Raw genomic sequence first — 55,672 nt, forward strand, 5'->3', positions numbered from 1 at the left:
AGCCGCGAGACGATGGTGTCGAACCCGGCCGGTGCGAAGGCATGGGTCTGGGCGTCGGCGCACACGAAGCGCGCCTGCGAATCCGCTCTTTCGGCACGTGCGCGCGCGGCCTCGATCATCGGCGCCGAGATGTCGATGCCGACGCATTCGAAGGCATCGCCCGACGGCCTCGCGAGCGCGAGCGTGACGGCACCGGTGCCGCAGCCCACGTCGAGCACGCGGCCGAGGGGGCGACCGGCCACGGCCTCGGTCAGCAGCGTGCCGAGCGGTGCGAACAGCCGGTCGAGCAGCGGCTGCCGGTCGACCCAGGCGCGGCCCGCCGGGCCGTTCCACAGCCGCGCCTGCTCGTTCCCGGGCGCTTGCGTGTCGTGCATCTTTCTTTCCTTTCTGGCTTGCCTTCGGAAGGCGGAGAACGCACTATGCAAGTTCAAGTCGACTTGAGGTCAAGAGGATGGCACCACTGGATATCGCGCAGGTGGCGAGGCAATCGGGCGTGCCCGCTTCCACGCTGCGCTTCTACGACGAGAAGGGGCTGATCGCCTCGACGGGCCGGCAGGGGCTGCGCCGGCTGTTCGATCCCGGCGTGCTCGAGAAGCTCGCGCTGATCTTGCTGGGCCGCGCCGCCGGCTTCTCGCTCGACGAGATCGCGCGCATGTTCGCGCCCGACGGCCAGCCGCGCATCGACCGCCGCGTGCTCGAGACCAAGGCCGACGAGCTCGACCGCACCATCCGCCAGCTCGCCGCGATGCGCGACGGCCTGCGGCATGCGGCCGTATGCCGCGCGCCCAGCCACATGGAATGCCCGACCTTCCGGCGCATCCTGCGCGCCGCGGGCACGGGCGCCATCGCGGCGCCCGATCGCCAGGCGCCGCGCAAGCGCGCGGCTCAGTCGAGCAGCAAGGAGGCCTCGTCGCGCCAGTAGGCGACCGCCGCGAGCCAGCCTTCCCAGACGCAGCCGTTGCAGCCGCGCCCGCAGCAGGTGGTGGGTTCGGGCGGCGGTGCGCGCATCGCGAGGCCGCGCGCCGCCAGCATCGGCGCGATGCGCGCGATCAGGGCCTGGGCACTGGCGAGGTCGGTCGGCGTGGCGAGAAGGGCCGGGTCGGCGAAAGGCGAAGCGGGCATGCGGTGCGTAGGCGGTCGAGGCGCGATTGTCGGTGCTTCAGCAGCCCTTCAGGCCGCGCGGGCGATCGTCCGCAGAATCGCCGCGATTGCCCGCCCTGATGCCCTGCCCCGCCTGCCGCACATCGACCTGCTGCGCGGCCTGCTGGTGGTCTTCGTGATCCTGCTGCATGCGAACCTGCGCCTGCCCTTCGGTCCGCCCGAGCTCGCGCAAGCGCTCGGGCCGCGGCTGCAGGGCATCCTGTTCAGGAGCGGCTACTACGCGGTGACCGCGTGCAGCCCCGGCGCTGGTGCGCGGGCCGCGTCGCGGCGCCGCTGCGCTGGTTCGGGCGTTTCAGCGACGAGGTCTATCCGAGCCACATGGCACGCGGCTTCTCCGAGCCCTGCAAGCGCTGGCTGCGCAAGACCTGATCAGGTCCCGAGGTTCAGCTCCAGCCGCATCCGCGCTCCGCCCGTGTCGTTGCTGCCGATGGTGAGCCGCCCGCGGTGCAGGTGCGCCACCTCGGCCACGAGGTGCAGCCCGAGCCCGGCGCCGCGCCCGCGCGGCACCAGCCGGTGGAAGGGCTCGACCACGCGCTCGCGTTCCGACTCGGGAATGCCCGGCCCCGAGTCGAGCACCTCGATGCAAAAGGGCTCGCACAGCCGCACCTGGATGTCGCAGCCCTGCCCGCCATGCTCGATCGCGTTCTGGATCAGGTTGGTCAGCGCGCGCTCGAGCGAGGGCGCATCGCCGCCGACCACGATCGCCAGCGGCGCATCGACCGACAGGGTGCAGCGGTTCATGATCGCGAGCGGCGCGAGGTCGGCCGCCGCGCGCTCGCACAGCGCCTTCAGGTCCACCTGCTGCGCCTGCACCACCACGCCATCGAGCCGCTGCAGGTCGAGCAGCTGCTCGGCCAGCGTGGCCAGCCGCGCCGAGGCCTGCATCAGCTTGACCTTGAGCGGATCGTTGGGCAGCCCCTCGAGGCGGATCTGCAGGATGGTGATCGGCGTGCGCAGCTCGTGCGCCGCGTCGGCCAGGAAGCGCTCCTGCCGGTCGTAGCCCTCGTTGAGCCGGTCGAACGCGCGGTTGACGGCATTGACCAGCGGCCGGATCTCGCCGGCCACGCCATCGAGCGGCAGCCGCGTGGTGCGCTCGTGCACGTCGATGCTCTCGGCATGCGCGGCGGTGGCGATCAGCCCCTTGAGCCCGCGCTTGACCACGAAGGGCGTCGCGAGGATCACGCCGAGGCAGGTGACGAGCGCCATCGGCGCCACCAGGAACAGGAAGGCCACGCCGGTGCCGCGCAGCGTGCTCTTCATCGACAGCGGGTTGCCGGTTCGCACCATCATCGCGACCGGTCCGGCACGCGTCTCGACGCGCTCGAAGCGCGCCTTCGGCTGGCCGTTGCTGGTGGCGAGGTCGATCCACACGCGGTCGATGCCGTCGAAGCGTCCGGCCAGGCCGAGGTAGCGCGCGGGCACCTCGCCCTGCACGAGCTGGTGGCCCTGGGCATCGCGCACCAGGAACCACAGGTCGCCGCCGGCATCGGCGCGCAGTTGCTCGAACTCGGGCGTGGGCCGCATGGCCAGCGCGCCATCGGGGGCGCGCTCGATCGCGCCGCGGATCACGCGCACGGTCTCCTCGCCGGTCTCGTCGACCACCCGGCCGAGCACCCAGGCCAGGCCGATGAAGCCGCCCATCACCAGCAAGCCCACCACCACCTGCAGCAGGATCAGGCTCCAGATCAGCTGCCAGCGCAGCGAGAGCAGCTTCATGCGGCGCCCGGCGCCGCGCACAGCAGGTAGCCCACGCCGCGGATGGCGTGGATCTCGACCTGGGCACCGGCCTTGTCGAGCTTGGAGCGCAGGCGCGAGACGTGGGTGTCGAGCGCATTCGAATGGATGTCGCCCTCCTGCCCGTAGACGCGGTCGTGCAGCGACTCGCGCAGCACGGTGCGCCCGCGCTGCTCGAGCAGGGCCTCGAGCACCAGCAGCTCGCGCCGCGTGAGCAGCAGGCTCTGCGCATCGACATGCGCCTGCCGCTGCAGGTGGTCGAATTGCAGCCGCGCCAGCGCGGTGACGGGGTTCGCGCGCAGCGCGGGACGCCGCGCGAGCGCGCGCACGCGCGCCATCAGCTCGTCCATCGAGAAGGGCTTGGCGAGGTAGTCGTCGGCGCCGCCGTCGAGGCTCAGCACGCGTTCGGAGATGTCGGCCATCGCGGTGAGCACCAGCACCGCGGCCGCAATCCCGTTGGCGCGCAGGAACTCGATCAGGCTCAGGCCATCGCCATCGGGCAGGCCGCGATCGAGCACGATCACCTCGTGCTGGCCCGCGAGCACCGCGTCCTGTGCCTCGCGCAGCGAACCGGCCACGTCGACCACCGCCTGGTTCTGGCGCAGTGCCGCCGCCAGCGCCTGCGCGAGTTCGGCTTCGTCTTCGACCAGCAGGATTCTCATATCGGGCCGGAATTCTAGAGGCCGGCCCCTGGCGCGCCCCGTAATGTTCACGCAATGCCCGCGCCTACCCTGGCCGGTTCATCCATCCAGGGAGCCCAGGTGACACCCCTCTCGTCCCGCCCCGTCCGCCCCGTCAGGATCCCATGGCACGCGGCGCTGGCGCGGCGCATCGCCACGCTGTGGGTCACCAAGATGCTCGGCACCACGCTCGGCATCTCCGGCTTCTTCGTGCTGTATTTCTGGGTCATGCACCACCCGCTCGGCCAGCCGCTCACGATGCCGCTCACGGCCGTCGACCACTGGGTGCCGCTGAGCGACGACGCGCTGCCGCTCTACGCCTCGCTGTGGCTCTACGTGGGCCTCGCGCCGGCCCTGGCCAAGGACCGTGCCGAGCTGCTGCTGCACGCGCAGGCCGCGGCGCTGATGGCGGCCATCGGGCTCGCGGTGTTCTGGCTCTTTCCCACCATGGTGCCGGTGTTCGCGGTCGACTGGACGCAGTACCCCTCGCTGCAGTTCCTCAAGAGCACCGACGCGGGCGGCAATGCCTTCCCCTCGCTGCACGTGTCCTTCGCGGTGTTCACGGCCGTGCTGATGACGCGCCAGCTGCGCAGCGTGGACGCGCCCGCCTGGGTGCTGGCGCTCAACTGGCTGTGGGCGGCGGGGATCGTCTACTCGACGCTGGCCACGCACCAGCACGTGCTGCTCGACGTGCTCGGCGGCACGGCGCTGGCGGGGTTCATGAGCTGGATCACCGGGCCGGCGCGGCGGCGGCTGATCCTGGTGGGCGTCTGAGGCTGCACCCGGCAGCCTGCGTCACCAGAAGATCCAGAGCGCGAGGCCGCCGAAGATCGCCCACTTCACGAGGTAGTACACGCGCTTGTCCCAGGCCTTCAGGCGCTTGCCGATCACGCGGATCTGGTAGATGTACTTGAAGGCGCGGTTGATGCCGCCGGTCTTGTCGCCGGCATCGTTGGGCGAGCTGGCCGCGGCCAGCAGGTTCTTCGCGAACCAGCGGTTGACGGCGCTGGCCCAGCGGTACTTGAGCGGACGCTCGATGTCGCAGAACAGGATCACGCGGTCGTGGTCGGTGGTGTTCTCGGCATAGTGGATGTAGGTCTCGTCGAACACCACCGATTCGCCGTCGCGCCAGTGGTAGCGCTGGCCGTCGACGTCGATGTAGCAGCCCTCCACGCCCGGCGTCCACAGGCCCAGGTGGTAGCGCAGCGAACCCGCGAAGGGGTCGCGGTGGCGCACCAGCCGGCTGCCGGGCGGCAGCTCGGCGAACATCGCGGCCTTGATCGTGCCGATGCCGCGCAGCAGCTCGGTCGTGCGCGGGCACAGCACCGCGGCCGAGGGATGGGCCTCGTCGTACCACTTGAGGTAGAAGCGCTTCCAGCCGCTCTTGAAGAAGGAGTTGAAGCCCACGTCGTTGAACTGGCTCGAGGCCTTGATGCTGCCGCCGTTGCGCATCGCGAGCGCCTCCTCGCGGATGACTTCCCAGTTCTCCTCGAGCACGCGCATCTCGGGGAATTCCTTGGGCGACAGGTAGGGCGTGCTCGGCACCTTCGAGAAAAGGTACATGAACACGTTGAGCGGCGCGAGGAAGGTCGAGTGGTCCGACAGCTGGCGGAAGAAACGATGGCGCACCTGGCCGCGGAAATGCACGTAGAGCGCACTGAGCGCGAAGATGGCGAGAATGACCCACTTCATGTGAGAGTGTCCTGTTCGGGGGGAGCGCTGGAGAGCACCCGCTAGTTTAATTCTTCACACCTCAACGAGCCTGACGCGGGTTTTGGCCCCGAAAAACGGCTCTACGCCTCAACCGCGGCCCTCGAGCATCGGCTGATCCTGCCCCTCGACCGCCAGCGGCAGCCGCACCACCGCCAGCAGCCCGCGGCCGCCCGCGCCGGTCTCGAGCGCCACGCTGCCGCCATGCTTGTCGACCACCGACTTGACGATCGCCAGCCCGAGTCCGCTGCCGCTCTGGGTCTGGCCCGGACTGCGGAAGAAGCGGTCGAACACCCGCTCGCGCAGGCCGGGCGGGATGCCCGGGCCCTGGTCGGCCACGCGCAGCACCGCCTCGCCCTGCTCGCGCGCCACCTGCACCTTCACCACGCTGCGGCGCGGGCTGTACTTGATGGCGTTGTCCACCAGGTTGTCGACCATCGACACCAGGCTCTCGCGCTCGCCGAGCACCGGCACCTCGCCCGCGCAGGCCAGTTCGAGCTCGACGCCGCGCGCATGCGCCACGCCCTCGATCATCGCGAGCCGGTCCTGCACCAGCGCATCGAGCGACAGCGCCACCGGCAGCGCGGCATCGGACACGGCGTCGCTGCGCATGAGCTGCAGCAGCTGGCCCACCAGCCGGGTCGCGCGGTCGTTGCTGCGCAACAGGTTGCCCATCAGCTCGCGCTGCCCGGAATCGATGCTCTGCGCCTTCAGCGCCTCCACGTTCACGCGCATCGCGGCCAGCGGCGTACGCAGCTCGTGGGCCGCGTCGGCGATCAGGCTGCGCTCGCGCGTGGTGCTGTCGCGCACCCGCTGCAGCAGGGTGTTGATGCTCTGCACCAGCGGCTGCAGCTCGCGGTGCGGCGGCCGGTACGACAGCGGCGTGAGGTCGGCCGGCCCGCGCTCGGAGGTCTCGCGGCTCACGCGGCGCCAGGGCCGCAGCGCGAGCCGCACCGTGAGCCAGGCCGGCACCACCAGGAAGGGCAGGCTCACCAGCAGCGGCAGCAGGTAGTAGCCGCGGTAGGTGATGTTGACCACCAGCCGCCAGATGCCGGGCTCGGCGATCATCACGCGGGTGTCGAACTGCGGCGAATGCAGCGTGCGCGCGCGCCACTCGCGCCCGCCCACGTGCACCGTCTCGATGACGTCGGGCGCGCTGTTGAAGATCTCGGGCACCGCGTCGGTGGTGCGGTAGATCAGCTTGCCGCGCTGCCACACCTGAAGCATCGGCGAGGTGTCGGATTCGGCGTTGCCGTCGCTCGCGGTCTCCATCAGCGCGAGATCGAAGGCATGCAGGGTGTCGTACTGGCGCTTCGGGTCGTCGGCCAGGTTGATGGCGATCGCCGCCACGCTCTCGTAGATCTTGCTGAAGCGCAGCAGCTCCGGGTCCTTGTAGGAGTCGTAGAACAGCAGCCCGACGATCAAGGTCCACAGCGCCGCCACCACCGCCATCTGCGCCAGCACCAGCCGGCGCATCAGCGAGGGCTGGATCACCCGCCCGATGAAGCGCAGCGCGCCACGGATCATGCGCGCGGGCTGCCGGCGCGCGCCAGCGACTGGGCGTCGACCACGTAGCCGATGCCGCGCACGGTGCGGATGTAGCCCTGGCCGATCTTGCGGCGCAGGTTCGAGATGTGGACCTCGAGCGAATTGCTGCCGATGCCCGGGCCGCCCGGCAGCACCTGTTCCTCCATCACGCGGCGCGTGACCACGCGGCCGGTGCGCTTGAGCAGCAGCGCGAGCAGGTCGAACTCGCAGCGCGAGAGCTCCACCTGCTGGCCGTCGACCAGCACGCCGCGCGTGGGCTCGTGCAGCGCCAGGCCGCGCATGCGGATGGTCTCGTCGTCGAAGCCGTAGCTGCGGCGCGCGAGCGCGCGCACGCGCGACAGCAGCTCGGCCAGCGCGAAGGGCTTGACCAGGTAGTCGTCGGCGCCGTCGTCGAGGCTGCGCAGCCGGTCGTTGAGCGCATCGCGCGCGCTCAGCACGAGCACCGGCAGGATCTGGCGTTCGCGGCGCAGCCGCAGCAGCAGATCGATGCCGTCGCCGTCGGGCAGGCCGAGGTCGAGCAGCACCATGTCGAAGGCACCGCTGTCGAGGGTGCGGATGGCGTCGTCGAGACGGCGCACCCAGACCACGTCCATGCCCTGGTTGGCGAGCGCGATGCGCACGCCGTTGCCGAGTTCGAGGTCGTCCTCCACGAGCAAAAGATTCATGACAGTCTCCGTGCGGTGCGCCGCCCGGCACCTGGGGAGCCGGAAGTATCTGCCAAGCGGCCTTCGAAGACTTCAGGATTCCTTCATGAAGGCAACAGCCGCGCTTCAGGTCGGTTGCCCACACTGCGCGCCATGCCCCGGTTCCATCCCCTCTTCTTCCCGCCGCGGCGCGCCTTCCTGCGCGCCGCGCTGGCCTGGCCCTCGGCCGTCTCGCTCTCGGGCCTCGGCGGCCTCGTCACCCTCGGCGGCTGCGGCGGCAGCAGCCATCCGGGCGGCCCGCCGGCCGGTGCGCCCGCCGGCCCGACCGTGGTGTCGGTGACCGACCGCCGCGTGAAGGTGGCGCACGAGGTCTCGCTGCACGTGCGCGACTGGCAATGCGACAACTGTCGCGGCCCGACCATCGTGCTGCTGCCCGGGCTGGGCGCCAATGCCTACGTCTTCGACGGCCTGGCCCATGCGCTCGCGCCGCGTGCGCGCGTGATCGCGGTGAGCCGGCGCGGCTACGGCCAGTCGGACAAGCCGCTGCCGGTGCGCACCGCCACCCAGTACTACGAGGTCGACACGCTGGTGGCCGACCTGCATGCGCTGCTCGACGGGCTCGGCCTCGACCGCGTGGTGCTCGCGGGCCATTCGATCGCGGGCAACGAGCTCACGCGCTTCGCGGGCCGGCATCCGCAGCGGGTGCGCGGGCTGGTCTACATCGATGCCACCTTCGACCCCACGCGCGACCCCGCCACCGGCGGCCTGCCCCTGCCCGACAACCGGCTGTTTCGCGAACCGGTGCCGCACGAGGAGGACGGCGCCTCGATGGAGGCGGCGCTCGCCTACGCGCGGCGCACCGTGCGCCACTGGTCGGCGCCGCTGGAGGCCAACCTGCGCGACCAGCTCGACCCGCAGCCCGACGGCAGCGTGCGCCTCAACACGCCCGCCGTCGTGGCCGCCGCGATGGAGACCGCGAGCCATGCCTTCTCGCCCGACTACGCGCCGGTGCGAGCGCCCGCTCTCGTCGTGACCGCCATGCCGGGCGACATCCGCGACATCTTCCCCGCGCTGCCCGAGACGCTGGACGCGGCCACGCTGAAGGATGCGGCGGCCTACCTGCGCGTGATCCGCTACGTGCGCGTCGACGACGCGGCCCGCCTCATGGCGGCACTGAAGACCCACCATCAGCTGGTGTTCGAGGACGCCTGCCACGGCGATTTCTTCATCGAACGCGAGGCCGAGCTGGTGCGCGCCATCGAGGCGATGCGCTGGGCCTGAGGGCCGGCCGGTGGCGTCAATTCGGCGCGCGCAGCAACTTGATCAGCGCGGCCAGCTCCTCGCCGCCGAGCCCCGCGGCATCGGCGCGCTGGAACAGGCCGGCCGCGAAGGCCGGGAACTCGCTGTTGATGCCGCTCTCGCGCGCCGTCTGCAGGATGCGCTGCGTGGCCTCGACCGAGATCCGCATCGGGCTCTGCGAGATCTGGAAGTCGCCCGACTGGATGACCGCGCCCTCGTGCAGCAGGAAGGCCGCGAAGGTCGGCATGATGCCCGCGACGATGCGCCCGAACTCGGCCACGTCGAAGCCTTCCGACTCGGCCACGCGCGCGCCGTGCAGGAAGCCCAGCATGGTGCCGTAGATGGTCGAGAGCGTGGCGAGGTCCATGGCCGCGGCGTTGCTGATCTTCTCGCCGAGGTAGACGATGCCGCCGCCGAGCACCGCGAGCAGCGGCTCGGCGGAGCGGAACACCTGCTCGTCGCCCGACATCAGGATCGGCGTGTCGCCCTGGCCCATCTGCTCGGGCGCGGCCTGGATCGCGCCCTCGAGGAAGGTGGCGCCGTGGCGCTGCGCCCAGGCCTGCGCATCGCGCGCATCCTGGGGGCTGCCGGTCGTGAGCTGCACCAGCAGCCGGCCGTCCATCGCGGCGGCCACGCCCTCGGCGCCGAGGATCGCATCGGCCGCGCGGTAGTCGTGGACGCACATCAGCACCACGCGGCTCGCGCGCACCGCTGCGGCGGCGCTGTCGGCCAGCACCGCACGCCGCGCGACCCGCGGCGCGGCCTTGTCGGCGCTGCGGTTCCAGACCGTGACTTCGTGACCCTGCGCGAGGTAGAGGCGCGCGATGGTGGCGCCCATCGCGCCGAGGCCGATGACGGCGATCTCCTGCTTGCTGCTCATGGAATGTTCCGGATGATTGAAGATGGCTGCATCGTAGAAATCCCACCTCCCGATGGTCAAGTACCTACGATAAAGTGCGGTACTTACCAAAACGACAGTATTGGAGAATGGCATGGCAGCGAAGAAGCCTTACGTCTGCGGCATCGGCCCCGCGTTCGAGGTCATCGGCGGCAAATGGAAGGCACTGATCCTCTGGGAGCTGCACCTGCAGCCGCGCCGCTTCGGCGAGCTGCGGCGCTTGTTGCCGGGCATCAGCGAGAAGATGCTGATCCAGCAGCTGCGCGAGCTCGAGACCGACGGCGTCGTCGCGCGCGAGGTGTTCCACGAAGTGCCGCCGCGCGTCGAGTATTCGGAGACCAAGCTGGGCGCCACGCTCAACGCGGCGCTCGGCCCGCTCGCCGATTGGGGCGACCGCTACGCCAAGCGCGTGGAGGCGGCGCGCAAGCAGTCGGAAGCGGCCAAACGGGGCTGAGGGAGATCGGATGACACCGACGCTGAACGACCCGGCGCGCCGCAACGCGCTGGCCACGATGATCGCGATGGCACTGCCCTGGGGCAGCGCGCGGGCCGACGCGGGCTGCGCGGCCGGCGCCGCCTATGCCGGCCCGCCGCGGCGCTCCGCGCCCGATGCCATCTGGCAGCGCGACTTCGGCCGCGCGATCGACGGCGAGCTGCCCGCCGACTTGCAGCAGAGCCTCGGCGATGCGCTCGACAGGATGCTGCAGCACGTGCCGGCCGCGAGCGTGGCGGTCGCGATCCCCGGCGAGGGCAACTGGCGGGCGACCCGCGGCCTGGCGCGCACCGAGCCGCGCGAGCCGGTGCGGCCCGACCAGGGCTTCCAAGTCGCGAGCACCGCCAAGACGCTGACCGCCACCATCGTGCTGCAGCTCGTGGAGGAACGCCGGCTCGCGCTCGGCGACAGCATCGAGCGCTGGTTCCCCGAGGCGCCCAACGCCGGGCTCGTCACCATCGAGCACCTGCTGCGCCACACCAGCGGCCTCGTGAGCTTCAATGCGCTGCCCGACTTCGGCACGCAGTACCGGCCGCCCGCGGAGATCATCGCCATGGGCCTCGCGCAGAAGCCGCAGTTCTGCCCCGGCACGAACTGGAGCTACAGCAACACCGGCTACGCGATGCTCGGCACCATCGTCGAGCGGCTCGAGGGCGCGTCCTTCGAGCAGGTGCTGACGAAGCGGCTGATCGGCCCGCTCGCGCTCACGCACACGGCGATGCGCCGGCCCGGCGTCGAACTGCCCGTGGTCAGCGGCCACGCGGCCGGCCGGCCGGTCGAGGCGCCCGACCAGTACGCCACGCCCCATGCCGCGGGCGCGCTGGCCTCGACCGCGGGCGATCTCGTGCGCTTCTGGCATGCGCTGCTCGGCGGCCGGGTGCTGCCGCCGGCCACGGTGCGGCGCATGTTCGTCGACATGCCCGCGATGCTCGGCCCCTACGGCGGCGGCAATGCCTCGTACGGCATGGGCGTGCAGCTCTACGACGTGCCCGACGGGCCGGGCCTGATGCTGGGCCACAGCGGCGGCATCGAGGGCTTCACGAGCGTGGTCGCCTACGTGCCGGCCGACGACCTCTACGTCGCCGTGTCGTTCAACGAGAAGAAGGTGCCGGCCGAGGCCGGCCTGTGGTCGCTGCTGCGCGCGGTGCGGGCCTGGCGCGTGCTGCGCTGAGCCTAGTCGGCCCAGCGGGTCTGGATCTCGGTCTTCACCTCGGTCATGAGCTTGTGCACCGGGCACTTGCCCGCCACGCGCAGCAACTCGTCGCGCTGCGCATCGCTGAGGTTGCCGCTCACGCGCAGCGTGGAGTCGAGCCGGTAGACGCCCTTGCGCTCCTCGCTGTCGTCGCGGTCGACCACGACCTCGATGTCCTCGACCGGAATGCCCTTGCGGCGCGCGTAGATCAGCACGGTGAGCGCCTTGCAGGCGGCCAGCGAGGCGTCGTAGAGGTCGTGCGGCTCGGGGCCCTCGTCGTTGCCACCGCCGGCCGGCGAGGCATCGACGGCGATCTCGTGGTCGCGGATCTTGAGGATGTGGCGCGTGCCGGTGGTGCCGTCGCGGCGGATCGAGATGCTCATGGCGGTGTCCTTGGGGTGGAGGAAAGGGTCAGGAAATCAGCGGCTTCATGTAGAGGATGGTCGTGAAGCCGCTGTGCCATTCGAGGTCGGGATAGCGGTCGGCCTCGCGATAACCGAGCGCGAGGTAGAAGCCCTGGCTCGCGGTGTTGAAGGTGTCGGTCTCGAGCCGTGCGAGTTCGATGCCGTCGGCGCGCATGCCGGCTTCGGCGAAGGCCATGAGCGCGCGCGCGATGCCCTTGCGCCGATGCGTCGCGGGCACGTGCAGCGCCTGCACGAAGTCGCGCTGCCAGTGGACCATGCCGACCACCTCGCCATCGATCTCGGCGACGAAGAACTCGGGCCCCATTTCGTCGATGTAGCCCACGGGCTCGCCGCTCTCACGGTAGCCGCGCGCGGCCTCGGACGTGAGCTGCGGCAGCCAGGTGCTCGCGAAGGTGTCGTCGAGGATGGCCTTGACGGCGTCGAAGTCGTCGAGGCGCCAGGGGCGGATGGTGATCGGGTCGGGGGACATGGGCGCGCGATGGTAGCCCTGCCTTCAGCGGTCGGTGGCGAGCATCAGGGTTTCCTTGATCTCCTCCATCACGACGTAGCTGTGCGACTCGGCCGCCACCGGCAGCTTCTTGAGGATGTCGCCGAGCAGGTGGCGGTATTCGCTCATGCCGCTCAGGCGCGCCTTCACGAGGTAGTCGAAGCTGCCCGACACGAGGTGGCATTCGAGCACCTCGGGCATGTGCAGCAGCTCCTGCTTGACCTTGTCGAACACGTCGCCCGACTTGGCCGAGAGCTTGATCTCGACGAACACCAGAAGCGTCTTGCCCAGCGCCTCGGGCGACACGCGCGCGTGGTAGCCGCTGATGACGCCGTCGCGCTCCATGCGCTTCACGCGCTCGGCGCAGGGCGAGGCCGACAGGCCGATGCGCTCGGCCAGTTCGGTCATGGAAATGCGGCCCTGGCGCTGCAGCAGGTCGAGGATCTTGCGGTCGATTCGGTCGAGCTCGGGCACTTTCACTCCGCGCGGCGCATAGGAAGGTTCTACACAGGGAATTCCGCTGCCGAACGCTTGAAAACAGTGGAATCCACTTCATTCTGACGCATAAATTCTTGCTATTCCATTCGAATCAGCGGAAACACCATGAAAGTCATCGTTCTGGGCGGCGGCGTGATCGGCACCACCACGGCCTACTACCTCGCGCGCTCGGGCGCCGATGTCACCCTGCTCGACCGGCAGGCCGGTCCGGCCGAGGAAACCAGCTTTGGCAACGCGGGCCAGGTGTCGCCCGGCTACTCCACGCCCTGGGCCGCGCCCGGCATTCCGCTGAAGGCGATCAAGTGGATGTTCCAGCAGCATGCGCCGCTGTCGATCCGCCCCGACGGCACGCTGTTCCAGCTGCGCTGGATGGCGCAGATGCTGCGCAACTGCTCGCCCGAGCGCTATGCGATCAACAAGGAACGCATGATGCGCGTGGCCGAGTACAGCCGCGGCTGCCTGCAGGCGCTGCGCGCCGAGACCGGCCTGCAGTACGAGCAGCGCACCGGCGGCACCCTGCAGCTGTTCCGCACCCAGGCGCAGCTCGACGCGGTGCAGCGCGACATCGCGGTGCTCGAGGAATGCGGCGTGCCCTACGAACTGCTCGACCGCGATGCGCTGGCACGCGTCGAACCCGCGCTGGCCGGCGCGCGCGACCGCCTCGCGGGCGGCCTGCGGCTGCCCAACGACGAGACCGGCGACTGCCACCTGTTCACGCGCGGCCTGGCCGAGATCGCACGCGGCCTGGGCGTGGACTTCCGCTTCGGCCAGGGCATCGAGGCGCTCGAGACCGAGGGCGGCCGCATCAGCGGCGTGCGCACCACGGCCGGCAAGGTGCTCACGGCCGACCGCTACGTGATGGCCTTCGGCAGCTATTCGCGCGCGGCCATCGCCTCGCTGGGCCTCGACATTCCCGTCTACCCGGTCAAGGGCTATTCGCTCACGGTGCCGCTGATCGCCGAAGCGCTGGCGCCGCAGTCGACCGTGCTCGACGAGACCTACAAGGTGGCCGTCACGCGCTTCGACAACCGCATCCGCGTGGGCGGCATGGCCGAGCTCTCGGGCTTCGACCTGCGCCTGAACCCCGCCCGCCGCGCCACGCTCGAGAAGGTGGTGAGCGACCTGTTCCCGGGCGGCGACCTGCCGCGCGCGAGCTTCTGGACCGGCCTGCGCCCGATGACGCCCGACAGCACCCCGATCGTCGGCGCCACGCGCTATCCGAACCTGTTCCTCAACACCGGCCACGGCACCCTGGGCTGGACCATGGCCTGCGGCTCGGGCAAGCTGATCTCCGACATCGTGACCGGCCAGCGGCCCGAGATCCGTACCGACGGGCTCGCGATGGACCGCTACGAAGAGGGCCGTTCGCGCACCGCGCGGCCGAGCACCTCGCCGGCCGCGGCCTGAATCAGGCCGCCTTCGCGACCGGCACCGCGGCCTCCATGCCGCGGTACACCTCGGCCTCGCCGTGCCGCGCGAGCAGCTGCATCAGGTGCTTGCGGATCAGCATGCCCGGGCGGTCCGATTCCATCGAGTACTCGACGCCGCGCCGGCGCGTGTCGACCAGCGCATCGGGGTCGGTCGACTCGAGGATGTCCTTGTCCTCGCGCGTGATCTCGTCGTCGAAGGCGATCAGCATCGCGGCCGGGCAGTCGGCCTCGGTGTCGTTGCGGAACAGCCATTGGCACAGCTGCATGCGGTGGTCGTCGATCGGCGTGAAGCAGTTGATGATGATGTGGCGGATGCCGCTCGGGTACTCGATGTCGAGGCGGCGCGAGAACGGCAGGAAATAGGCGTTGCGCATGTGGCGCGTGGTGATGGGGTCCCTCACGCCGCTGATCGCGTGGAATTTCTCGGGATTGGTCGCCTCGATGACGGTCTCGGCGTAGAAGCCGGCCTCGTTCTCGACCAGCTCGTACTTGCTCGGCTTCGGGCTCGCGGCCACGCCGAAGGTGGCGCGGTGCACGAAGCTGAAGTGCGAGTTGTCGAAGGAGTTCTCGAGCGCGCGCAGCGGGCTGGTCTGCCACTCCTCGTGGAACTGGAAGATGGTGCGGTAGCCGGGATCGTCGAACTCGGGGATCGCGGGGATGTCGGCGATCGGCTCCTCGAGCGCGACCCACGCGTAGCCATGGCGCGCCGTGCAGCGGTAGGCCGTGGTGCGGTAGTCGGGCGAAATGGGCCGCTCGGGCTCGTGCTGCGGAATACGGATGACCTGGCCGCCGCGGTCGTAGGTCCAGCCGTGGTAGCCGCACTGGATCGCGCCCTGAGCGCAGGCCTGGCCGGCAGCATCGACGCACCAGCCCTTGGAGAGCTTCGCGGTGCGGTGGCAGCAGCGGTCGCGCAGCGCGGCCGGCTGGCCCTCGGCGTCGAGGAAGAGAACGATGTCCTCGCCGAGCAGCCGGAAGGGCTTGGGCCCCTGGGCGAGGTCGGTGAGCGGCATGACGGCATGCCAGAACTTGCGGAAGACGGGTTGACGGGTGACGAGCATGGGCGGACTCCTTCTGAGGTCGTGTGGGACGAACTGAAAGAGCAATTTCCCACCCCGTGCCGGACCGCGATGGCGCGATGACGATGGGGCTGAACGCTTCTACTCTGCGCAAGCTGCCTTGCAAATTGCGCGCCCGGATTGTTGCGCGGCGCGCGTGCCCTGCCAACCCCCGCCGCCCCTGCCCGGCCCCAGCGCAAAACCCAAGGCGCCGAGCCCTTGGCATGCCTTCTGCTTGATCGAAGCCAAGAGTAGAAGCGTTCAGCAGCGCACGCACCACGAACGTGCGCCCGCCCGGAAATTGCTCTTGAAATGCCCGCCGCCCTCTTTGCCAAGAGGGCGACCGGATTCAAGAACCGAAGATTCCGAGGCTTCCCATGCACCGTCGATCCTTCCTCGCGGCCAGCGCCGCCACCCTCGCCGCTCCGGCCGTCCTCGCGCAGGGCGGCAACGGCCGGCTCACCCCGCTCAAGTTCACGCTCGACTTCCGCATCAACGGCCAGACCGCGCCCTTCTTCCTCGCGCTGGCCAGGGGCTACTACAAGGAGGAAGGGCTCGACGTGAGCATCGACACCGGCGCCGGCTCGGTGGCTTCCATCACCCGCATCGCCAGCGGCGTCTACCAGCTCGGGCTGGGCGACATCAGCTCGCTGGTCGAGTTCAATGCACAGAACCCCGGTACGCCGGCGGTGCAGGCCGTCTACCAGTACTACAACCGCGCGCCGTTCGTGATCATCGGCCGCAAGGACCGCGGCGTGACCGGCGACTTCAAGAGCCTCGCGGGCAAGAAGGTGGCGGCCGCCGCGGTCGAATCGACGCGGCGCGCCTGGCCGCTGGTCGCGCGCAGGCAGGGCCTGCGCGCCGACGCCTTCCAGTGGCAGACCACCGACTTCAGCGCGCGCGACAACGTGATGGTGCGCGGCGACGTCGATGCCGCCACCTACTTCCACGATTCGGCGGTCTCGCTGTTCGCGCGCATGGGGCCCGAGACGCTGTCGGTGCTCAAGTACGCCGACGCGGGCGTCGACCTCTACGGCAACGCCATCCTCGCGAGCAGCAACCTGGTGGCGCAGAACCCGAAGCTGGTGGCCGCCTTCCTGCGCGCGAGCAACCGCGCCATCGTCGAGACCTTCGCCGATCCGGGGCCGAGCATCGCGGCCATGCGCCAGCGCGAGCCCATCCTCGATGAGAAAATCGAGCGCGAGCGCTGGGGCATCACGGCCCAGTACGTGGGCGCCGCCGACACGCGCGGCCACGGCCTCGGCGACATCCGCAAGCTGACGCTGGAACGGCAGGTCGACGAGGTGGCCGACGTCTTCGGTCTGAAGGTCAAGCCCGCCTCCGACGCCATCTTCAACACCACGATGCTTCCATCGCGCACCGAACGCACACTTCCCAAGGCATGAACTCCCCCAGCACCACCACCCCCACCTACCCGGCCGAAACCGCGCTCGACGAACGCGACGGCCGCTACCTGCGCAAGGCCATCGTCTGGTCGCACCTCGCGCGCCGGCGCGGCAACCGCCCCTTCGGCTCGGTCATCGTCTCGGCCGCGGGCGAAGTGCTCTGCGAGGCCTACAACAACACCGGCGAGACCGGCGACTGCACCGGCCATGCCGAGACCAACGCGATCCGCGCGCTCGCGGGCCGCGGCATCTCGCGCGAGGAGCTGGCCGGCGCCACGCTCTATGCCTCGGGCGAGCCCTGCGTGATGTGCGCGGGCGCGATCTTCTGGTCGAACATCGGCCGCGTGGTGTTCGGCATCGACGCCGAGCGGCTGCGCGTGTTCCGCGGCGAGCGGCAGGACCAGCGCGATGCCGAGCTGTCTTGCCGCGACGTGTTCCGCGCCTCGCCGCATCCGATCGAATGCATCGGCCCGGCGCTGGTCGACGAGGCCAGCGCGGCGCACGACGGCGCCTGGAAGACCTGAAGCGGCGCACCGCGAGGACCTAGACTCCCCCGCATGCCCTGGCACGCCCGCCTCCATCTCTCCTACCGCCACGAAGCCGAGCGCACCGTCGCCCGCTTCCGCCACGACGGCCCGCTGCGCATCCTGCAGAGCCTCTACCCCGAGGGCGACACCGTCTGCCACAACGTGCTGGTGCATCCGCCGGGCGGCCTGGTGGGCGGCGACACGCTCGAGATCGAGGTCGAGGCCGCCGCGGGCAGCCATGGCCTGGTGACCACGCCCGGCGCCTCGCGCTTCTACCGCAGCGAGGGCGAGCGCGCGGTGCAGCGCACCCGGCTGCGCCTGGCGGCCGGCGCGCGGCTCGAATGGCTGCCGCTCGAGGCCATCTGCTACAGCGGCTGCGTGGCCGAGAACCGCATCGCCATCGAGGCCGAACCCGGCGCCGAGATGATCGGCTGGGACGTGACGGCGCTGGGCCTGCCGCATGCGCGCCAGCCCTTCGAGCGCGGCAGCCTGCTGCAGCACATCGAGGCGCCCGGCGTGTGGCTCGAGCGCGGCCGCATCGACGCGGCCGACCAGCGGCTGCTGCAAAGCCCGCTGGGCCTGGGCGGCCACCGCTGCCTGGCTTCGCTGTTCTACGTGGCGGGCACGCCGGCCGCGCGCGCCCGGCGCGAGGCGCTGCTCGCGTTCGCGCGCGAACGCATCGAGGCCCAGGGCCTGGCCGACAGCGCCGGTGCCACCAGCCCGCATGCCGAGGTGGTGCTGCTGCGCGTGCTCGCGCCGGTGGTCGAACCCGCGATGCGGCTGCTGCGCCAGGTGTGGCAGGACTGGCGCGCCGAGCTGTGGTCGCTGCCGGCCGCCACGCCGCGCATCTGGTCGACCTGAAGCGCCCCGCCGTGGCGGCGGCGCGGAGGCTTCGGCTACAGTCCCGCACCTCCCCGCCTCACGACCCGCCGCCAGAGTGACTCTCCGAAAATCCGCTCGCAGCCTGGTTGTCCGCCTCCTGGTGATGGGGCTGGTGATGGCGATCGTCGGCACCGCCGCCAGCTACATCCAGCTCAGCCGCTTCCTGCGCGAGGACCTGACGCAGTCGGTGGCCTCGCAGCAGACGGCGCTGGCCGCCTACGTGGCGCGCGACGTCGACAACTACCTGGTGGAACGGCTCGCCTTCCTCGAGCGGCTAGCGCAGGCCGTGCCGCCCGAGCTGCTGGCGCAACCCGCGGCGCTGCACGCCTGGCTGTCGGAGCGCGGCGCGCTGAACCCGCTGTTCCCGCTCGGCCTGGCGCTCGCCACGCCCGATGGCAGGCGGCTCGACGAGGAGGGCCAGTTCGCGACCGAGGCACTCGAATTCGCGGCCGCGCGCGCCGGCCGTCGCGCGGTGGGCCGGGCGCAAGCCACCGCGCAGCACCATGCGGCGCTGCCGATGGCCGTGCCGCTGCGCGACGGCAGCGGCGAGGTGGTGGCCGTGCTGCTCGGCACCGCCGACCTCACGGCCGATGGCCTGCTCGATCACCTGCTCGAAGGCCGCGTGGGCCAGGCCGGCGGCATCCTCGTGATCTCGCCGCGCGACCGGCTGTTCGTCGCCTCGACCGATGCGACGATGATGCTCACCCCCACGCCGCCCGACGGCGTGAACCCGCTGCACGATCGCGCAATGGCGGGCTACCGCGGCAGCGGCACCACGCGCAACGCCCGCGGCATCGACGAGATCTCGGCCATCGCCTCGGTGCCGACCACCGGCTGGTTCGTGGTCGCGCGGCTGCCGGTGGCGGAGGCGCTGGCGCCGGTGGCGCGCATGCAGGCCTTCATCCTGCAGCAGCGCGCGCCGGCCGTGACGATGGTGCTGATCGTGATCGGCCTGATCATGACCTGGCTGCTGCGCCCGCTGCTGCGCGCCGCCGACCAGGCCGACCGCATGACGCGCGGCGAGCTGCCGCTGGCGCCGCTGCGCGTGGTGCGCGACGACGAGATCGGCCACCTGACGCAGGCCTTCAACCGGCTGCTGGCCAAGCTGGTCGACAACCAGCAGGCGCTGGCGCGGCTGGCTCACCACGACACGCTGACCGGCCTGCCCAACCGCAAGCTGCTCGACGAGCGGCTGCAGCAGGCGCTGGCCCAGGCCGCGCGCCACGGGCAGCGGGTGGCGGTGCTCTACCTCGACCTCGACGGCTTCAAGCGGCTCAACGACACCCTGGGCCACGAGGCCGGCGACCTGGCGCTGCGCGAGATCGCGCGCCGGCTGCAGGCGCTGGTGCGGCAGACCGACACCGTGGCGCGCATCGGCGGCGACGAGTTCGTGCTGCTCGCCACCGGGCTTGCCGAGCCCGCGGAACAGGGCGCGCAGGTGCTGGCGCAGCGCTGCATCGAGGCGATCGCCGAGCCGCTGCAGCTGGCGCGCGCGCGCACGCTGATCGGCGTGTCGGTGGGCATCGCGCTGGGCGGCGGCGGCGAGACGCCGCGCGACCTGCTGGCGGCCGCCGACCAGGCGATGTACCGCGCCAAGCAGGACGGTCACGCCCACGCCTCGACCGCGGCGCGCTGAGCGCCACCGTGCGGTCAGGCCGCAGCGTCCGTGCGCGGCAGCCGCAGGTGCTTCTTGAGGTGCTCGAACACCTGCCGCGTGACCGGGTTCACCACGTGGCTGCGCACGTAGAGGTGATAGGCCAGGTCGGGCAGCCGCGGCATGCCGTCGCCCACGCCGAGCACGCGCAGGCCCGCGTCGAGCTGCTCCACGCCACGCGCCGTCACGCCGAGCCCCGCGCGCAGCGCCGCCTTGATGCCGATCAGGCTCGAGGAGGTGTAGCGCGGCGTCCAGGGCACGCCGGCCGCGTCGAGCGCCTCGTGGCCGATGCGCCGGAAGATGCTGGGCCCGTCGGCCATGATCAGCGGCACCGGCTTCGCGCGGTCGTGCACGTAGCCCGCGGCGCACAGCCACACGGTCGGCGAGTTGCGCAGCACCACACCCTCGAACTGGGTGTCGATGCGGTTCGAGATGATCATGTCGACCTCGCCGCGCTTGAGCGAGGTCATGAGGTAGGGGCTGCGCGCCACGTGGATGTCGAGCTGCAGCAGCGGCGAGGTGCGCGCCACCTCGGTCAGCAGCAGCGGCAGCATGGTCTCGGCCACGTCGTGCGGCGCGCCGATGCGCAGGTTGCCCTCGAGCTGGCCCTCGCGCAGGCTGCGCAGCGCCTCGTCGTTGAGCGCCAGCAGGTGGTGCGCGTAGTTGAGCAGGCGCTGGCCGTGCTCGGTCAGCCGCTTCTGCCGGCCCTGCTTGGCGAACAGCGGATGGCCGATCTGCTCCTCGAGCCGCTGCATCTGCTGCGTGACGGCCGACTGCGTGCGGTCCAGGTGCACCGCCGCGGCGGCAAAGCTGCGATGGGTGACGACGGCCGCGAGCGTGCGCAGCAGTTCGAGGTCGAGCGTGGGCATCCATTAATTTTATTGATGTGTTTTGCGCCCGTGCTGGATTGTTCGGCGGCGCCGGGCTCACTACAGTGGCTGCACAGAAATCAGGCAGCCCCACAGGAGAAACCGCATGAGCACCGCATCCGTCCCGCGCCGCGAGGCCGTCCAGAACGCCATCGGCCAGATGAAGAAAACCATCGACGGCGGTGAACCGACGCGCGAGAAGCTGGCCGAGGTACTCGAAACACTGCAGGGCCTGGCGGCCCGCACCGAGTACTGGCAGGCCGGCGACTACCCGCCGCCCGAGCCCGGCGAGCACCAGGCGCGCTACCTGATCGCCGAGGACGCCGACCAGAGCTATGCGCTCTATCTCAACGTGATGCGCCCGGGCAAGCGCATCGTGCCGCACAACCACACGACCTGGGCCTGCATCGCCGCGGTGGAAGGCACCGAACACAACCGCGTCTACCAGCGGCTGGACGACGGCTCGGTGCCCGGCGTGGGCCGGCTCGAGGAGACCGCGCTGGTGGTGGTCGCGCCCGGCGCCGGCATCGCGCTGATGCCCGAGGACATCCACTCGGTCGAGATCCAGGGCGAGCAGACCATCCGCCACCTGCACATGTACGGCCGCGCGCTCGAGACGCTGGACCGCCGCACCGCCTACGACCTCGCGGCCGGCACCTGCCAGACCATGGGCATCGGCGTGCAGACGCGGCGCTGAACCGGTTCCCCTCGCTTCCTTCATTTGCGTTCTCCCATGACCTCCATCGACCCGAAGACCCTCAAGCGCTGGCTGCACGACGGCGGCGAGATCGCTCTGCTCGACGTGCGCGAGCACGGCCAGTACGGCGAGTCGCACCTGTTCCACGGCGTGCCGCTGCCCTTCAGCCGGCTCGAGCTCGATGCACCGCGCCTGCTGCCGCGCCGCGGCGTGCGCGTCGTGACCTACGACGGCGGCGACGAAGAGAACCGGGGTGTCGCGGAGCGCGCCGCCGAACGCCTGCGGGCGCTGGGCTACGGCGACGTGCATGTGCTCGAAGGCGGCACGCGCGCCTGGCAGGCCGCGGGCCATGCGCTGTTCGCGGGCGTGAACCTGCCCTCGAAGACCTTCGGCGAACTGGCCGAGGAGGCCTACCACACGCCGCGCATCGGCGCCGACGAACTCGCCGCCATGCTCGCGCGCCGCGACGACGTGGTGGTGCTCGACGGCCGGCCCGTGAGCGAGTTCTTCAAGATGAACATCCCGGGCGCGACCTGCTGCCCCAACGGCGAGCTCGCCTACCGCGTGCGCCGACTCGTGCCCGATGCGCGCACGACCATCGTCGTCAACTGCGCGGGACGCACGCGCAGCATCATCGGCGCGCAGACGCTGATCAACCTCGGCGTTCCGAACCCGGTCTATGCGCTGGAGAACGGCACGCAGGGCTGGTACCTGGCCGACCACGCGCTCGCGCACGGCGGCACCGAGCGCTATGCCGACGACAGCGGCAACTGCGAGCTGCGCGGCGCCGCGCAGGCACTGGCCGCGCGCTTCGGCGTGCCCACGGTCGATGCGCGCACGGTGCGCGACTGGGCCGGCGACGCGGGCCGCAGCCTGTTCCTGTGTGACGTGCGCACGCCCGAGGAATTCGCGGCCGGCAGCCTGCCCGGCGCGCAGCACACGCCGGGCGGGCAGCTGCTGCAGGCGGCCGATCAGTACCTGGGCGTGCGCGGCGCGCGGCTGGTGCTGTTCGACAGCGACGGCGTGCGCGCGCCCACGGTCGCGAGCTGGCTGCGCCAGATGGGCCACGACGCGAGCGTGCTCGAGGGCGGGCTCGCGAGCGGGTTGGCGCTCGAAGCGGTTGCCGCGCCCGCGCCGAAGCCGCTCGCCACGATCGATGCGCGTGCGCTGTCGGCGCGCGTTGCGAACGGCGAGGTCGCGCTGGTCGACCTGCGCCCGGGCATGGCGTTCCGCGCTGGCCACATCGCGGGCGCGCGCTGGTCGATCCGGCCGCGGCTGGCGGACGACCTGCGCGGCGAGACGCGGCCTCTGGTACTCGTCGCCGACGACCCGGCGCTCGCCGCCTGGGCCGCCGCTTCCGAACTTTCGGACCACGCAGCACCGCTGCTGCTCGAGGGCGGCATCGCCGCGTGGCGCGCCGCCGGGCTGCCGCTCGAGGCCACGCCCGTGCTGCCCAGCGATGCCGACTGCATCGACTACCTGTTCTTCGTGCACGACCGCCACGACGGCAACAAGGAGGCCGCGCGCCGCTACCTCGCCTGGGAGACCGGGCTGGTCGCGCAGCTCGACGCGCAGGAGCGCGCCGCCTTCCGATTGCCGGGCGCGCCGCACGCGTAGCCCTCGCCTCCCGTTCCCCGTCTCCGCCAGTCCACGGTCCGCGGCTTCGCGCCACGGTCCGGTCTTCGCTCGTCCTCGTCCGTTCCGTCCAGGAGTTCACCATGTCGACTGCTTCCGGCCTTTCCACGCACCGTCCGTCCCGCATGCGCCGCGCGCGCTGGTTGTTCGCCGCCGCGTGGAGCGCGGCCCTCGTGCTGCAGGGCGCGGCGGCCGACCCGCTGCCCGCGCGCAACGGCTATCCCACGCAGGCGATCCGCTTCGTCTCGCCGTTCCCGCCCGGCGGCGGCAACGACGCCACCGCGCGCCTGGTGACCACGCGCCTGGCCGAGATCACGGGCCAGCCGGCCGTGGTCGACAACCGCGGCGGCGCGGGCGGCAACATCGGCGCCAAGGCGGTGGCCGATGCCAAGGCCGACGGCTACACCGTGCTGACCTCGCAGGTCTCGATCATGGCGGTGAACCCCGCGCTGTACGCGGCGCCGGGCTTCGACCCGGTGAAGAACTTCGTGCCGATCACGCAGATCAACGCGGCGCCGCTCGCGCTGGTGGTGGAGGCGAACTCGCCGCTCAAGTCCTTCGCCGACCTGGCCGCGAAGGCCAAGGCCAGCCCCGGCAAGCTCACCTATGCGACGCCCGGCAACGGCACGCTCTCGCACCTGGTCGGGGTGGTGCTGCAGAAGGACAACGGCGTCGACATGACGCACGTGCCCTACAAGGGCGCCGGCCCCGCGCTCACCGACCTGCTCGGCGGCCAGGTCGACGTGCTCGTGACCTCCACCGCCTCGGTCGCTGGCATGGTGCAGAACGGCAAGCTGCGCGTGCTGGCCGTGACCAGCCCGCGCCGCATCGGCGTGTTCGCGAAGGTGCCCACGCTCGAGGAACTGGGCTACGCCAACGCGCGCTTCGAGGACTGGTACGGCTTCTTCGCGCCGGCCGGCACGCCGCCCGAGCGCGTGGCCTATCTCAACGAGGCGATCGTGCGCACCCTGCACCTGCCCGAGGTCAACAAACAGGTGACCGACGGCGGCAGCGAGGTGGTCGCGAACACGCCCGAGGCCTTCGCGGCGCAGCTCAGGCAGGACATCGAGCGCTGGTCGCGCATCGTCAAGCTGTCGGGCGCGCGCGCCGACTAGCATCGGCGACCGCCTTCACGTCAGAGAAGAAGCCCATGCCCGCCTCGCCCACCGATTCCTCCGGCCTGTCCCTCGAAACCCGCATCGCCCACCTCGGCAAGCACCCGGCCCATGCGGGCGGCGCGCCGGTCAACCCGCCGCTGGTGCGCGCGAGCACGGTGGTGTTCGACAGCGTGGCCGCGATGCGCGACGCCCGCGCGCGGCGCGGCGAGGAGCGCGTCTTCAGCTACGGCGCGCGCGGCACGCCCACCACCTTCGCGCTCGAGGATGCGGTCAGCGAGCTCGAGGGCGGCCACCGCACGCGGCTCTTTCCCACCGGCCTCGCGGCCATCGGCATGGTGCTGCTGTCCTATCTCAAGCCCGGCGACCACGTGCTGATGTCCGACAGCGTCTACGAGCCGGCGCGCCACCTGGTGCATTCCTTCCTCGATCCCTACGGCATCCGCTGCAGCTTCTTCGCGGCCGACGGCAGCGGCATCGAGGCGCTGTTCGAGCCCGCGACGCGGCTGGTCTACGCCGAGTGCCCGGGCTCGCTGGTCTACGAGATGTGCGACCTGCCGAAGCTGGCCGCGCTCGCGCATGCGCGCGGCGCGCTGCTGGCGGCCGACAACACCTGGGGCTCGGGCCTGCAGTACCGCCCGCTCGCGCTCGGCGCCGACATCTCGCTGATGGCCGCCACCAAGTACCTCTCGGGCCACTCCGACGTGATGATGGGCACGGTGGCGACCACGCGCGAGGCCTGGCGCGCGCTCAACGAGCGCTGCGACGCCTTCGGCATGACGGTGAGCCCCGACGACGCCTGGCTGGTGCTGCGCGGCATCCGCACGCTGTCGGCGCGGCTGCGCCTGCACGAGCAGCATGCGCTCGAGGTCGCGCGCTGGCTGCAGGCGCGGCCCGAGGTCGCGACCGTGTTCTGCCCCGCGCTGCCCACGCATCCGGGCCACGATCTCTGGCGGCGCGACTGCAGCGGCACCAACGGACTGCTGTCCTTCGAGCTGCGGCCCGAGATCGCGCCGGCCGCGGTCGAGCGGCTGGTCGACGCGCTGTCGCTGTTCGGGCGCGGCTCGTCCTGGGGCGGCTACGAGAGCCTGGTGGCCTGGGCCAACATGCGCGCGGCGCGCAGCGTGAGCGACTGGAGCGCGCGCGGCGCGGTGGTGCGGCTGCATGTCGGGCTCGAGGCGCCGGCCGACCTGGTGGCCGACCTCGGGCGCGGCTTCGCGGCGCTGCACGCCGCCTGAGAACGCGTTCAGGCCGGCAGCGGCGCGGACCTGCGCGCGCCGGGCCGCGCGCCGCAACCGGCCGCGCACCACCGCCGCGAGGCCGGCCGCCGCGAACACGCCCGCGGCCCCCACCCAGGGCAGCGAGCGCACCTTGTCGGCCGCCACCACCAGCGAACCGACCCATGCGCCCAGCGCGATGCCGAAGTACATCGCCGAGGCATTGAGCGACAGCACCACCGACACCGCCTGCGGAGCCTGCTGCACCAGCGTGACCTGCTGCACCGGCGGGAACGACCAGCCCACCACGCCCCAGGCCATGATCAGCCCGAACACCAGGTAGACCGCGACCTGCGGCGGCGCCGAATGCGCGACCCAGGCCAGGGCGGCCTGCACCGCGCCCAGCACGGCCAGCGCCAGGCCGCCCACGCGCAGCGCGCCGAAGCGGTCGGCCATGTGGCCGCCCAGCAGGTTGCCGATGGCGCCGCAGACGCCGAACGAGAGCAGCGCCAGTGCCACGCCGTCGTCCGACAGCCCCGCCACCAGCCGCAGCAGCGGCGACAGGTAGGTGTAGACACCGAAGATGCCCGCGAAGCAGACCAGCGTGACGCCCAGCGTCTTCAGCACGTCGGGCCGCGCGGCGATGCGCAGCCGCTCGCGCAGGCTGGGCACGGGCCAGGGCACGGTGAGCGGGCGCAGCCGGGTCAGGCCGAGCAGGGACACCAGCGACAGCAGGCCGATCATCCAGAAGGTGGCGCGCCAGCCGAAGCTGTTGCCGACCCAGGTGCCCAGCGGCACGCCGAGCACGGTCGCGGCCGTCATGCCCATGTAGAGCAGCGCCAGCGCCCGGCCGCGCCGCGACGGCTCGGACGAGGCGGCCGCGTACGAACCCGCCGCCGCCATGAACAGGCCCGCGAACAGCGCCAGCAGCACGCGCGCGATCAGCAGTGCGGTGAAGCCCGGCGCGAGCGCGGCGATCACGTTGGCGACGGTGAAGCCGCCCATCGCCAGCCGCAGTTGCCGGCCGAACGGCCAGCTCGCGGTCAAGGTGGCCGTGACCGGCGCCGCGATCGCATAGGTGAAGGCGAAGGCCATCACCAGGTGGCCGGCCTGCGCGATGGTCACGTGCAGGTCGCGCGACACCGCGGGCAGGATGCCCGCGATCACGAAGCCCTCGGTGCCGATGGCGAACGCGCCCGCCATCAGCCAGATCAGTTTTGTCAGCATCCGTTTCTTTCCGGTTGGTTCAACGACTGTTGAACAAGGGCCGCGAGCGTACTGCGAAGCCGGCCTTTGTTCAATAACCGTTGAACTTCGAGGCCCTTGGGGTCCTTCGGCTTAACGCGAAGGTGTCGCTGGGTTACCCTGCTGCGCCATGTCGCCCCCCGAGCTCCCGCACCCGGCCACCGAAGCCATCGACCTGTCGGCCGTCTACGACGCCCTGCGCGATGCCACGCGCCGCCGCATCCTGCTGCTGCTCGACGAGCACACCGAGCTCAACTGCTCGAGCTTCCTGGGGCTGGGATCGAAGTCGCGGCTGTCCTACCACCTCGCGCGGCTGCGCGAATCGGGCCTGACGCAGACCCGCGCCGAGGGCACCGCGCGCTACATGCGGCTGCGGCGCGACGACCTCGCGCGGCGCTTCCCGGGCCTGCTCGACGCCGTGATCGCGGCCGCCCGCCAGGAGCGGCAGGACGCCCCGGCTGCGCCGCCGGCACGCGCGCCAGCCACCGCCGTTCGCCGGGGCGTGAAAAAAGCCCCCGTGCCAGGCAACAATTAGTCACCTTTCCTTAAGGCCAAAGGTTACATTCGGGTTCCAGCGCAGCGCATACCTGCCATGAACCGGATCGGCCTCTTCCCACGCACCACTTTCCAGCCGGAAAGCGCGCGCCCGCGCCCGGCGAGCTTCATTCCCTGGCTGATCGCGGTCCAGCTCTTCGTGCTGGTGCCGATGCTGGCCTTCAGCGTCTACGTCACCACCCGCATGGGCGACCAGGCCGAGGCCCGCGAGCGCCAGCTGCTGCTCGACAAGGCCAACAGCACCGCCGCCGCGATGGCGCGCGAGGCCGACCGCCTGCGCGCCAGTGCCCACCTGCTCGCCGCCCTGCCCGGTGCGAGCCAGCCGCTCGACGTGCTGGCCGGCGCGGGCGAGGCCTCGGCCGCGCTCCTCGCGGTCTACCGCCCGCACCACGCGCAGCCGCTGGCCGATGCCTCGGCCGTGCGCGTCGGCCTGCGGCCCGAGGGCTTCAGCGTGGTGCTGCGCGAACAGATCTGGCCCGAGGGCTGGGTCGCCTCGGTGGTCGACGCCGGCGGCAAGGTGGTCGCGCGCTCGCGCGACGAGGACCGCTACCTCGGCCATCACGCCACGCCGCAGCTGCGGCAGAAGATCGCCGGCGCCGACCGCAGCGTCAGCAGCACGCTCACGCTCGACGGCCTGAAGGTGCTCTCCACCATCGCGCCGGTGCCCGGCACCGCCTGGTGGGTCGCGGTCGGCGTGCCCGAGGACACCCTGAACCGCAGCGCGCGCAACCCGCTGGCCTCGCTGCTCGGCATGGGCAGCTGCCTGGTCGTGCTGGGCCTGGCCGCCTCGGCGCTGATCGCGCGCCGGCTCAACCGCGAATTCCGGCCCGCGTTCCTGAACGTGCCCGACGTGGTGGTGCCCACCGCCACCGCGCGCGCGCTCACCGTGCCCGGCCCCGCGGCCGAGGCGATGCCCAAGGCCGACGTGGCCGCCGAAGTGGCACCCGCGCCCGAGGACATGGCGCGCGACGACATCACCGGCCTGCCGCTGCCCGAGGTGTTCCTCGCGCAGGTGCGGCAGGCGCGCAGCGTGGCCGAGAACAGCCCCGGCTTCCTCTGGTGCGCGATCAGCGTCGAGCTCGGCGGCCTCGCCGGCGCGCGCGACCGCCTCGGCGAGGAAGCGGCCGAACGGCTGCTGCAGGCCTTCGTCGGCCGCATGCGCCGTTCGGTGCGGCCCGGCGATGCCTGCGGCCGTGTCGACGCCGACACCTTCGTCATCGTGCTGACCGGCCCGCGCGACGGGCTGGCGCAGGCGGCGGAGCGCGTCGGCTCCTCGCTGGTGCGCGGCGCGCGCGCGCTCGGCCACGGGCTGGACTGCAAGGTCGGCTTCGCCATCGGCGACCCGGCGCGGCCGGTCACGGCGGTGCTCGAGCAGGCCGCCCATGCGCGGCAGGAAGCGCGCTTCGACGGCGCCAGCGCCACGCGCTGGTTCAACGTCATCGCCTGAGCCTCCCGGCCTCCTACGCCGGCTCGCGGCCGCCTTCCGGACGGCCCGTCTTCGCCTCGTGCGATCATGCCCCGCCGCGCACGGCGGCTTTTGATCCAGGAGGTATCCGGTTTTGGTTTCGACAGGCAGGAACTGGCGCACGCACGCCGCGCCGCTCGTGGCCCTGACGATGGCGCTGGCCATCGCGGGCTGTTCCACCCCATCCCCGGGCAACGCGCCCGTTGAGAGGAGCGATGCGCGCGGCCCCGGCAACTACGTGGTGCAGCCGGGCGACACGCTGTATCGCATCGCCTCGAAGACCGGCCGCCGGATGCAGGACATCTCGCGCTGGAACGGCATCGACGACCCCGACAAGCTCGAGGTCGGCCAGGTGCTGCGCATCGTGCCGCCGGGCGGCGCGTCGGAGCCGCCGCGCACTGCGGGCGCCGAGCGCGAGCCGTCGAAGCGGCCCGTGCCGCCGCCCCCGCGCGAATCGGGCCCGCCGCCCTCGCGCGTCGGCACCGGCGACTGGGCCTGGCCCGCGCCGGGGCCGGTGATCGCGGGCTTCAACGGCGGCAGCAACAAGGGCGTCGACATCGCCGGCAAGCTCGGCGAGCCGGTGGTCGCCGCTTCCAGGGGCGTGGTCACGGTCAGCGAGACCCTGCGCGGCTACGGCAACGTGCTCATGATCGACCACGGCAGCTCGCGCATGACGGTCTACACCCACCTGCGCAGCGCGCTGGTGAAGAAGGGCCAGACCGTGCAGAAGGGCCAGCAGATCGCCGAAATGGGCAATACCGACGCCGACCGGGTCAAGCTGCATTTCGAGGTCCGCGTGGGCGGGCGCGCGGTCGATCCGCGTTCATTCCTGGCCGACGGGCGATAAATTCCGCCGCCGGAATTGAGTGGCGGGCCCGAATTGGGATTGCCGGTCGCGCACCGAATGCGGGCATCCGGGTATTCCAGTGCGAGTTCTTTGCCGCCGTCCAATTGCAGGTCCGAAGACCGGCGGCGAATCCCGCGCGATGCGGTGAAGTCGAATTCATTCACCGATCGGCACGCGCGCCCGCCAGCCCGAATCCCCAATTCCCAAAAAGGAATCCGGGATTCCGCTTCACTATCAGATAAAGTCGGTGGGCCGGATTCGATGCCGGCATGGATTGGCGACGGGCCAAACCGGATGCCTTTTTTGCAGACCACCTGTCGGCGACTCGTCCTGATTTCGATCTTGCGACAATTGCTGACAACGAAAAATGCGTTCGCGGCCTAATCTCGCCAGCTCTCTTCTCCTCACTCCAATACAAAGCATCTCCATGGCCAAGACATTCCAACAGGTCCAGAAGCAAATCGAACAACTGCAGAAAGAAGCCGATCAGCTTCGCAAGAAGGAGGCCGACGGCGTTCTCGAACGCATCCGCGAAGCCATCGAGGTGTACGGCTTCACGGCCGCCGAACTGGGTTTCGGCCGTTCGCCGGGCCGCCCGGCCGCCGCGGCGAAGCCCGCCGCGCGCCAGGGCCGCAAGGGTCGCAAGGCCGCCGGCAATGCGCCCAAGTTCAGGGACGACCAGGGCAATGTGTGGAGCGGCCGCGGTCCGCGTCCGGGCTGGTTCAAGGCCGCGCTCGAAGCAGGCAAGTCGCCCGACGAACTGCTCGCGAAATAAGACGGCGGATTTCGGGCGGCGCCGCTACCACCGGTGCGCCATCCCGAAGTCTTCCGTGGCGCTTTCGAATTGCACATGCGGCCCTCGAGGCCGCATGTCTTTTTGGGGCGGCCGAATTGCGCCGCCGGGCTATCGCCCCGGAAGCCGCAGCCCCTCCACCAGCAGCACCACCGCATCCGCGCCAGCCTTGCGATCGCGCGCAATCGCGGCGTAGCCGGGATCGTCCTGGAATGCGCGCGCGGCGTCCTTGTCCTCGAATTGCATCACCACCACCTTGTCGCGCGGCCATTCGCCTTCGAGGATTTCGGGCGCTTCGTCGGCCACGAGCAATTGCGCGTCGAAGCGCGCGAACACGGCCGGGAATGCGCGTTGATAACGCCGGTAGGCCTCGAGGTCGGTGAAGGCGAGTTGGGCAATGATGTAGGCGGGCATCTGTCGAATGTCTCCTGTGTCTCCGGCTTCAGTATCCATTCGCGGAAAGCCGGGACACGCGTTCCATTGCAAGCATCGGCAATAGGCCGAAAGGCAGGTCTGCGACGCGTCCCGCGCGCGAGACGCTACGAAATCGCGCGCGGCGTCGCCGAAGGCAGTTCGCCGAACAGCGCCTTGTAGCGCTGCGAGAAATGGCTCAATTGATGAAAGCCCTGCGCCTCGGCCGCCTGCGACACGCTCAATTGCGCGGGTGAGGTGGCCAGCAGGCGGTCGCGCACCGCATTGAGCCGCAGGCTGCGCAGGTAATGCACCGGCGTCGTGTCGGCCATCTGCCGGAAGCCGTTCTGCAGGCTGCGCCGGCTGGTGCGCAGGCGCCGGCACAGCGCCTCGATGTCGGGCGGCGCGGCACCGCTGGCGGCCACGATGCGGTGGCACTCCGAGACGATGAAGCTCGCCGAGCTGCCGGCCACGCCCGGCGGCGCACCGGCCGCGCCCTCGAGCACGGCATGCAGCGCCTCGAAGGCGATGCGCGCGGCGGCTTCCTCGCCCGCGGCATCGCCGCCCTGCACCAGCCCCAGCAAGGCGTGCCGCAAGCGCGCCACGGCTTCGGCCGGCGCGCGCAAGACCGGCTGCGACAGCAGGCACAGCGCCTGCGGCGGCAACGGCCGCGCATCGAGCAAGCGGCGGAACTGCTCGGCCTCGAAGGTCACGGCCAGCAGTTCCATGCCGCGCGGGCGCTGCAAGGTGAAGTCGTCGCCGGCGCGCAGCAGGAACAGGCTGTGGTCCTCGAGCGCGCGGCCCTGCACGCGCGGAATGCCGGCGCCCTGGCCGTTGCCGATTGCGAAGCACAGCCGCCCGGCCGGCAGGCAGCCCTGCTGCACCACGCGCTCGCTCATCCACTTGCGGAACACGTGCACCCCGCCCGAGACCGCCTCGGCCAGCGTGCTGCGCATCACGCCCTGCGAGAGCTGCAGGTAGCGCTGCTGCCATTCGGGCGCGGAGGCGCCGTGCAGATGGAAGTCGTCGAACAGGTCGAGGGTGAGGGCCATGCGCGGGCAAAGGGGGCGGTGGGTTGCCAGCGTATGCCGGCCCGCGCATTTTGCCGATTTGGGTTAACGAGCGTTCGGCCTTCCGCTCCACACTGCCGGCCTCCCAGGAGTGACCATGGCTACAACGCTTGCATCGCACGGCCGCAAGGCCTTCACCACGGCGCTGGTCGCCTGCGCGGCGGCGCTCGCCGGCTGCGGCACGGCGCCGAACGCCCTTCCCTTTTCTTCCAACCAGAGCAGACCCATGACCGAGGAACAGACCCGACAAGCCATTCAAGGCGACTGGACCAGCATCGCGCCCGAAGTCCGGCCCATCGCCGCGAAGAACGCCGACGGCACGCTCAAGCCCTTCTATCTGAAGCGCGCCTTCAAGGCCCTGCCCGGCGACCGCTTCGAACTGGCCATCGTCAACTCGGCCGACGCGAACGGCGCGGTGCCGCTCGCGCGCATCCTCATCAAGGGCCACATGCTGTGGCGCGGCGCGCACCCGATCGCGGCCGGCGCGCAGAAGGTGGACTTCGTGGCCGACGAAGCCTACGAGGTCACGCCGCTGATCCAGGGCTTCGCCGACCTGCTGAATCAGGTGGCGAGCCAGGGCTATGCGAAGTGGGAAGTCGGCGGCACGCAGAGCGTGTTCGGCAAGAGCTTCGCGCCGTTCGGGCTGGCCGCGGGCCGTCACTTCATGGAGTACGACCTCGTCCTCCTGCGCGGCGACATGCTGTTCTGGGGCGCGCGCCACGTCGACGGCCGCGGCTTCGACACCGAGCAGAACCGGCCGACCAACCTGCAGATCCCGCTGGTGCGCCCCTGATCAGCGCGCGAGCGTGGCCTCGATGAAGGCCACCGCGCGCGCCAGTCCCCGCTCGGCGCGCATGCGCTCGCCGAGTTCGCGCGCCCTCGAGCGCACGGCCGCGTCGTCGGTCCAGGCGATGCCGCGCGCCAAATCCTGCGCCGTGAGCCGCGTGCCGGCCACCGCCGCGGGTGACACGCCGGCGCGCGCGAGCTGGTGGGCCCAGAAGAACTGGTCGCCCGCGAACGGCACCACCACCGAGGGCACGCCCGCGCGCGCCGCCGAATGCGCCGTGCCCGAGCCGCCGTGGTGCACCACCGCCGCCATGCGCGCGAACAGCCAGTCGTGCGGCACGTCGCCCACCCCATGGAAGTTGGCCGGCAGCCCCTGCAGCGCCATGCCGCTCCAGCCCGGGTTGAACACCGTGCGCCGGCCCGCCATCGCCTCGACCAGCAGCGCGCGCATGCGCACCGCATCGAAGCCCGTCATGCTGCCGAAGCCCAGGTAGACCGGCGCCTCGCCCGCGTCGAGAAAGGCCTGCAGCGCGGCGGGCACCTGCCATGCGCCGGCGGGCGGCAGCCACTGCCCGAAGGCCACCGCGTTGGCGGGCCAGTCGGCCGGACGCGGCAGCAGGCTCGGCGAGAAGCCGTAGAGCATCGGATGCCCGTCCCAGATCTTCCTGCGTGCGGGCAGCCCGCAGACCTCGGCGCGCGCCGCGTTGATCGCCGGGCGGAAGGCGCGCCACAGCATCGCGTTGACGAAGCGATGGCTGGTGCGGTGCAGCCAGCGCGGCACCTTCGCGGGCGGCACGAAGGGCGTCGCGAAATCGCGCGTGGGCGTGAGCGGGAACATGCCCGCGCCGATCACCGGCACGCGCAACGCATCGCCGGCCGAGAGCCCGACGAAGGCCGCGAGCCCCGCCGACACGATGGCGTCGCAACCCTGCGCCGCCTCGACGGTCTGCCGCAGCCAGGCCACGGCATTGGCGTTGGCGATGGCCGCGAGCGCCTTCGCGGCCGCGCCCGGGTTGTGGCTCTGCGCGACCACGTTGGCGATCGAGCCGCTCGCGCCCAGCGCGCCCTGGATGTCGCCGGCCAGCGCCTGCGAGCGCACGCCCAGGCGCCGCGCGGTGCCGAGCGTGGAAGCGTCGGCGAGCAGCACCGTGGAATGGCCGGCCGCATCGAGCGCATGGCACAGCGCGGCGAGCGGGCGCGCATCGCCCTCGGTGCCGTAGGTGACGACCGCGATCTTCATGCGCGCTTCCTCCGCGCGGCCTTGGCACCGGCGCGCGTACCGTCGACGAAGACCTCGACGATCGCCGCGAACTCCTCGTCCAGTTCCAGGCCCGGCAGCGTGAGCCAGCGCATCAGCGCGCCGAAGTACAGGTGGTGCAACAGCTGCGCGAGATGCTCGGGCGCGAGGTCGTCGCGCAGGCTGCCCGCCTGCTGCGCATCGCGGATCAGCAGCGCGAACAGCCCGATCAGGTCGCGCGGCCGGCCCTCGGGATCGCCGCCGCCGTCGAGCTCGCTCTCGATGTTGAGGAAGCGAAAGCGGAAGTAGTCGAGCAGGTAGGCGCGATGGCGCCGCGACCACTCGGCCGAGGCCTCGAGCAGCCGCGCGAGCCGCGCCTCGAAGCCGCCGGGCGCGCCGGCCAGCGCTGCGAGCCGCGCGGTGTCGGCCGCGAGCTCGAGGTGGATCCAGTGCGCGAGCACCGCCTCCTTGGTCGCGAAGTGGTTGTAGAGCGTGCCCTTGGCCACGTCGGCCTGCTGGGCGATCTGCTCCATCGTGGTGGCGTCGTAGCCCTGGGCCTCGAACAGTTGCATGGCGATGGCAGCCACGTGGTCGAGCGTCTGGACGCGCCGCCGCTCGCGGCGGCCGGGGATCTCCGGGACTGGCAAGGCGATGCCTTCAAAGTTGAACGTCGTCCAAGTTTATACGACATTCAAAATCGAACGACATCCATGTCCGGCACGATGCGAAGCGGCCGCGCGGCCGCCCGCCCTCACCAGGCGTAGCCCGCCTGCACCCGCGTCGCGATGTGGCTGCCGCTGCCGCCGCTGGTGGCGGTCGACACGCCGAGCCCGAGGTTGAGGTTCTCGCTCACCTGGTAGCCGAAGGCGAAGCCGATCGCCGACGCGCCCGCATAGTTGCCCACGGCCGCGCCCATCCACTTCCTGCCGGCGGCGAGCGCCGGCATCGCCGGCATCGCGAGCGAGGCCGCCACGCCGCGCGCGGCGAAGGCATTGGACTGCTGCACCGCGCCGCTCACGGCCTGCTGCAGCTGGTTGACGTTGACCGCGTCGGTGCCCAGCAGGCCCGGCGCCACGTTGGCGATCGCGCGCAGCTGGCCGGTGGCGGCATTGCCCACCGACACCGTGTTGTCGCGCTCGGCCACCGAGCCCTGGCCCAGCGCCACCGAGTTGCTGCCCGAGGCCAGCGTGTTGGCGCCGAGCGCGACCGCGTTGTTGCCCGTGGCCACCGCGTTGTTGCCGACCGCGGTGGTCGGGTCGGCCAGCGCCCGCGCGCCCGCGCCGATCGCCACCGAACCCTTGTGCTCGGCGCGCGCGCCGTTGCCGATGGCGGTCGTGTCCTCGCCGATCGCCTGCGCGTTCGTGCCCATCGAGGTGCTGCCGGCGCCGCTGGACACCGAGCCGCTGCCGCAGGCCACCGCGCCCGAGGCGTTCATCGAACACACGCCGCTGGCCAGCGCCTGGTTCATCAGCGCCTGCAGCGCCGTGACCTGTTGCACCGTGAAGTTGTTCGCCGAGCTGACCGCGCCCTGCTGCGCCTGCTGCACCTGGCCCACATTGGCCGCGTCGGTCGCGCTCTGGCCCGCCGCGACGTTGGCGATGGTGGTGCCCGCGCCGCCATTGGCATTGAGCTGCAGCGAGGTGCCGCCCGCGCCGTACTGCGCCGAGTTCTGCGCCAGTCCCAGCGCCGAGTTGGCGGTGCCCTGCGCGGTGTTCGCGGCGGTCTGGGCCGCGTTGGCGGTGGTCTGCGCGGTCGCGGCCGCGCCCTGGGCCGCCGTGGCGGTCGTCTGCGCGGCATTGGCCGTGGTCTGCGCCGCGGCGGCGGCGGCCTGCGCGGCCGTGCCCGTCGCCTGCGCGGCGGCAGCGGCCGTCTGTGCCGCCGTGGCCGTGCCTTGCGCCGTGGTCGCCGCCGTCGATGCGGCATTGGCCGTGGATTGCGCGGCGGCGGCCGCCGTCTGTGCCGCGGTGGCCGTGCCCTGGGCGGTGGTCGCCGCCGTCGATGCGGCATTGGCCGTGGTCTGCGCGGCACTGGCCGCCGCCGACGCACCGTTCGCCGTCTGCTGCACGCCATAGAGCTGGCTGCCGTTGACCGCATCGGTGCTGGTGGCCGTCACCGCGCCCATGCTGACGTTGACCAGTCCGCGCGTCTGCCCGGCCGATCCGAACGAGACGGTGTTGGCAGCGGTCGCGACCGAGTTCGCGCCGATCGCCACGCTGCCGGTCGCGCCGCTCGCCACCTGGCTGCCGCTGCCCAGCGCCACGCTGCCCGCGGCCTGGGCCGAGGCACCGGCCGATCCATTGCCCGCGCCGCCGATCGCGGTGCTCGCGGCGCCCGATGCGACCGCGCCCGAGCGCGTGCCGTCGGCGCTGCCGAGTGCGATCGCGCCGGTGGCGGAGGCTTGCGCGCCATTGCCGCCCGATGGCGCGGTACCGCCGCAGCACCCATCGGCACCCGTGCCACCCGCACCCAATGCGATCGCCCCGCTGCCGGCTGCCGCGGCCCCCTTGCCGCCCGCACCACCCGCTCCCCCCGCCTCGCCCTGGCCGCCGTTGCCTCCGGCGCCGATGGCCGTGGCATTGCCACCGGTTGCGCTCGCGCCCACACCACCCGATCCCCCCCTTCCGACCGAGTTGGCGTCGCCGCCGCGCCCGCCCGCGCCGATCGCGGAGCCTCCCGCGGCAGTGGCGCTCGCGCCCGCACCGCCAGCGCCGCCGGTCGCGCCCGAACTCGCATTGCCGCCGTTGCCACCGCCGCCGATCGCCGTTGCACCGCCGGCGGCCTGCGCCGCCGCCCCGCCCGCCGCCGCCCGAGCCGCCGAATCGCCGGCGCCGCCATCGCCGACACCGCCGCCGCTGAAGCCCGCGGCGAAGCTCCCGCCGGCCGCGAGCAGTGCCGCGAGCGGCACGGCGCGCAGCAGGCGCAGCATGGAGGACCGGCCCCTCGGAACGGAACGAGGAAGGGTGCGCGCGGCGAGAAGGCGTGCTTGCATGGTGTCTCTGGTGCGTTGAAAAACGCAACGGAGTGTGTCGTCGCCGCCCTCGTGCAGCCATCCCCGAAAACAAGTAAATCGCTCCTAGAATCGGCGCCGGCGTCTTCCACGCCTCCCGTCCGCGGAAAGGGCTGCGCCCAGGTTTCATCCCCCATCGCATGCCCATGCGACTCCCGGCCAGACAGCGGACACGGCCGACACTGGAGTTCGTATGTCCAACACCCCTCGCGACACCCATCGCGCCTCGGCCCGCAGCGGCCACATCAGCCTCGAGCAGCAGCGCAAGCGCGCCAAGGAACTGCTCGAACGACTCGCCGATGGCAGCGCCCTCGTGCCACCGTTTCTTCTTTCGCGCCGGAACGCTGCGGCGCCACGGCTGGCCGACGCCCAATGGCTGATCGCGCGCGAGCTCGGCTTCGCGAGCTGGCCCCAGCTCAAGGCCCATGTCGACGCGGTCGACTTCGCCGCGGCGCACCCGGGCTTCGTGGCCGACGACGAAGCCGGCACCCAGCACTGGCGTTGCGGCAACGACATCGCCCACACCCTGCAGCTCGCCGGCTTCCGCGGCGCCTTCCACATGTTCGCGGACCCGCTGTGCATGGGCCCCGTGCCCGAGCAGCCCGAGGCCACCTTCATCGAAACACGCAGCGCCTTCGTCGCCGAAGCCTTCGACCTGCCGCTCGACGATGCACGCGGCCGCATGCGCGGCGAATACGAAGCGCTCGCGCGCCTGCCCGATGCCAGCCGCGCCGTGCTCTGGTGCGAAGCCGATGCCTACGACCAGCTGTTCCTGATCGCCGTGCTCGCGCGGCTCGAGCGCCTGCCCGCGAAGCTCGAGCTGATCGAGATCGATCGCGTGCCCGGCGTCGACCGCTTCATCGGCATCGGCCAGCTCGCACCCGCCGTGCTGGCCTGGCTGTGGCCGCGTCGCAGGCCCATCGATGCGCCCGCGCTCGAACTCGCGCGCAGCGCATGGCACGCCTACAGATCCTCATCGCCCGAGGCCTGGGCCGACATCGCGCACCGCGAGACGCCCGCCCTGCCCTTCCTCGCGCCCGCGTTGCGGCGGCAACTGCAGGAGCTGCCCGCGCTGCGCGACGGCCTCTCGCTGACCGAGCGCCTGGTGCTGCGGACCATCGACGAGCACGGCCGGCTTCTTTTCGGCCAGGTCTACGCGGAACTCAACGAACACCGCGAACCGCTGCCCTTTCTCGGCGACCTGATGTTCCACGCGCTCGTGCGTCCCTTGATCGACGCCGCCGATCCGCTGGTCGTGGAATCCGATGCCCAGCGCGACTGGCCCCAGCGCCCGCTCGAACTCACGACGCTGGGCCGGCGCGTGCTCGCGGGCGAGACGTACTGGATCGACCATGCGAGCCACGAGCGCTGGATCGGCGGCGTGCGCATCGAGCCCCGCAAGGCGCACTGGGCGATCGACGATGCACTGCGCCCCGTGTGGCGCGCCGAGCCTCGCTGAGTCCGTCGCAGCGCGCGGGGTGCTTTGCTACCCTGCGCGCTTCATCTCATTCCAAGCCCCATGACCACGATCTCCGTCCGCCAGGCCGTGATGGCCGACCTCGATGCACTGGCCGTGCTGTTCGACCAGTACCGCCAGTTCCAGGGCCAGCCCGGCGACCTGCCCGCCGCGCGTGCATTCCTGCGCGAACGTCTCGACCATGGCGAGTCGGTGGTGTTCCTCTGCCACGACGGCACCGTGCCCGTGGGCTTCGCGCAGCTCTACCCGATCTTCTCGTCGGTCTCGCTCACGCGTGTGTTCATCCTCAATGACCTGTTCGTCGTCGCGGCGGGGCGCCGCAAGGGTGTCGGCTCGCGCCTGCTTGCGGCTGTGGAGTCGTATGCGTGGTCGCTGGGGGCTGCGCGCATTTCGTTGAATGTCGCGCGCGAGAACGTGTCGGCGCAGCAGCTCTATGAGCGGCAGGGGTGGGAGCAGGATGGGAAGTACTTCATGTACCACCGGTTTCCTGCGGCGTCGTAGGCCGCGCGAATGCGGCGATGGGCAGGCTCGGTCCAGTTGCGAGGCCCGGAGCCCTCATCCTAGCCCTCTCCCAGAGGGAGAGGGGACAAGACAAACACAAGGCCGAGCGAAGCGATGGCCCGAGCGACATTGCAAGGCCGAGCGAAGCAATGGCCCGACCAGCATTCCAAGGCCGAGCGAAGCAAAGGCCCGAATCACCCCCCTCTGGCTGCGCCGAGGAGCGCAGCGTTTCGCGGATCAGGGCTCGCAGCTGTTTGAACGAAGCGAGTTCTGCGAGACCCCGCGAAACGCGAGCACCGCAGGTTGCCCCGTAGCGCAGCGGAGGGGTCGCAGACAGTGGGGTCGCCTTTTCTTTGGTTACTTTCTTTTGGCGAAGCAAAAGAAAGTGACTCGCCCGCCGGGGCGAGACCCGGCCTGCAGTCTCACCCCCCCTTCAACCCCTCCACCATCAACGGCAACAAGACTTCCGAAGCCCCCCTCAACACGACACGCGCCCGATCATCCAGATGCCCAACAGGCTCGAGATTCAGCGTGATCAAAGCAGCCCCCCGCCCCATCGCCAACACAGGCAAATCCGCCGCCGGATAAACCACAGCCGTACTCCCCACGAGCAAGAACAGATCGCACTCGACAGAAGCCTCCTGCGCATCCATCAACACCCCCGGATTCAGCATCTCCCCAAACATCACCACATCCGGCCGCGCATGCCCCCCACACCGCAGGCAGCGATGAAAGGGCCACGGCCCATGCCGATTCCCGCACCGATCGCAGCGCCACCGCCGCAGATTCCCATGCAGCTCCAGCACGTCGACACACCCCGCCTGCGTCAGCAGCCCGTCGACGTTCTGCGTGATCAGCCGCGTCGCCGGCCGCAACCGCTGCAACGCAGCCAGCGCCCGATGCCCCGGATTCGGAACAGCCTCCTCGATCACGGCCAGCCGCTGCCCCCAGAACTTCGTGAAGCCCGCCGGATCGCGCGCCAGGTCCTCCGCATGCGAGAACTGGATCGCGTTCTGCTGCATCCACAGCCCATCGGCGTCCCGGTAGGTCGGGATGCCCGAGGCGCGCGACAGCCCCGCGCCGGAAAAAACGACGACGCGCCGGCTTGCGTTCAGCAGGCCGATTGCCGTGTCCAACTCTTCTTGCATGAATGAAAAAACGCCTCCCTTCGGAGGCGTGGTGATCGTCAGCGGCCCATTCTCGCCGAGCCCGTCAGCAACAGCGCCCCTTGCCCGCGCCGTAGCGCGCCTCGAGCCGCTCGCGGAAGAAGGCCTCGTAGCTCATCGGCGGCCGGTCGGGATGCGTGGCCGCCATGTGGCTCAGGTAGACGTCGTAGTCGGGCATGCCGACCATCAGCCGCAGCGACTGCCGGATCGAGCGCGCGATGTAGCGCCCGGTGTCCGCGAGGCCGCGGCCCGCGGCGGACGCTTCATCGACCTGCATCCCGCGCTCCGGCTTCAGTGCGCACCGCGCGCCGCGACCGCGCCGCCCATCGGCTCGAACGGCGTCTCGTGCGCGGTCGGCCGGTTGGCCGCGCGCGCCGCGAGGCAGGCCTTGATGCTGTAGACCAGCACGCTGAGCACCACGAACATGAAGAGCGCGCACAGCGCCGCATCGAGCCGGTCGTTGAAGACGATGCGCTCCATCGCCGCCGTGGTCTTGGCCGGAGCCACCAGCACGCCGTTGGCCAGGCCTTCGCTGTACTTCGCCGCATGCGAGAGGAAGCCGATCTTCGGATCGCTCGAGAAGATCTTCTGCCAGCCCGCGGTCAGCGTGCAGGCCAGCAGCCACACGGCCGGCGCCGCCGCCACCCAGGCATAGCGCTCGCGCTTCATGCGGAACAGCACCACCACGCCGAGCAGCAGCGCCACCGCGGCCAGCATCTGGTTCGAGATGCCGAACAGCGGCCACAGCGTGTTGATGCCGCCCAGCGGATCGACCACGCCCTGGTAGAGGAAGTAGCCCCAGGCCGCCACGCACAGCGCGGTCGCGACCAGGTTGGCCGGCAGCGAGTCGGTGCGCTTGAGCGCGGGCACGAAGCTGCCCAGCAGGTCCTGCAGCATGAAGCGGCCCGCGCGCGTGCCGGCATCGACCGCCGTGAGGATGAAGAGCGCCTCGAACAGGATCGCGAAGTGGTACCAGAAGGCCATCATGGCCTGCCCGCCGATCACCTGGTGCAGGATGTGCGCCATGCCGACCGCGAGTGTGGGCGCGCCGCCGGCGCGGCCCAGGATGGTGGTCTCGCCCACGTCCTTGGCGGTCTGCACCAGCATCTCGGGCGTGACCACGAAGCCCCAGCCCGAAATGGTCTGCGCCGCCTGCTGCACCGTGGTGCCGATCAGCGCACCGGGGCTGTTCATCGCGAAGTAGATGCCAGGCTCGATGCACGAGGCCGCCACCAGCGCCATCACGGCGACGAAGGACTCGGCCAGCATGCCGCCGTAGCCGATGAAGCGCGCATGGCGCTCGTTGTCGAGCATCTTGGGCGTGGTGCCCGAGGAGATCAGCGCATGGAAGCCCGACACCGCGCCGCAGGCGATGGTGATGAACAGGAACGGGAACAGGTTGCCCGACCACACCGGGCCGTTGCCCTGCGCGAACTGCGTCACCGCGGGCATCTGCAGCGTGGGCGCCACGACCACGATGCCGATCGCCAGCGCGATGATGGTGCCGATCTTCAGGAAGGTCGACAGGTAGTCGCGCGGTGCGAGCAGCAGCCACACCGGCAGGCTCGCGGCGACGAAGCCGTAGCCCACGAGCATCCAGGTCAGCGCCTTGCCGTCGAAGGTGAAGGCCGGGCCCCAGACCGGGTCCTGGCTCACCCACTGGCCGCCGAAGATCGCGAGCATCAGCAGCACGAAGCCGATGATCGACACCTCGCCGATGCGGCCCGGGCGGATGTAGCGCAGGTAGAGGCCCATGAAGACCGCCACGGGAATCGTCGCGGCCACCGTGAAGGTGCCCCACGGCGATTCGGCCAGCGCCTTCACCACGATCAGCGCCAGCACCGCGAGGATGATGATCATGATCATGAAGGTGCCGAACAGCGCGATCATGCCGGGCACCACGCCCATCTCCTGCTTGACCAGGTCGCCGAGCGAACGGCCGTCGCGGCGCGTGGAGATGAACAGCACGATGAAGTCCTGCACCGCGCCCGCGAACACCACGCCCGCGAGCACCCACAGCAGCCCGGGCAGGTAGCCCATCTGCGCCGCCAGCACCGGGCCCACCAGCGGGCCCGCGCCCGCGATGGCCGCGAAGTGGTGGCCGAACAGCACGTTCTTGTCGGTCGGCACGTAGTCCAGGCCGTCGTTGTGGCGGTGCGCCGGCGTCTTGCGGTTGCCGTCCAGGCCCAGCACCTTGTCGGCGATGAACAGGCTGTAGTAGCGGTAGGCGATCAGGTAGGTGCAGATCGCGGCGGCGACCACCCAGATCGCGTTGATCGTTTCCCCACGACTCAGGGCCACGGTGCCCAGCGCGAACGCGCCGAACACCGCGATGACGAGCCACACCAGGTGGCGGCGGATGCTCTGCATGCAGTTGTCTCCTCGGATTTGTCGAACCCCGAGGAGTCTTGCCGGACGCGCGCGCGCTGCCATCCGTCGCACCGCGCGGACGGGGCGCGTGGCTTTGCGTAATGGAAAACCCGAAGGCCTAGCCCGGCCGGCGCACCTGCACCGGCTGGCGCGACCAGTAGATGCCGTCGAGCCGGTCGAGCCGGACCTCGCCGCCGGTCGAGGGCGCATGCACGAAGCGGTTGGCGCCCACGTAGATGCCCGCATGCGTGGGCGTGCCCGCGCCGAAAATCACGAGGTCGCCGGTGCGCATCTCCGCGGTGGGCACGCCCTGGCCGAACGAGGCCATGCGCGCCACGGTGCGCGGCGCGGCCTGGCCCACGCTCTCGCGGTAGACGTAGCCGATCAGGCCGCTGCAGTCGAAGCCGCCGTCGGGCGTGTTGCCGCCGTAGCGGTACGGCGTGCCGACCAGCCCGAGCGCATGGATCGCGATGCTGTTCGACTGCTCGTCGCTCAGCGGCGAGCTGCGCACCGTGGGAATCGATGGCGAGGAGGTCGACGGCGGCCGGCTCGCGCAGCCCGCGGCCAGGATCGCCACCGCGCAGGCCCCGGCGGCAAGGAAGCGATGCAGTTGCTTCGGGATGCGGTGGCCGGGGTGGTGCGCGTGGGCGTCTTGCATGTCGAGGGGCGGGTCTTGTGGACGTGCGCGCACTCTAGCGCGAATGCCCGCGCGCCAAAAGCAAACCCTCCGCGTTCCACGCGCATCGGATGCGCGGGCCCGCGGAGGGCTGGGGTGCAGCGCGCGAAGGTCGCGCGCCGCGGAGCACGGGATCAGGCCTGCGGTGCCGCGCCGTTCACCACGTCCTTCAGCGCCTTGCCGGCGGTGAACTTGGGAGCCTTGCTGGCCTTGATGGTCAGGGGTTCGCCGGTCGACGGGTTGCGGCCCGTGCGCTCGGGACGGCTGGTCACCGCGAAGGTGCCGAAGCCGATCAGTTGCACCGTGTCGCCGCCGGCGAGCGCGCGCGAGAGGTTGTCGAGGGCGGCGTCGAGGGCGCGCGCGGCGTCGGCCTTGCTCAGGCTGGTGTCGTTGGCGATGGCGGCAATGAGGTCGGTCTTGTTCAAAACGAGTGATTCCTTGTGGGTTGGGATGACGGTTCGGTGACGCCCCCGCGCGGCGAAGCGGCGGGAACGCACCGGCTCGAATTTAACGGGCGCTACGCCGGCCTTCGGCCGGCACGCACGCGAAAGCGAGGCAGCGTGAACGATGCACGGGTCCGGAGCGATCCATCCCCGCGCGGCGAGGCTGCGGTTCTACCTCATGCGGACGCGGGTTGCGAGGTCGGCGCGCGGCCGGCGCTCATTCGTTTACGTCCGTTTCGTTCGGAAACCCCGAAGTTCGCGCCAACTGCGTGCCGACGGGAACTTTTGCGGTGCGTTCAGCGCCGCTCGAATTCCCGCGCATGCTCCACCGCATACTTGATCAGCTCGGCCTGCCCCTCGATCCCGAGCCGCCGCTTGATGCTCTGGCGGTGCGCCTCGACCGTGCGCACGCTCAGGCCGAGGTCGCGCGCGATCTGCTTGCTCGACTCGCCGCGGCCCAGCGCCGCGAGGATCTCGCTCTCGCGCGGCGTGAGCAGCGGGCGCGGCGTCTGGTTGCGGAACAGCTTCTTCGACACGGCCGGGCTCAGGAAGGTACCGCCCGCGGACACGGCCTCGATCGCCGCGACGATCTCCGACGCGGGCGCGTCCTTCAGCACGTAGCCGTGCGCGCCGGCCTGCAGCGCGCGCTGCACGTACTCGGGGTTGTCGTACATGCTGAGCATCACCACGTGCGGCGCGGGCTCGCGCGCGAGCAGCAGCGCGGCGAGCTCGATGCCGTTCATGTCCTTCATGCCGATGTCGACCAGCAGCAGGTCGGGCCGAACGCCGTCCATCTGCGCGAGCGCCTCGGCCGCGCTGCCGGCCTCGCCCGCGATCTCCAGCCCGGGCAGCGCGCCGAGCCGCGCGCGCAGCCCGTCGCGCACCAGCGGATGGTCGTCCACCAGGAAGATGCGGATCGGCGGCGGGGTGCGGGCCTTGGCGGTCGTCATCGTCGGGGCGTTCGTCAGGTGGAAGGGGAAAGGGGTGGCACGGCGCGCGCGGCCGCGGCGGGCACGATCGCGACGATGCGCGTGCGCCCGCTGCCCGAGTGAACCACGAGCTGCCCGTCGATCGAGGCCACGCGCTCGCGCATGTTGCGCAGGCCGATGCCGCGCCGCGGGTCGAGCTGCACCGCATCGACGTCGAAGCCGATGCCGTCGTCGCCGACCTCGAGCCGCACCTCGCGCTCGCCGAAGGCCAGTGCGATGTGGACCTCGTGCGCGAGCGCATGCTTGCGCACGTTGGTCAGCGCCTCCTGCGTGGTGCGGAACAGCGCGGTCTTCACTTCCTGAGAGAGTTCGAAGGGCTCGCCCTCGACCATCAGCGAGGCGGCGGTCGTGCCCTGGCCCTCCTCGCCGAACTCGTCGACCAGCCGCTCGAGCGCGGCCGGCAGGCCCAGCGTGTCGAGCAGCGCGGGACGCAGCCGGTGCGAGATGCGGCGCACCTCGGTCAGCGAATCGTTGAGACGTTGCAGCGCCTTGCCCAGCGCGGGCGGCGCGGGATGTTGCGCGCGGTCGAGCGCGTCGACGGCCGACTCGATCAGCAGCTTGGCCGACACCAGGGTCTGGCTGGTGCCGTCGTGCAGCTCGCGCGCGAGATGGCCGCGCTCCTCTTCCTGCGACTGCACCACGCGGCGCGCGAGCAGCCGCAGCTTGGCCTCGGCCACGCGGTGCTCGCTGAGGTTGAGCAGCAGGCCGCCGGCACTGACCACGCCCAGGCACAGCGCGGCGATGCCGGCGATCCACAGCAGGGTGGTCGTGACGTTGGCGCTGATCTGGCGGTCGAGCGACTGCACGGTGGCCTCCATGTCGTCGAGGTACAGGCCGGTGCCGACCATCCAGTTCCAGCGCGGCAGCGCGACCACATAGCCGAGCTTGGGCGCGCGCTGCGTGCTCGAGGGCTTGCGCCATTCGTACTCGACGTAGCCGCCGCCCTCCTTCGCGCGCGCGATCAGGTCCTGGATCGTGAAGCGGCCGCTGGAGTCCTTGAGCCCCCAGAGGTCCTGGCCCACGAGGTCGGGCTGGCGCGAATGCATCAGCGAGCGGCCCTGCAGGTCGTAGACGAAGAAGTAGCCGTCGTCGCCGTAGTCGAGCGCGGCCAGCCGGCGCAGCGCCTCGGCGCGCGTGGCCTCGTCGTCCTGGCCGGCGTCGTACAGCGGCTTGACGATGCTGATCGCGAGATCGACATAGCTGCGCAGCTCGTTGCGCCGCTGGGTCATGTAGCTCTGTTCGATCAGCGCGCGCTCGCGCTGCGCGAGATCGTGCTCCTGGTGCCGCACGGCGAGCGCGACCAGCACCAGCGCCACCAGCAGCGGTGCGACGGCCAAGGCCACGATCTTGGTGCGCAGGTTCATGTCGGGCGCGAAGACTACCACCGCCCCGACTCAGGCCTGGTCGGCGATCCGGGCGTTGCGCTCGAGCGCCCAGAGCAGGTCCTCGGCCTCGCCCGCGAGCGCGCAGTCGTGGATCTGCCGCAGGCCGATGTGGAGCTGGTAGCAGCGCAGCCGCGCGGCCGTGCCGGCGCCGGCCGGCAGGGTCCGTTCGAAATGGCGCGCCTGCACCTCCATGCAGGCGAGCCAGGGGCGCCAGAAGAAGAGGTTGGCCACGTCGTAGAGCGGATCGCCGAACAGCGCCTCCGACCAGTCGATGACGCCGGTGATCTCGCGGCCGTCGGTCAGCACGTTGCTCGAGCCGAAGTCGCCATGCACCAACTGGCGCAGCTCGGGACAGGATGGCGCGAGCTCGCGCACGATCGCCAGCTGCCGCTCGACGCCCGCCATGGCCTGCGCGTCGAGCCGCGCGGCGCTCCAGTCGCGCTCGGCAACCGCCTCGAGGAAAGCGCGCCAGCTCGCATGCGCGCCGGTGCCGTTGGCGTCGAAGCGGCCGAAGCCGGTGGTGCCCGCGAGGTCGCTGGCGGCCAGCTCCTCGAGCGTGCGCGCGAGCGGCGCGGCCAGCGGCCCCACGAGGTCCAGCGGCAGGTCCTGCAGCGTGCTGCCCGGCAGGCGGCGCGACACGCAGTAGAAGGGCTTGCCGAAGAACGGCCCCTCGAAGCTCTGCTCGAAGGACAGGTCCTCGACGCGGCCGATGGCCGTGACCGCGGGCACGGGCAACCCGGGCCGCGCGAAGCGGCGCGCGGCGAAGTCGTCCTTGTCGAAGCCCTCGCGCGAGCGGTGGATGCGCACCACGTGCTCCGCCTGGGCCGCGCTGCCCAGGCCCTCGGCGCGAAAGGCGAAGGCCTGCGAGTCCTCGCCCTCGGCCAGCGGCACGAAGCCATGGACCGGACCGAGCGCGTGCTCGAGCGCGGCGACGATGGAAGGTGCGGGCACGCGGGTCCTGGTCATGGCACGCGCCCGACGCGCATCGGGGTCAGTGCGGCGAGGTCGGGCGGCCCGAGGCCACCCAGGCATCGAGCCCGCCGGTCAGCGGCAGCGCGCGCCGCGCGCCACGTGCCAGCAGCACGCGCGCGGCCTGCGCGGCCGACACCTCGTTGGGGCAGTTGCAGTACAGCACCACGTCGCGCCCGGCCGCGGCCGACAGGTCGAGGCCGCGCTGCTGCAGCGCCTTGAGCGTGTACGACAGCGCGCCCGGGATGCGGCGCGGATCGACCTGCTGGCCGGCCGCGCCGCGCACGTCGATCACCAGCGGCGGCTCGTCGCCCGCGAGCATCTCGTGCAGCTCGTCGACCGAGATGCGCGGCATGCCGGTCAGCCGCATGAAGGCACGGCGGCGCAACCAGCGCACCACCAGGAACACGAGCAGCAGCGCGCCCAGCGCCATGGTGGCGATGCCGCCGGCCTGCGCCATCACCGCGAGCACGTCCTGGATCTGGTTGCGGAAGCCCCAGCCCAGGCCGAGGAACAGGCCGGTCCAGATCAGCGCGGCGCCGATGTCGAAGCCGATGAAGCGCGGCACCGACATGCCCAGCGCGCCCGCCATCGGCGGCGCCACCACCGACACGCCCGGCACGAACTTGGCGGCCACCAGCGACAGGCCGCCCCAGTCGCCGATCAGCGATTCGCCGCGGCGCACGCAGGAGTCGGGCGCCAGCGAGATCCGGCACAGCAGGCGCATGAAGCGGTAGCCGAAGCGCCGCCCGGCATAGAACCAGGCGCCGTCGCCCAGCAGGTTGGCCGCCACCGCCGCGAGCACCACGCCGGCCAGCGAGATGTCGCCGGCCGCGAGCAGCGCGCCGGTCACCACCAGCACCGCGGCCGCCGGCACCGGCAGGCCCAGGCGGGCGGCAAAACTGGCGGCGAACACCACCAGGATCGCGTTCTGCACCAGCAGCGACATCAGCTGTGCCATGGCAGCAGCTCCGTGATGGCGAAAGAGGGTGCGAACGTGGTCATGGGCGGCATGGATTCTGCGGCATGGCGCAAGGGCCTGTCACCGGGAGGCCATTGGCCATGCGGGTTGCGGCGCGTTCGAGGGTCATGGCCGGCCCCCGCGCGACCGGTTCAGGCCGCCTGCCTGGCGACGCTGAATTCGAAGCTATTCACGCCGTCCGCGCTGGCCGCGGCGACCTGCCCGCCATGCATGCTGGCCACGGCCCGCACGATCGCCAGCCCGAGCCCGTGGCCATGGTGCTCGCCGCCGTCGTTGCGCGCGGCATCGACCCGGTAGAAGCGGTCGAACAGGTGCTGCAGGTGCGCCTCGGCGATCGGCGCGCCCGGGTTCGACACGCCGATCCAGGTCGCCGCGGGCGTCTCGCGCAGCCGCACCGCGATGCGCGCGCCCGGCGGCGAATGCTCGATCGCGTTCTGCAGCAGGTTCGACATGGCGCGGCGGAACAGCGCGGTCTCGAGCTGCGCCTCGGCCAGCACGTCGCCCTCGATCTCGACCTGCGCGCCGCTCTCCTCGAGCACGAACTCGAAGAACTCGATGGTCTTGCGCACCTCCTGCGCCACCGGCGTCAGCACCAGCCCGGTGGCGACCTCGCCGCGGTCGGCGCGCGCGAGGAACAGCATGTCGTTGACGATCGAGCGCAGCCGCTCCAGGTCCTCGAGGTTGGCCTGCAGCACCTCCTCGAACTGCGGCGCGCTGCGCTGGCGCGAGAGCGCGACCTGGGTGCTGCCGATCAGGTTGGCCAGCGGCGTGCGCAGCTCGTGCGCCACGTCGGCATTGAAGGCCTCGAGCTGGCCATAGGCCTCCTCCAGCCGCGCGAGTGCGCCGTTGAAGGCCTCGGCCAGCCCCGACAGCTCGACCGGCAGCGCGCCCGAGCGCAGCCGCTGCGAGCGCATCTTGGGCCGCAGCGCCTGCGCCTCGCGCGAGAGCTGGTCGAGCGGGCGCAGGCCGACGCGCGCGATCCAGTAGCCGGCGGCCGCCACCACCAGCACCGCGCCCAGGCCCAGCGACACCAGCGCCGTGAGGAAGGTGCGGCGCGTGCGCGCATAGGGCTCGGTGTTCTTGCCGACGATCAGCCGCACGGCCGGGCGCTGCTCGAACGGCGGGATGTGGGCCGACAGCGTGCGGTAGGGCTTCTCCTCGCCGGGCAGCAGCAGGCTGCGGCCGGTCTCGCGCGTGAGCGCGTCGATCTCGGCCATGCCCTTGCCGTACTGGAAGCGCGGATCGTCGCTGAGCACCCAGAAGCGGGTACTGCCGTCCTCGGGCGTCAGCGCGTCCATGCGAGCCTGCACGCGCGACCAGCGCTCGGGCGTGCCGATGGCCTGGATCCAGAACTGCAGGCTCTTGACCGTGGTGTCGAGCTCCTCGTACTGGTGGCGCTCGAGCTCGCGCAGCAGCACGCCCTGCAGCGCCGCGCCGATCAGCGCGAAGGTGGCGAGCGCCGCCGCCGCGAACATCAGCACCAGCCGCGCGGCGATCGAGCGCTTCATGGCGTGGCGCCGTCCTCGCGCAGCTCCATCACGTAGCCCATGCCGCGGATGGTGTGCAGCAGCTTGGGCGAGAAAGGCACGTCGATCTTGTCGCGCAGCCGCTTGATCGCGACCTCGACCACGTTGGTGTTGCTGTCGAAGTTCATGTCCCACACCAGCTCGGCGATCGCGGTCTTCGAGAGGATCTCGCCCTGGCGCCGCGCCAGCACCGCGAGCAGCGCGAACTCCTTGGCCGTGAGGTCGATGCGGGTGGCACCGCGGAAGGCCTTGCGCGCGAGCAGGTCGATCTGCAGGTCGGCGATGCGCAGCTGCATCGGCTCCTGCTTGCGGCCGCGCCGGTTCAGCGCCTGCAGCCGCGCCAGCAGCTCGAGGAACGAGAAGGGCTTGACCAGGTAGTCGTCGGCGCCCTCGTGCAGTCCCTTGACGCGGTCCTCCACGCGGTCGCGCGCGGTCAGCATGATCACCGGCGTCTGCTTCACCGCGCGCAGCCCGCGCAGCACCGAGAAGCCGTCCTGGCCCGGCAGCATCACGTCGAGCACGATCACGTCGTAGTCGTGGGTGAGCGCCAGGTGCTGGCCGTCGATGCCGTTGTGCGCCATGTCGACCGCGCAGCCCTGCTCCGTCAGCCCCTTCGAGAGGTAGTCGGCGGTTCTCAACTCGTCTTCGACGATCAGGATCTTCATGGCGTGGCTGCTGCTTCGTTCTTCGGCGGGATCATCCACGATCCGTTCGCACTGAGCCTGTCGAAGTGCCGGCGCGGCAACGGCTTCGACAAGCTCAGCCCGAACGGTTGGGGAAACATCGGCTCCCTTGCCCGTGCTCAATGCGCCTGCGCCTGCGAGGGCGCCTGCCCGGCCTTGGCCGCCTTGCGGGCCATGCGCGCTTCCTTGCGGCGCAGGTACCAGTAGTGGGCGCGGTCGAGGTAGACGTAGACCACCGGCGTGGTGAACAGCGTGAGCGCCTGCGAGAGTACCAGCCCGCCGACCATCGCGTAGCCCAGCGGCCGGCGCAGCTCGGAGCCCGAGCCGTGGCCCAGCATCAGCGGCAGGCCCGAGAGCAGCGCGCACATGGTGGTCATCATGATCGGGCGGAAGCGCAGCAGGCAGGCCTGGTAGATCGCCTCGTGCGGCTTCATGCCCTGCTCGCGCTCGGCCTTGAGCGCGAAGTCGATCATCATGATCCCGTTCTTCTTGACGATGCCGATCAGCAGGATGATGCCGATCAGCGCGATCACGCTGAGGTCGTAGCCGCCCGCCATCAGGATCAGCAGCGCCCCCACGCCGGCCGAGGGCAGGGTCGAGAGGATCGTCAGCGGATGGATGTAGCTCTCGTAGAGCAGGCCCAGCACGATGTAGACCGCCACCAGCGCCGCCGCGATCAGGTAGGGCTGCGAGGCCAGCGAATCCTGGAAGGCCTGGGCCGTGCCCTGGAAGGCGCCGGTCAGCGACTGCGGCATGCCCATCTCGGACTGTGCGGCCTTGATCGCGTCGACCGCCTGGCCCAGCGAGGCGCCGGAGGCGAGGTTGAACGAGATCGTCACGGCCGGGAACTGGCCCTGGTGGCTGATCGAGAGGTAGGCGGTCTTGCTGGTGTCGACCTTCACGAAGGTCGACAGCGGCACCTGCTGGCCGGTGATCGGCGAGCTCAGGTAGAGCTTGCTGAACAGCGCCGGGTCCTGCTGCAGCGCGGGCGTCACTTCCAGCACCACGTGGTAGCTGTTGAGCTGGGTGAAGTACTGCGCCACCTGGCGCTGGCCGATGGCGTCGTACAGGGTGGCGTCGATCGCGGCCGGCGAGATGCCGAAGCTCGAGGCGCGGTCGCGGTCGATGGTCAGCACGGCCGAGGCGGCGGCGTTCTGCTGGTCGGTCGCGAGGTCGGTCACCTCGGGCACCTGGCGCAGCTTGGCCAACAGGCGCGGCGCCCAGGTGTTGAGCTCGTCGAGGTTCGAGTCGGTCAGCGTGTACTGGTACTGGGTGCGCGAGGAGCGCCCGCCCACGCGGATGTCCTGCCCCGCCTGCAGGAACAGGTTCACGCCCTGCACCTTCGCGAGCTGCGGGCGCAGCCGCGCGATGATCTCGTCGGCGTTGGCGGTGCGGCCCTCGTCCTTGGGCTTGAGGCTGATGAAGAAGTTGCCGGTGTTGTAGGTCGACGAGCTGCCGTTCATGCCGAAGCCGGTCACGTCGGGGTCCTTGCGCACCACGTCGGCCAGCTCGAGCATGCGCGCGTTCATCGAGGCGAAGGAGGCGTCCTGCGCCGACTCGGCGAAGCCCGAGATGAAGCCCGTGTCCTGCTGCGGGAAGAAGCCCTTCGGGATCACCACGAACAGCGCGCCGGTGGCCACCACGGTGGCGATGAACACCATCAAGGTGATGAACTGGTGGTCGAGCACCACGTGCAGTCCGCGCTTGTAGCCGTTGAGCATGGCGTCGAAGCCGCGCTCGAACAGCAGGTACAGCCGCCCATGGCGCCGCGCATGCTCGTTCTTGAGGAAGCGCGAGCACAGCATCGGCGTGAGCGTGAGCGAGATCACCACGCTCACCACGATGGTCAGCGTGACGGTGACCGCGAACTCGCGGAACAGCCGCCCGACGATGCCGCCCATCAGCAGCAGCGGGATGAACACCGCGATCAGCGAGACCGAGATCGAGACGATGGTGAAGCCGATCTCGCCCGCGCCCTTGTAGGCCGCCTCGAGCGGCGCCATGCCTTCCTCGACGTAGCGGTAGATGTTCTCGAGCATCACGATCGCGTCGTCGACCACGAAGCCGACCGCGATGGTCAGCGCCATCAGCGAGAGGTTGTCGAGGCTGTAGCCCAGCAGGTACATCACGGCCACCGTGCCCAGCAGCGCCAGCGGCACCGTCACGCTGGGGATCAGCGTGGCCGGCACGTTGCGCAGGAACACGAAGATCACGGCCACCACCAGTGCGATGGTCAACAGCAGCGTGAACTCCACGTCCTTGACCGAGGCGCGGATGGTCTGGGTGCGGTCGATGATGGCGTTGACGTCCACCGTCGGCGGGATCGAGGCCTTGAGCCGCGGCAGCGCGGCATTGATGCGGTCCACCGTCTCGATCACGTTGGCGCCCGGCTGCTTGGTGATGGCCAGCACGATCGAGCGGCCGTTCTGCACCGTGCTGCCCTCGGGCGCGGCGGCGCCGGCATAGGCCCAGCCCGCGATCTTCGCGTTCTCGGGACCGTCGACCGCCACGCCGAGGTCGCGCACGCGGATCGGCGCGCCGTTGCGGTAGGCCAGCACCACGTCGTTCCAGGGCTGGGCCTTGAGCAGCTGGTCGTTGGTGTAGACGGTGAAGCTCTGGTTCGGCCCGTCGATCGTGCCCTTGGGCGCGTTGACGGTGGCCGAGGACAGCACGGTGCGCACGTCCTCCAGGCTCAGGCCCAGCGCCGCGAGCTTGGCCGGGTCGACCTGGATGCGCACGGCCGGCTTCTGCGCGCCGCCGATGTTGACCAGGCCCACGCCCGAGATCTGCGAGATCTGCTGCGCGAGGATGTTGTCGGCGTAGTCGTTGACCTCGGTCAGCGGCAGCGTCTTCGACTGCACCGACAGGATCAGGATCGGCGAGTCGGCCGGGTTCACCTTGCGGAAGGTCGGCGGGCTCGGCAGGTTGGCCGGCAGCTGGCCGGTGGAGGCGTTGATGGCGGCCTGCACGTCGAGCGCGGCGGCATCGATGTTGCGGTCGAGGTCGAACTGCAGCGTGATCTGGGTGCTGCCCAGGCCGCTGGTCGAGGTCATCTGCGACAGGCCCGCGATCAGCGAGAACTGGCGCTCGAGCGGCTGCGCCACGTTCGAGGCCATGGTCTCGGGACTGGCGCCCGGCAGGTTGGCCGAGACCTGGATGGTCGGGAAGTCGACCTGCGGCAGCGGCGCCACCGGCAGCAGCGGGAACACCGCGGCGCCGACCAGCAGGATGGCCAGCGCGAGCAGCGTGGTGCCGATCGGGCGCTTGATGAAGGCGGCGGAAATGCTCAATTGCGCACCCCGCTCGCGTTGTTGCCGCCGGCCGCGGCGGCCGGGGGCGCGGCCTTGGCCGCGGTCCTGTTCTCGGCCACCGTGGCGCCGGGCCGCAGCTTGTACTGGCCGTCGACCACCACGCGCTGGCCGGCGGCCACGCCCTGGTCGAGCACGGCCGTGCCGTCGGCGATCTGCACCACGTGCACCGGCACCGAGGCGGCCTTGTTCTCGGCATCGACGGCCCAGACGTAGGTGCCGTCCTGGCTGCGCTGCACCGCCGCGGCCGGCACGGTCAGCGCGCCCGCGCGGCGGTCGAGCTGCAGCCGCACGTTGACGTACTGGCCGGGCCACAGCGTGTGTTGCGGATTGGCGAAGCTGCCCTTGAGCTGCACCGTGCCGCTGGCGGTATCGATCTGGTTGTTGAGCAGGATCAGCTTGCCGCTGCCCAGCAGCTGCGTGCCGGCGCGGTCGTAGGCCACCACCGAGAGCGGCGCCGCGCCCTTGGGCTGCAGCCGGTTGATGTCCTGCACCGCGTCCTCGGGCAGCGTGAACTGCACCGCGATCGGGTCGATCTGGTTGATGACCACCAGCCCGCCGGTGTCGGCCGCATGCACGATGTTGCCCGGGTCGACCAGCCGCGCGCCCACGCGGCCGTCGATCGGCGCGTCGATGCGCGTGAAGCTCAGCTGCACCTGCGCGAACTGCACCTGCGCGGCATCGGTCTGCACCGTGGCCTCGAGCTGGCTGACCAGCGCCTTCTGGGTGTCGAGCTGCTGCTTCGTGGCCGCGTCCTGCGCGATCAGCGTGGTGTAGCGCGCGAGGTCGGCGCGCGCGTTCGCCAGCTGCGCCTGGTCGCGCGACTGGGTGGCGCGGGCCTGCGCGAGCTGGGCCTGCAAGGTGCGCGGATCGAGCTGCGCGAGCATCTGGCCGGCCTTCACGTCCTGGCCCTCGACGAAGCCCACCTTGTCGAGCTGGCCGTCGATGCGCGCCTTGACGGTGACGGTGGCCATCGAGGCCACGGTGCCGATGCCGCCGCGGTAGACCTGCACGTCCTGCGCCTGCACCGGCGCGGTGGTCACCAGCACCGGCGGCACCTTGGCCTCGGGCGTGGCAGCCGAGGCCTTGCGGCCCAGGGTCCAGGCGCCACCGCCGAGCACGGCGACGAGGGCGGCGATGGCGAACCAGGCGGCGCTGCGTCGCGCGTGGGGACGGACGGCGGCGTCGCCGGCGGGGGAAGGTGCGGGATTCGTCATGGCATCAGGTTCCGGAAGTCGTTGCAGCGGCGGCGGTGGTGGCGGCATCGGCGGCATCGGCATGCCAGCCACCGCCGGTGGCCGCGATCAGCGCCACGCTGGCGGCGAGTTGGCGCGCCAGCAGTTGCGCGGCCGTGCGCTGGTTGGTCAGCGAGAGCTGCTGCGCGGTCACCACGCTCAGGTAGGTGGCGGTGCCCGCGCGGTACTGGGCCAGCGCGAGGCGCTCGGCCGTCTGCGAGGCCTGCACGGCCTGCGCCTGCAGCTGCGATTCGTGGTCGAGCACGCTCAGGGTGGCGAGGTTGTCCTCGACCTGCTGGAAGCCGCCGAGCACGGTCTGCTTGTAGAGCGCGACCGAGGCGTCGTAGGCGGCCACGGCCTGCTCGCTGTGGGCCTTGCGCAGGCCGCCGTCGAACACGGTCTGCGCGAGCACCGCGCCCAGCGACCAGACGCGGCTCGGCGTGTCGAACAGCGAAGCGAGCCTGCCGGCGCTGAAGCCGCCGCTCGCGCTCAGCACGATCTGCGGGAAGTAGGCGGCCTTGGCCACGCCGATCTGCGCATTGGCGGCTTGCACGCGACGCTCGGCCGCGGCGATGTCGGGGCGGCGCTCGAGCAGCTCCGAAGGCAGGCCCGCGGGCGCGAGCGGCAGCTGGACGCCGAGCGTGCCGGCGTTGGCGAGCGCGGGGTTCTCGCTGGCCGGCAGCGCGGCCAGCGTGAAGCGCGCCGGCGCCTGGCCGGTCAGCACCGCGATCGCATGCTCGAGCTGGGCCCGCTGCGCCTCGAGGTCCACGCCCTGCGCCTGCGCGGTGCGCAGCTGGCTCTCGGCCAGCGCCACGTCCGAGCGCAGCACGGTGCCGGCCGCGTACTGGTGCTGCGTGAGTTCGAGCGCGCGCGCATAGGCGGCGGTGGTGTTGGCATAGAGCGCGCGCTGGAGGTCGATGGCGCGCAGCTGCAGGTAGTCCTGCGCCAGCGTGGTCTGGATGCTCAGGCGCGCGCCCGCGAGGTCGTCGGCGCTGGCCTGGGTGCTGGCGTCACCGGCCTCGACCGAGCGGCGCACCGCGCCCCAGACATCGGGCTCCCAGCTCGCGGCGAGGCCCAGGGTGTCGGTGGTGCGGCGCTCGATGCTGCCGGTGCTGTTGGTCTGCGCGCGGTTGGCGCCGGCGTTCAGCCCGAGGGTGGGATAGAAGCCGGCGCGCGCGGCCGAGGCCAGTGCGCGCGCCTCGCGGTACTGGGCCTCGGCCTGGCGGATGTTCTGGTTGGCGGCATTGGCCTGCACCACCAGCCCGTTCAGCGTGGCGTCGCCGTAGGCCT

54 protein-coding genes and 1 pseudogene (2 of these 55 only partly in view) are annotated in these 55,672 nt (G+C 71.1%); 22 read left to right on the top strand and 33 right to left on the bottom strand.

All coding sequences use genetic code 11. From position 1 onward, the window contains the following. A protein-coding gene (locus INQ48_24370) for a methyltransferase domain-containing protein (protein QRF56459.1) crosses the window boundary here: on the bottom strand, positions 1-374 show its start. It extends 496 nt beyond the left edge of the window; the window shows 374 of its 870 coding nt (coding positions 1-374); its start codon is at positions 372-374; its stop codon lies beyond the left edge, outside the window. Between the two features lie 77 nt (positions 375-451). Here INQ48_24370 and INQ48_24375 point away from each other — a divergent pair, with 77 nt between their 5' ends. Then, complete coding sequence (locus tag INQ48_24375; GenBank protein QRF56460.1) at positions 452-922, top strand: helix-turn-helix domain-containing protein; 471 nt, start codon at positions 452-454, stop codon at positions 920-922. On the opposite strand, the gene INQ48_24380 is transcribed toward INQ48_24375, so the two are convergent. Next, positions 886-1,122 (bottom strand): oxidoreductase, encoded by a 237-nt coding sequence (locus tag INQ48_24380; protein QRF56461.1) that lies wholly within the window; start codon positions 1,120-1,122, stop codon positions 886-888. The genes INQ48_24375 and INQ48_24380 overlap by 37 nt on opposite strands. A 270-nt stretch (positions 1,123-1,392) precedes the next feature. Between INQ48_24380 and INQ48_24385 the strand changes: the two genes are divergently transcribed. Beyond that, positions 1,393-1,530, top strand: coding sequence for a hypothetical protein (locus INQ48_24385; GenBank protein QRF56462.1), 138 nt, complete (start codon positions 1,393-1,395; stop codon positions 1,528-1,530). Here INQ48_24385 and INQ48_24390 read toward each other — a convergent pair whose 3' ends face one another. Both INQ48_24390 and INQ48_24395 read right to left on the bottom strand, forming a co-directional pair. Further along, positions 1,531-2,877, bottom strand: coding sequence for a HAMP domain-containing histidine kinase (locus tag INQ48_24390; protein QRF56463.1), 1,347 nt, complete (start codon positions 2,875-2,877; stop codon positions 1,531-1,533). Next, positions 2,874-3,557 carry a response regulator transcription factor gene (locus tag INQ48_24395; protein QRF56464.1) on the bottom strand — a complete coding sequence of 228 codons (684 nt, stop codon included), beginning with the start codon at positions 3,555-3,557 and terminating at the stop codon, positions 2,874-2,876. The genes INQ48_24390 and INQ48_24395 overlap by 4 nt, the downstream gene beginning before the upstream one ends. Before the next feature lie 192 nt (positions 3,558-3,749). Between INQ48_24395 and INQ48_24400 the strand changes: the two genes are divergently transcribed. Continuing rightward, positions 3,750-4,349: a phosphatase PAP2 family protein gene (locus tag INQ48_24400; protein ID QRF60871.1), complete on the top strand. Its 600-nt coding sequence runs from the start codon at positions 3,750-3,752 to the stop codon at positions 4,347-4,349. Positions 4,350-4,370: 21 nt separating this feature from the next. Here INQ48_24400 and lpxO read toward each other — a convergent pair whose 3' ends face one another. The 3 genes from lpxO to INQ48_24415 all read right to left on the bottom strand — a co-directional run bounded on the left by lpxO (position 4,371) and on the right by INQ48_24415 (position 7,498). Beyond that, on the bottom strand, positions 4,371-5,267 hold the full coding sequence (gene lpxO, locus INQ48_24405; protein ID QRF56465.1) for a lipid A hydroxylase LpxO: 897 nt from the start codon (positions 5,265-5,267) through the stop codon (positions 4,371-4,373). Positions 5,268-5,375: 108 nt separating this feature from the next. Next, positions 5,376-6,812, bottom strand: coding sequence for a GHKL domain-containing protein (locus tag INQ48_24410; GenBank protein ID QRF56466.1), 1,437 nt, complete (start codon positions 6,810-6,812; stop codon positions 5,376-5,378). Continuing rightward, positions 6,809-7,498: a response regulator gene (locus tag INQ48_24415; GenBank protein QRF56467.1), complete on the bottom strand. Its 690-nt coding sequence runs from the start codon at positions 7,496-7,498 to the stop codon at positions 6,809-6,811. The genes INQ48_24410 and INQ48_24415 overlap by 4 nt, the downstream gene beginning before the upstream one ends. A 132-nt stretch (positions 7,499-7,630) precedes the next feature. Here INQ48_24415 and INQ48_24420 point away from each other — a divergent pair, with 132 nt between their 5' ends. Continuing rightward, positions 7,631-8,758: an alpha/beta fold hydrolase gene (locus INQ48_24420; GenBank protein QRF56468.1), complete on the top strand. Its 1,128-nt coding sequence runs from the start codon at positions 7,631-7,633 to the stop codon at positions 8,756-8,758. 16 nt (positions 8,759-8,774) lie between these two features. On the opposite strand, the gene INQ48_24425 is transcribed toward INQ48_24420, so the two are convergent. Further along, positions 8,775-9,656, bottom strand: coding sequence for an NAD(P)-dependent oxidoreductase (locus INQ48_24425; GenBank protein ID QRF56469.1), 882 nt, complete (start codon positions 9,654-9,656; stop codon positions 8,775-8,777). Positions 9,657-9,768: 112 nt separating this feature from the next. Between INQ48_24425 and INQ48_24430 the strand changes: the two genes are divergently transcribed. Both INQ48_24430 and INQ48_24435 read left to right on the top strand, forming a co-directional pair. Beyond that, the gene (locus INQ48_24430; protein ID QRF56470.1) at positions 9,769-10,128 is read left to right on the top strand and encodes a helix-turn-helix transcriptional regulator; all 360 of its coding nucleotides are present in this window, start codon (positions 9,769-9,771) and stop codon (positions 10,126-10,128) included. Between the two features lie 10 nt (positions 10,129-10,138). Then, positions 10,139-11,338 (top strand): beta-lactamase family protein, encoded by a 1,200-nt coding sequence (locus tag INQ48_24435; GenBank protein ID QRF56471.1) that lies wholly within the window; start codon positions 10,139-10,141, stop codon positions 11,336-11,338. Positions 11,339-11,340: 2 nt separating this feature from the next. Here INQ48_24435 and INQ48_24440 read toward each other — a convergent pair whose 3' ends face one another. Genes INQ48_24440 through INQ48_24450 form a run of 3 tightly spaced genes read right to left on the bottom strand, consistent with a single transcriptional unit; the run spans position 11,341 to position 12,745 of the window. Beyond that, the gene (locus tag INQ48_24440) at positions 11,341-11,742 is read right to left on the bottom strand and encodes an OsmC family protein (protein ID QRF56472.1); all 402 of its coding nucleotides are present in this window, start codon (positions 11,740-11,742) and stop codon (positions 11,341-11,343) included. A 28-nt stretch (positions 11,743-11,770) separates the two neighbouring features. Then, positions 11,771-12,253 (bottom strand): GNAT family N-acetyltransferase, encoded by a 483-nt coding sequence (locus INQ48_24445; GenBank protein QRF56473.1) that lies wholly within the window; start codon positions 12,251-12,253, stop codon positions 11,771-11,773. Positions 12,254-12,277: 24 nt separating this feature from the next. After that, positions 12,278-12,745, bottom strand: a complete 468-nt coding sequence (locus tag INQ48_24450) for a winged helix-turn-helix transcriptional regulator (GenBank protein QRF56474.1) — start codon at positions 12,743-12,745, stop codon at positions 12,278-12,280. 129 nt (positions 12,746-12,874) lie between these two features. Here INQ48_24450 and INQ48_24455 point away from each other — a divergent pair, with 129 nt between their 5' ends. Further along, entirely contained in the window at positions 12,875-14,176 is a 1,302-nt protein-coding gene (locus INQ48_24455) for a D-amino acid dehydrogenase (protein QRF56475.1), read from the top strand. A gap of 1 nt (position 14,177) precedes the next feature. Here the strand turns inward: INQ48_24455 and INQ48_24460 are convergent, their stop codons facing one another. Beyond that, positions 14,178-15,257: a Rieske 2Fe-2S domain-containing protein gene (locus tag INQ48_24460; GenBank protein ID QRF56476.1), complete on the bottom strand. Its 1,080-nt coding sequence runs from the start codon at positions 15,255-15,257 to the stop codon at positions 14,178-14,180. A 374-nt stretch (positions 15,258-15,631) separates the two neighbouring features. Between INQ48_24460 and INQ48_24465 the strand changes: the two genes are divergently transcribed. The 4 genes from INQ48_24465 (at position 15,632) to INQ48_24480 (ending at position 19,705) form a co-directional block, all read left to right on the top strand. Next, entirely contained in the window at positions 15,632-16,660 is a 1,029-nt protein-coding gene (locus INQ48_24465) for an ABC transporter substrate-binding protein (GenBank protein QRF56477.1), read from the top strand. Then, positions 16,657-17,184, top strand: a complete 528-nt coding sequence (locus INQ48_24470; GenBank protein ID QRF56478.1) for a nucleoside deaminase — start codon at positions 16,657-16,659, stop codon at positions 17,182-17,184. Before INQ48_24465 ends, INQ48_24470 begins: the two co-directional genes overlap by 4 nt. Before the next feature lie 33 nt (positions 17,185-17,217). Further along, entirely contained in the window at positions 17,218-18,048 is an 831-nt protein-coding gene (locus tag INQ48_24475) for an urease accessory protein UreD (GenBank protein QRF56479.1), read from the top strand. A gap of 124 nt (positions 18,049-18,172) precedes the next feature. Then, complete coding sequence (locus INQ48_24480; protein ID QRF60872.1) at positions 18,173-19,705, top strand: GGDEF domain-containing protein; 1,533 nt, start codon at positions 18,173-18,175, stop codon at positions 19,703-19,705. 14 nt (positions 19,706-19,719) lie between these two features. On the opposite strand, the gene lrhA is transcribed toward INQ48_24480, so the two are convergent. After that, positions 19,720-20,592, bottom strand: a complete 873-nt coding sequence (lrhA, locus tag INQ48_24485) for a transcriptional regulator LrhA (protein QRF56480.1) — start codon at positions 20,590-20,592, stop codon at positions 19,720-19,722. Between the two features lie 106 nt (positions 20,593-20,698). On the opposite strand from lrhA, the gene INQ48_24490 reads away from it, so the two are divergent. The 4 genes from INQ48_24490 to metC all read left to right on the top strand — a co-directional run bounded on the left by INQ48_24490 (position 20,699) and on the right by metC (position 25,277). Beyond that, the gene (locus tag INQ48_24490) at positions 20,699-21,289 is read left to right on the top strand and encodes a cysteine dioxygenase family protein (protein QRF56481.1); all 591 of its coding nucleotides are present in this window, start codon (positions 20,699-20,701) and stop codon (positions 21,287-21,289) included. Between the two features lie 36 nt (positions 21,290-21,325). Continuing rightward, the gene (locus INQ48_24495; GenBank protein ID QRF56482.1) at positions 21,326-22,906 is read left to right on the top strand and encodes a sulfurtransferase; all 1,581 of its coding nucleotides are present in this window, start codon (positions 21,326-21,328) and stop codon (positions 22,904-22,906) included. Positions 22,907-23,049: 143 nt separating this feature from the next. Next, a complete protein-coding gene (locus INQ48_24500) occupies positions 23,050-24,039 on the top strand; it encodes a tripartite tricarboxylate transporter substrate binding protein (GenBank protein QRF60873.1) in 990 nt (329 codons plus the stop codon). A 35-nt stretch (positions 24,040-24,074) separates the two neighbouring features. Next, entirely contained in the window at positions 24,075-25,277 is a 1,203-nt protein-coding gene (gene metC, locus INQ48_24505) for a cystathionine beta-lyase (GenBank protein ID QRF56483.1), read from the top strand. Positions 25,278-25,442: 165 nt separating this feature from the next. Here the strand turns inward: metC and INQ48_24510 are convergent. After that, positions 25,443-26,483 (bottom strand): annotated as a pseudogene (locus INQ48_24510) (MFS transporter). 148 nt (positions 26,484-26,631) lie between these two features. On the opposite strand from INQ48_24510, the gene INQ48_24515 reads away from it, so the two are divergent. The 4 genes from INQ48_24515 (at position 26,632) to INQ48_24530 (ending at position 30,143) form a co-directional block, all read left to right on the top strand. Further along, a complete protein-coding gene (locus INQ48_24515; protein QRF56484.1) occupies positions 26,632-27,036 on the top strand; it encodes a helix-turn-helix transcriptional regulator in 405 nt (134 codons plus the stop codon). Positions 27,037-27,093: 57 nt separating this feature from the next. After that, positions 27,094-28,503 carry a diguanylate cyclase gene (locus INQ48_24520; GenBank protein ID QRF56485.1) on the top strand — a complete coding sequence of 470 codons (1,410 nt, stop codon included), beginning with the start codon at positions 27,094-27,096 and terminating at the stop codon, positions 28,501-28,503. A gap of 169 nt (positions 28,504-28,672) precedes the next feature. Further along, positions 28,673-29,368, top strand: a complete 696-nt coding sequence (locus INQ48_24525) for a peptidoglycan DD-metalloendopeptidase family protein (GenBank protein ID QRF60874.1) — start codon at positions 28,673-28,675, stop codon at positions 29,366-29,368. Between the two features lie 427 nt (positions 29,369-29,795). Beyond that, positions 29,796-30,143 carry an H-NS histone family protein gene (locus INQ48_24530; GenBank protein QRF56486.1) on the top strand — a complete coding sequence of 116 codons (348 nt, stop codon included), beginning with the start codon at positions 29,796-29,798 and terminating at the stop codon, positions 30,141-30,143. Between the two features lie 129 nt (positions 30,144-30,272). Here the strand turns inward: INQ48_24530 and INQ48_24535 are convergent, their stop codons facing one another. Both INQ48_24535 and INQ48_24540 read right to left on the bottom strand, forming a co-directional pair. Next, on the bottom strand, positions 30,273-30,575 hold the full coding sequence (locus INQ48_24535) for a DUF1330 domain-containing protein (protein ID QRF56487.1): 303 nt from the start codon (positions 30,573-30,575) through the stop codon (positions 30,273-30,275). Between the two features lie 125 nt (positions 30,576-30,700). Continuing rightward, positions 30,701-31,624, bottom strand: a complete 924-nt coding sequence (locus INQ48_24540; protein ID QRF56488.1) for a helix-turn-helix domain-containing protein — start codon at positions 31,622-31,624, stop codon at positions 30,701-30,703. A 244-nt stretch (positions 31,625-31,868) separates the two neighbouring features. Between INQ48_24540 and INQ48_24545 the strand changes: the two genes are divergently transcribed. Next, positions 31,869-32,435, top strand: a complete 567-nt coding sequence (locus INQ48_24545; protein ID QRF60875.1) for a hypothetical protein — start codon at positions 31,869-31,871, stop codon at positions 32,433-32,435. On the opposite strand, the gene INQ48_24550 is transcribed toward INQ48_24545, so the two are convergent. The 3 genes from INQ48_24550 to INQ48_24560 all read right to left on the bottom strand — a co-directional run bounded on the left by INQ48_24550 (position 32,436) and on the right by INQ48_24560 (position 36,591). Next, a complete protein-coding gene (locus tag INQ48_24550) occupies positions 32,436-33,668 on the bottom strand; it encodes a glycosyltransferase family 1 protein (GenBank protein QRF56489.1) in 1,233 nt (410 codons plus the stop codon). Then, entirely contained in the window at positions 33,665-34,237 is a 573-nt protein-coding gene (locus INQ48_24555) for a helix-turn-helix transcriptional regulator (GenBank protein ID QRF60876.1), read from the bottom strand. The genes INQ48_24550 and INQ48_24555 overlap by 4 nt, the downstream gene beginning before the upstream one ends. 179 nt (positions 34,238-34,416) lie before the next feature. Beyond that, positions 34,417-36,591: an adhesin gene (locus INQ48_24560; GenBank protein QRF60877.1), complete on the bottom strand. Its 2,175-nt coding sequence runs from the start codon at positions 36,589-36,591 to the stop codon at positions 34,417-34,419. 274 nt (positions 36,592-36,865) lie between these two features. Between INQ48_24560 and INQ48_24565 the strand changes: the two genes are divergently transcribed. Next, positions 36,866-38,131, top strand: coding sequence for a DUF1835 domain-containing protein (locus tag INQ48_24565; GenBank protein ID QRF56490.1), 1,266 nt, complete (start codon positions 36,866-36,868; stop codon positions 38,129-38,131). Between the two features lie 60 nt (positions 38,132-38,191). Then, positions 38,192-38,650, top strand: a complete 459-nt coding sequence (locus INQ48_24570) for a GNAT family N-acetyltransferase (protein ID QRF56491.1) — start codon at positions 38,192-38,194, stop codon at positions 38,648-38,650. Between the two features lie 422 nt (positions 38,651-39,072). Here the strand turns inward: INQ48_24570 and INQ48_24575 are convergent, their stop codons facing one another. The 14 genes from INQ48_24575 to INQ48_24640 form a co-directional block, all read right to left on the bottom strand. Continuing rightward, positions 39,073-39,798: an iron dicitrate transport regulator FecR gene (locus INQ48_24575; GenBank protein QRF56492.1), complete on the bottom strand. Its 726-nt coding sequence runs from the start codon at positions 39,796-39,798 to the stop codon at positions 39,073-39,075. Between the two features lie 64 nt (positions 39,799-39,862). Further along, positions 39,863-40,036, bottom strand: coding sequence for a YbdD/YjiX family protein (locus INQ48_24580; GenBank protein ID QRF60878.1), 174 nt, complete (start codon positions 40,034-40,036; stop codon positions 39,863-39,865). Between the two features lie 71 nt (positions 40,037-40,107). Next, positions 40,108-42,186, bottom strand: a complete 2,079-nt coding sequence (locus INQ48_24585; protein ID QRF56493.1) for a carbon starvation protein A — start codon at positions 42,184-42,186, stop codon at positions 40,108-40,110. Between the two features lie 118 nt (positions 42,187-42,304). After that, complete coding sequence (locus INQ48_24590) at positions 42,305-42,844, bottom strand: C40 family peptidase (protein ID QRF56494.1); 540 nt, start codon at positions 42,842-42,844, stop codon at positions 42,305-42,307. 152 nt (positions 42,845-42,996) lie between these two features. Continuing rightward, the gene (locus tag INQ48_24595; GenBank protein QRF60879.1) at positions 42,997-43,314 is read right to left on the bottom strand and encodes an HU family DNA-binding protein; all 318 of its coding nucleotides are present in this window, start codon (positions 43,312-43,314) and stop codon (positions 42,997-42,999) included. 287 nt (positions 43,315-43,601) lie between these two features. Continuing rightward, on the bottom strand, positions 43,602-44,255 hold the full coding sequence (locus INQ48_24600; protein ID QRF56495.1) for a response regulator transcription factor: 654 nt from the start codon (positions 44,253-44,255) through the stop codon (positions 43,602-43,604). Positions 44,256-44,269: 14 nt separating this feature from the next. Next, a complete protein-coding gene (locus tag INQ48_24605) occupies positions 44,270-45,658 on the bottom strand; it encodes a cache domain-containing protein (GenBank protein QRF56496.1) in 1,389 nt (462 codons plus the stop codon). Positions 45,659-45,688: 30 nt separating this feature from the next. Continuing rightward, a complete protein-coding gene (locus INQ48_24610; protein QRF56497.1) occupies positions 45,689-46,645 on the bottom strand; it encodes a phosphotransferase in 957 nt (318 codons plus the stop codon). A gap of 25 nt (positions 46,646-46,670) precedes the next feature. Further along, entirely contained in the window at positions 46,671-47,609 is a 939-nt protein-coding gene (locus INQ48_24615; protein QRF56498.1) for a DedA family protein/thiosulfate sulfurtransferase GlpE, read from the bottom strand. A gap of 152 nt (positions 47,610-47,761) precedes the next feature. Next, positions 47,762-49,138: a heavy metal sensor histidine kinase gene (locus tag INQ48_24620; GenBank protein ID QRF56499.1), complete on the bottom strand. Its 1,377-nt coding sequence runs from the start codon at positions 49,136-49,138 to the stop codon at positions 47,762-47,764. Beyond that, a complete protein-coding gene (locus INQ48_24625) occupies positions 49,135-49,821 on the bottom strand; it encodes a heavy metal response regulator transcription factor (protein ID QRF56500.1) in 687 nt (228 codons plus the stop codon). Before INQ48_24625 ends, INQ48_24620 begins: the two co-directional genes overlap by 4 nt. Positions 49,822-49,958: 137 nt before the next feature. Continuing rightward, positions 49,959-53,129, bottom strand: a complete 3,171-nt coding sequence (locus tag INQ48_24630; protein ID QRF56501.1) for an efflux RND transporter permease subunit — start codon at positions 53,127-53,129, stop codon at positions 49,959-49,961. Next, positions 53,126-54,364, bottom strand: coding sequence for an efflux RND transporter periplasmic adaptor subunit (locus INQ48_24635; GenBank protein ID QRF56502.1), 1,239 nt, complete (start codon positions 54,362-54,364; stop codon positions 53,126-53,128). The genes INQ48_24630 and INQ48_24635 overlap by 4 nt, the downstream gene beginning before the upstream one ends. A gap of 4 nt (positions 54,365-54,368) precedes the next feature. After that, positions 54,369-55,672 carry the 3' portion of an efflux transporter outer membrane subunit gene (locus INQ48_24640; GenBank protein QRF56503.1) on the bottom strand. It continues 202 nt past the right edge of the window, so 1,304 of the gene's 1,506 nt are visible here — the last part of the coding sequence; the start codon falls outside the window, past its right edge — the gene reads right to left on this strand; it ends in the stop codon at positions 54,369-54,371.

Origin of the sequence: Variovorax paradoxus, assembly GCA_016806145.1 — a bacterium.
Classification (GTDB): domain Bacteria; phylum Pseudomonadota; class Gammaproteobacteria; order Burkholderiales; family Burkholderiaceae_C; genus Variovorax.

Coding starts and splice junctions, on each gene's coding strand:
- INQ48_24375 (QRF56460.1), top strand. CDS start 452: ATGGCACCACTGGATATCGCGCAGGTGGCGAGGCAATCGGGCGTGCCC.
- INQ48_24380 (QRF56461.1), bottom strand. CDS start 1,122: ATGCCCGCTTCGCCTTTCGCCGACCCGGCCCTTCTCGCCACGCCGACC.
- INQ48_24390 (QRF56463.1), bottom strand. CDS start 2,877: ATGAAGCTGCTCTCGCTGCGCTGGCAGCTGATCTGGAGCCTGATCCTG.
- INQ48_24395 (QRF56464.1), bottom strand. CDS start 3,557: ATGAGAATCCTGCTGGTCGAAGACGAAGCCGAACTCGCGCAGGCGCTG.
- INQ48_24400 (QRF60871.1), top strand. CDS start 3,750: ATGCTCGGCACCACGCTCGGCATCTCCGGCTTCTTCGTGCTGTATTTC.
- lpxO (QRF56465.1), bottom strand. CDS start 5,267: ATGAAGTGGGTCATTCTCGCCATCTTCGCGCTCAGTGCGCTCTACGTG.
- INQ48_24410 (QRF56466.1), bottom strand. CDS start 6,812: ATGATCCGTGGCGCGCTGCGCTTCATCGGGCGGGTGATCCAGCCCTCG.
- INQ48_24415 (QRF56467.1), bottom strand. CDS start 7,498: ATGAATCTTTTGCTCGTGGAGGACGACCTCGAACTCGGCAACGGCGTG.
- INQ48_24420 (QRF56468.1), top strand. CDS start 7,631: ATGCCCCGGTTCCATCCCCTCTTCTTCCCGCCGCGGCGCGCCTTCCTG.
- INQ48_24425 (QRF56469.1), bottom strand. CDS start 9,656: ATGAGCAGCAAGCAGGAGATCGCCGTCATCGGCCTCGGCGCGATGGGC.
- INQ48_24430 (QRF56470.1), top strand. CDS start 9,769: ATGGCAGCGAAGAAGCCTTACGTCTGCGGCATCGGCCCCGCGTTCGAG.
- INQ48_24435 (QRF56471.1), top strand. CDS start 10,139: ATGACACCGACGCTGAACGACCCGGCGCGCCGCAACGCGCTGGCCACG.
- INQ48_24440 (QRF56472.1), bottom strand. CDS start 11,742: ATGAGCATCTCGATCCGCCGCGACGGCACCACCGGCACGCGCCACATC.
- INQ48_24445 (QRF56473.1), bottom strand. CDS start 12,253: ATGTCCCCCGACCCGATCACCATCCGCCCCTGGCGCCTCGACGACTTC.
- INQ48_24455 (QRF56475.1), top strand. CDS start 12,875: ATGAAAGTCATCGTTCTGGGCGGCGGCGTGATCGGCACCACCACGGCC.
- INQ48_24460 (QRF56476.1), bottom strand. CDS start 15,257: ATGCTCGTCACCCGTCAACCCGTCTTCCGCAAGTTCTGGCATGCCGTC.
- INQ48_24465 (QRF56477.1), top strand. CDS start 15,632: ATGCACCGTCGATCCTTCCTCGCGGCCAGCGCCGCCACCCTCGCCGCT.
- INQ48_24470 (QRF56478.1), top strand. CDS start 16,657: ATGAACTCCCCCAGCACCACCACCCCCACCTACCCGGCCGAAACCGCG.
- INQ48_24475 (QRF56479.1), top strand. CDS start 17,218: ATGCCCTGGCACGCCCGCCTCCATCTCTCCTACCGCCACGAAGCCGAG.
- INQ48_24480 (QRF60872.1), top strand. CDS start 18,173: ATGGGGCTGGTGATGGCGATCGTCGGCACCGCCGCCAGCTACATCCAG.
- lrhA (QRF56480.1), bottom strand. CDS start 20,592: ATGCCCACGCTCGACCTCGAACTGCTGCGCACGCTCGCGGCCGTCGTC.
- INQ48_24490 (QRF56481.1), top strand. CDS start 20,699: ATGAGCACCGCATCCGTCCCGCGCCGCGAGGCCGTCCAGAACGCCATC.
- INQ48_24495 (QRF56482.1), top strand. CDS start 21,326: ATGACCTCCATCGACCCGAAGACCCTCAAGCGCTGGCTGCACGACGGC.
- INQ48_24500 (QRF60873.1), top strand. CDS start 23,050: ATGCGCCGCGCGCGCTGGTTGTTCGCCGCCGCGTGGAGCGCGGCCCTC.
- metC (QRF56483.1), top strand. CDS start 24,075: ATGCCCGCCTCGCCCACCGATTCCTCCGGCCTGTCCCTCGAAACCCGC.
- INQ48_24515 (QRF56484.1), top strand. CDS start 26,632: ATGTCGCCCCCCGAGCTCCCGCACCCGGCCACCGAAGCCATCGACCTG.
- INQ48_24520 (QRF56485.1), top strand. CDS start 27,094: ATGAACCGGATCGGCCTCTTCCCACGCACCACTTTCCAGCCGGAAAGC.
- INQ48_24525 (QRF60874.1), top strand. CDS start 28,673: ATGGCGCTGGCCATCGCGGGCTGTTCCACCCCATCCCCGGGCAACGCG.
- INQ48_24530 (QRF56486.1), top strand. CDS start 29,796: ATGGCCAAGACATTCCAACAGGTCCAGAAGCAAATCGAACAACTGCAG.
- INQ48_24535 (QRF56487.1), bottom strand. CDS start 30,575: ATGCCCGCCTACATCATTGCCCAACTCGCCTTCACCGACCTCGAGGCC.
- INQ48_24540 (QRF56488.1), bottom strand. CDS start 31,624: ATGGCCCTCACCCTCGACCTGTTCGACGACTTCCATCTGCACGGCGCC.
- INQ48_24545 (QRF60875.1), top strand. CDS start 31,869: ATGACCGAGGAACAGACCCGACAAGCCATTCAAGGCGACTGGACCAGC.
- INQ48_24550 (QRF56489.1), bottom strand. CDS start 33,668: ATGAAGATCGCGGTCGTCACCTACGGCACCGAGGGCGATGCGCGCCCG.
- INQ48_24555 (QRF60876.1), bottom strand. CDS start 34,237: ATGCAACTGTTCGAGGCCCAGGGCTACGACGCCACCACGATGGAGCAG.
- INQ48_24560 (QRF60877.1), bottom strand. CDS start 36,591: ATGCTGCGCCTGCTGCGCGCCGTGCCGCTCGCGGCACTGCTCGCGGCC.
- INQ48_24565 (QRF56490.1), top strand. CDS start 36,866: ATGTCCAACACCCCTCGCGACACCCATCGCGCCTCGGCCCGCAGCGGC.
- INQ48_24570 (QRF56491.1), top strand. CDS start 38,192: ATGACCACGATCTCCGTCCGCCAGGCCGTGATGGCCGACCTCGATGCA.
- INQ48_24575 (QRF56492.1), bottom strand. CDS start 39,798: ATGCAAGAAGAGTTGGACACGGCAATCGGCCTGCTGAACGCAAGCCGG.
- INQ48_24585 (QRF56493.1), bottom strand. CDS start 42,186: ATGCAGAGCATCCGCCGCCACCTGGTGTGGCTCGTCATCGCGGTGTTC.
- INQ48_24590 (QRF56494.1), bottom strand. CDS start 42,844: ATGCAAGACGCCCACGCGCACCACCCCGGCCACCGCATCCCGAAGCAA.
- INQ48_24600 (QRF56495.1), bottom strand. CDS start 44,255: ATGACGACCGCCAAGGCCCGCACCCCGCCGCCGATCCGCATCTTCCTG.
- INQ48_24605 (QRF56496.1), bottom strand. CDS start 45,658: ATGAACCTGCGCACCAAGATCGTGGCCTTGGCCGTCGCACCGCTGCTG.
- INQ48_24610 (QRF56497.1), bottom strand. CDS start 46,645: ATGACCAGGACCCGCGTGCCCGCACCTTCCATCGTCGCCGCGCTCGAG.
- INQ48_24615 (QRF56498.1), bottom strand. CDS start 47,609: ATGGCACAGCTGATGTCGCTGCTGGTGCAGAACGCGATCCTGGTGGTG.
- INQ48_24620 (QRF56499.1), bottom strand. CDS start 49,138: ATGAAGCGCTCGATCGCCGCGCGGCTGGTGCTGATGTTCGCGGCGGCG.
- INQ48_24625 (QRF56500.1), bottom strand. CDS start 49,821: ATGAAGATCCTGATCGTCGAAGACGAGTTGAGAACCGCCGACTACCTC.
- INQ48_24635 (QRF56502.1), bottom strand. CDS start 54,364: ATGACGAATCCCGCACCTTCCCCCGCCGGCGACGCCGCCGTCCGTCCC.